The following is a 54,162-nucleotide window of genomic DNA, read 5'->3' as shown; positions in this document are numbered from 1 at the left end:
GGTACCTGCCCAACGTGCAGCGGTTCAACCAGATCGAGCGACGCAGTGGCATTCTGCCGATGTTGCAACACGGTCGCGCCGATTTCTATATCGATGCCCTTACCGAAGCCAAATACGTGCTCAGCCAAGCGCAAGACCCGGCGCTATTCAAACTCACCCATATCGCTGAACTACCGCTCTACGTAGCCTTCGCTGACACCGAGCGCGGCAGGGCATTGATGGCCGTGTATGACCAGCGTCTGGCCAGCCTGGTCAAGACCGGTGAGCTGAAAGCAATTTTCGAGCGCTGGAAACAGCCCTACCCCTTGTAGGAGCGAGCTTGCTCGCGAAAAACTCATAAACGCCGCGTTCACCCAGGATGCCCGCGTCATCGTTGACCACATTCGCGAGCAAGCTCGCGCCTACATAGAATCAATCCAAAGGCCAATCGAACCTATTGATCTTTATCAGCGATAATTCAGCTTAAGCGTCTGTAGGAACGTGCTGTTACAATGCCCGCCTCTGTGAAATCTGAAATCAGGAGCACACGGTGCCCGTCGTTTTCGTCGCCGCTTCCAAGCTGCCTACCCCTTTTGCCACGTTCACCATGAACGGCTTTCTTGAAGAAGCCACCGGGCGCGAGCACGTTGTGCTCAGCCTCGGCGACATCACCGATGGTGAGCCGGTGCTGGGGCGTGTGCATTCCGAGTGTCTGACCGGCGATGCGCTGTTCAGCCAGCGCTGTGACTGCGGCTCGCAACTGGAGGCCGCACTGCAAGCCATCGCCCGTGAAGGCCGTGGCGTGTTGCTGTACTTGCGCCAGGAAGGCCGCGGCATTGGCCTGTTGAACAAGATCCGTGCCTACGAACTGCAAGACGGCGGCGCCGATACTGTGGAGGCCAACGAGCGCCTGGGCTTCGCCGCCGACCAACGCGACTACGCCATCTGCCTGCCGATGCTCGAGCACCTGGGGGTCAAATCCCTGCGCCTGATGACCAACAACCCCCGCAAGGTCAAAGCCTTGACCGAGATGGGCATCACCGTGGCCGAGCGCGTACCACTGCATACCGGGCATAACCCGCACAACAAACTCTACCTGGCCACCAAAGCCAGCAAGCTCGACCACATGATGGGCAACGAGCACCAGGGCGAGGTCGACCGCGCGTGACCCGTGGCCAGGTGAAACGGCGACTGTCCTTCAACTGGTGGCAGTACCTGGCGTTGGCGTTGCTGCCTTTGTTTGTGATCAACCTGCTGTTTGGCCGTGCTGGATCCTTGTTGCCCGTATTGGCCATGCCGTTCTTCATCGCCGGCGTGGCCTCGATGTTTCTCAGCCTGCGTTATTTTCATGCTTATAAACACGCGCTGATCGCCACCTCCAAAGTCCTTGATACTGCTGACGAACCAGCGGCCTGGATCACCCTGGCGGCGCGTCGGCGCACGGCCTTGCTGGTTGCAGCGTTACCGGCCTGGATTGGCGCGCTGGCGGTGTTCGTCGGCCTGGAGGCGGTGCCGTTGTTTCTGTTGGCGCTGTCGACGCTGGTGCTGTTCTACCTCTATCGCATACCGCGCCAGTTGGGATGAAGCGCTACTGGCTGGCGCTGCTGCTGGTATTCAGTGCTCAGGCGTTGGCGGTCGAGCGGGTTGTCAGCCTGGCGCCGTCACTGTCTGAAATCGTGCTTGAACTGGGTGCCGAGGACTTGCTGGTTGGCGTACTTGATGGTGGTGAGCGCCCGGTGGCGTTGGCGAAGGTGCCCTCGGTCGGGCGCTACGGCCAGTTGGACATGGAGCGCCTGCTCAGCCTCAAGCCCGACCTGATCCTGCTGTGGCCTGGCAGCGTCGGCCCGGCCCAGCGCGAGCAGCTCCAGCGGTTGAACATCCCGGTGTACGTCGCCGAACCCCACAGCCTTGAACAACTGACCACCCAGGTGCAGGCCATTGCCGAGCAATTGGGCCGAGCTGAGGCGGGGCGCGAGCGTGCGGCCCCATTGCGCCAGCGCTTGGCCGAGTTGCGCCAGCGCTACCGGCGGGCCGAGCCGCTGCGGGTGTTCTACCAAGTGTGGAACCAACCGCTGTACACCGTGGGCGGCGGGCAGATCATCAGCGATGCCCTCAGCGTGTGCGGGGCGCGCAATGTGTTTGATGACCTGAAGTTGCCGGCGCCGCAGGTGAATATCGAATCGGTGCTGGCGCGAGACCCCGAGGTGATCCTGGTGGGGGATCAGGCTCAGAGGGAGGCCTGGACGGCATGGCCGGCGATGGCTGCTCGGGTGCGGTTAGTGCCGGACAAGGGCCTTGAGCGGCCCAGCGGGCAGATGTTGGAGGCGGTGGGGCGGTTGTGCCAGGTGATTGCGCCGAACCTGTGACAACGCTATCGCAGGCAAGCCAGCTCCCACAGGGGAATGCATTTCAATTGTGGGAGCTGGCTTGCCTGCGATGACGCCCGTTCAGGTCACTTAGATCTCAGGTGTCCACGTCACCCCAACCATCCACACCCGACCTTCTTCACGATAACTCTGGCTTTCCCCGAGGTAGCTGTACTTCGCCCGTGCGTAAGACTTGTCCAGCACGTTATCCACCTTCAACGACAACGACACCTCCCGGTTCAACGCCCAACTACTGCGCAGCCCCAACAAGGCATAACCGCCCAGACGGTTGCGGTTGGCTTCATCGTCGTAGCTGCTGCTGATCGCTTGCCAGCTGGCGCCGAGACCGAGTTGATCAAATTGCCGGTCCAGATCCAGGTTCACCGTTCGCCGTGCGCGACGTGCCAGGGTGTGGCCGCTGTCACGGTCACGCGGGTCGATAAGCGACAGGCCCAGGTTGCCCTGCCAGCCAAACAGTTCCTGCTTGAGCGCCGCTTCAAAACCATTGATCCGCGCCGACGCCACGTTTTGCGGCTTGCCGGCGTCAAGGATGATCGCGTCGCTCAGGTCGGTGCGATACAGCGAGGCTTCCAGGCGTGCGCTGTCGGTCAGCTGGCTGCGCCATTGCAGCTCGTAGCTCTTTGATGTCTCGGGCTGCAGGTTTGGGTTGCTGTACTGCGTGTCGGGGTAATAGAGGTCGTTGAAGGTCGGCGCGCGGAAGCCTTCGCTGTAGCTCAAGAGCAGGTCATTGTCAGGGTTGACCGGCACAGTCAGGGTGCCGCTCCAACTGTTCTGGCCGCCGAACTGCTGGTTCTGGTCGCGGCGCAGGCCCAGCTCGGTGGAAAACCACTGGCTCTTGAAACGGTGCTGCACAAAGGCCGCCCGGTTCCAGCGGCTGTTCTCGGTAAAGGTGGTAGAACCGTGGAAACGGTCTTCGTACCAATCGCCGCCGACGATCAGGCTGTTTTGCTCATCCAGGGTCAGGTCGTTCTGCCAATTGACCGAGTCGCGGTAGGTGTTGAATGCACTGTAATCATCGCTGAGGGTATCGCGCTTGGTGTCGCGGTTTTCACTGTGGCCCAGCTCCAGGCGCGACTGCCAGCTGTCATTGAGCTTGGCATCGACATAGCCGCTAGCGCTGCTCACGGTGTAGTCGGTGTAGGGTTTCTGGCCGACGCTCTGCCCGGTGGCGCCGTCGTAGCGGCCATAGCTGTTGTCGTACTCCGACTTGCCACGGTTATCCAACAGGTTGAAACCCACCTCCAGCTCATCGCTGAACGAATGGCTGAGGTTCAGGCTGATGGACTGATTGCGGTAGGCATCATGGTCGCCGTCGCTGGGAAACGACGCGTGGCTCGCGTTGATACCGGCAGTTTCATCCAGGCTCGCGCCCAGGTTGAAACGTGTGTGTTCATCGCCGCCCGACAGGCCCAGGCTGCGCTCCCAGGTCTGGTTGCTGCCAAAGCTCAGTTTCAAGCGCGGCTGCAAGCCTTGCTCGGCATTGCGCCGGGTAAACACCTGAATCACCCCGCCAATCGCATCACTGCCGTAGATCACCGAACGCGAACCGCGCAGCACTTCCACCCGTTCAATCTGATCGACGTTGAGGTATTGCAAGCCGCTGTCGCCGGAGGTGGTGTTGGCGATGCGTTGGCCGTCCACCAGCACCAGGCTCTGCGCCGACTTGGTGCCACGAATAAAAATCCCCGGCAAACTGCCACGCCCACCGGTTGGCGCAACTTGCACGCCCGGCACGCGGCTGAGCAGGTCGGTGACGCTGGTGGGTTGCAGGCGGTCGATGTCGGCGCGGGTGAAGACGGTGTTGGCGGCGCTGCTGTCGTTACGCGCCTGGACTTGGCGGTTGGCGCTGATAACCACGTCGGAGAGCTTCAGGGCCTCGTCGCGGGTATCGGCGAGCAGGTCGGCGCAGGGAAGCAGTAGCAGGGCAAGGCACAGGCGTTTCATGGGCTGTCCATAGCATTCGAATGTCATGCAAAACCACTGTGGGAGCTGGCTTGCCTGCGATAACGGTGTATCTGACACATTGTTAGCGAATGTGCCGCCGTCATCGCAGGCAAGCCCGCTCCCACATTTGGGGCTGATTACAGATTCAGTAGCGCCAGGCGCTCGCGAACGGACGCCTCGATACCCGCTTCATCCAGCCCGCACTCAGCCAGCATCTGCGCCGGCTTGGCGTGTTCGACGTATACATCCGGCAAGCCCAGGTGCAGCACCGACTTGAGGATATTCTCCCGCGCCAGGAACTCGCTGACCGCCGCACCGGCGCCGCCCATGATGGCGTTCTCTTCGACGGTCACCAGCAGCTCATGGCCAGCGGCGATCTCGCGCACCAACGCTTCATCCAGTGGCTTGACGAATCGCATGTCGACCACGGTGGCGTCGATCTTCTCAGCGACTTTCAAGGCTTCGGCCAGTTGTACGCCAAACACCAGGAACGCGGTTTTGCTGCCTTGGCGACGCACGATGCCTTTACCGATTTCAATCGGCTCCAGGTCTTTTTCGATCACGGCGTTCGGGCCGGTGCCGCGCGGGTACCGCACAGCGGCCGGGCCGTTGTACAGGTGGCCGGTGCTGAGCATCTTGCGCAGTTCGTTCTCGTCGCTCGGCGTCATTACCAGCATGCCGGGGATGCAACGCAGGTACGACAGGTCGAAGCTGCCCGCATGTGTCGGGCCGTCTTCGCCCACCAGGCCGGCACGGTCGATGGCGAACAGCACGTCGAGGTTCTGTACCGCTACATCGTGAACCAGCTGGTCATAACCGCGTTGCAGGAAGGTGGAGTAGATCGCCACCACCGGCTTGGCGCCTTCGCAGGCCATGCCGGCCGCGAAGGTCACGGCGTGTTGCTCGGCAATCGCCACATCGAAGTAACGCAGCGGGAAACGCTCGCTGAACGCCACCAGGTCGGAGCCTTCCTTCATCGCCGGGGTCACACCCACCAGGCGCGGGTCGGCGGCGGCCATGTCGCACAGCCATTCGCCAAACACCCCGGAATACTTCGGCCCGCTGGCCTTTTTCGGCGCGGCGGCAGGGGCATCGAGGGGTTCGAGTTTGGTGATCGCGTGGTAACCAATCGGGTCGACTTCCGCCGGAGCGAAACCTTTGCCTTTCTTGGTGACGATATGCAGGAACTGCGGGCCCTTGAGGTCGCGCATGTTGCGCAACGTGGCGATCAGGGTAGGCAGGTCGTGGCCGTCGATAGGGCCGATGTAGTTCCAGCCCAGCTCTTCGAACAGCGTGCCGGGGACCAGCATGCCCTTGGCATATTCTTCGGTGCGGCGCGCGATTTCCCACGCGCCAGGCAGACGCGACAGCACTTTCTTACTGCCTTCGCGCATGCTGGCATAGGTACGGCTGGAGAGGATCTTCGCCAGGTAATTGGACAGGCCACCCACGTTGCGCGAAATCGACATGTCGTTGTCGTTGAGGATCACCAACATGTTGGCGTCCACTTCCGGCGCATGGTTCAGCGCTTCGAAGGCCATGCCGGCGGTCAGCGCGCCATCACCAATCACCGCAATCGCCTTGCGCTCACTGCCTTGCAGGCGGGCGGCAATCGCCATGCCCAGTGCTGCACTGATGGACGTGCTGGAGTGGCCGACGCCAAAGGTGTCGTACTCGCTCTCGGCACGGCGTGGGAAGGCGGCCAGGCCGTCCTTCTGGCGCAGGCTGGCCATGCGCTCGCGACGGCCGGTGAGGATTTTATGCGGATACGCCTGGTGGCCCACGTCCCACACCAGCCGGTCGTCCGGGGTGTCGAACACGTAATGCAAGGCGATGGTCAGCTCGATCACGCCCAGCCCGGCGCCAAAATGCCCACCGGTCTGGCCGACCGTGTAGAGCAATTCCAGGCGCAGCTCATCGGCCAGGGTTTCCAGCTCGGCTTCACCCAGTCGACGCAGGCCGTCCGGCGTGGCAGCACGGTCGAGCAGGGGCGTGGACGGGCGTTTGCGGGGAATCTCTTGAAACGTCGTGGGCATCAGGCGAATCGTTATAGGTATAGAAGAGGCGGCAGTTTACCTCAAGCCGTGCAAACTGCCCACGCAGAGCGCCGAACTTGGCCGATATGCGGCGCAAATGGCCGCGGCTGTCAGTGGCGACGTTCGACGATATACCGCGCCAGGTCACGCAGTGGCTCGGCCGCCGCGTCGAAAGGTCGCAGGGCTTCCAGCGCCTGGTCGCGCAGCTCGATGGCATACGCCTTGGCGGCTTGCAGCCCGAGCAACGCAGGATAAGTCGGCTTGTCCCGTGCGATATCGGCGCCCTGGCGTTTACCGAGGGTGGCGGTGTCGCTTTCCACGTCGAGGATATCGTCCTGTACCTGGAAGGCCAGGCCGACAGCACGAGAATAGGTCTGCAGCGCCGCTAATTGCTCGGCGTCGGCACGGCCACTGGCCAGGGCGCCCAGTTGCACGGCGGCCTCAATCAGCGCACCGGTCTTGTGGCGATGCATGTGTTCGAGGGCTTTTTGATCGAGCTTGAGGCTGACCGAGCCCATGTCGATGGCCTGCCCGCCGACCATTCCAGCCGGGCCCGCTGCATGGGCCAGGGCGGTGACCATGCGCAAGCGGATCTCGGCGTTGACGCTGCTTAGCGTCGGGTCCAGCAATGCGCTGAACGCCAGGCTCTGCAAGCCATCTCCGGCCAGAATTGCATAGGCCTCATCGAAGGCTTTGTGGGTGGTGGGCTGGCCGCGACGCAAGTCATCGTCGTCCATTGCCGGCAAGTCGTCATGCACCAGGGAATAGGCGTGGATCAACTCGACCGCACAGGCCGCACCATTCGCCTCGGCTGCCGGCGCCCCGAGAGCTTCGCAGGCGGCATAGGCCAGCAACGGGCGCACACGCTTGCCGCCATTCATCACGCTGTAGCGCATGGCTTCATAGAGGCGCGTCATTTCCGGGCTTGGCGCAACAAACAGGGGCTCCAGCGCGGCATTCACCCGGGCTTGGCTACTGGCTTGGTATGCGCTGATCATTCCGGCTGTTCCGCATCGAAAGGCTCTTCGGCCAACTCCCCGTCACGCTCCAGCAACACCTGGACCTTCTGCTCCGCCTGCGCCAACGCGCTCTGACAGTCGCGGGTCAGGCCGATGCCTTGCTCAAACGCTGTCAACGAGTCTTCCAGCGACAACTCGCCGTTCTCCAGACGCTCGACCAGGGCTTGCAGGTCGGCGAGGGATTGTTCGAAATCGAGTGCAACTTTTTTGCGGGCCATGGCGGCAATTCCGGTAGACGGTAAACCGGCGCGACACTAGCAGACATGGGGGATTGGGGCAAATGAGTGGCGCACACACGGTGATGTGAGCCGATTGATGGGTTTATTCGGCTCACCCCATGAGCCGATTAGCGACCTTATTCGGCTCACCGAGTCTCAGCCTGCCTTCGTGGCGACCCAGCACTCCCCCTGCGCCGCTTTCAATTGGGCCTCGAAGACCAATAAACCCTGATGCATATTCTGCAATGCCACAATTTGCATGGCTAACGCTTGCTTCTTATTGGCGATGGCTTGGTCAGCCTTGTCCCAAGGAAGCGCATCACCCTCGTACCCCTGCAAAATCTCCTGTAATTCCTTGAGCTTGAACCCCAGCTGTTGCGCGCACTTTATAAACATCAGCCGCTCGACACTCTGCTCGGTATAAACGCGATAACCGCCCCGACGCGCAGGCGCTGGCATCAGCCCGATTGCCTCATAGTGACGAATCGCCTTGATGGTCGTGCCGGACAACTGCGCGGCTTTGCCGATGTACATGAAAACTCCCTTTTTCAAATAGTGCGCCGGCCTGTTTCAGCCACTTGGCCCGCTGCGTCAGCGAAGAGCCCAGCACCGGCCCCAACAGCAGCGTCTTGCTCGTCGCGATGCCGCACAGCGCCAGCGTGGTGCGCCGCATTTGGTGGATGGCCGGCATGCGATAAACCCAGCGGTAATACCACGGCGGCGTGTCGAGGGTCACTAACAAGTGCGCTGTTCGGCCCTTTAGCAGCTTGTCTGGGAATGCCTTGCCTGCGCGGTACTTGAAGGCAAAGCCGGGGAGGAAAACGCGGTCGATAAAGCCCTTCATCAGTGCCGGGATACCGCCCCACCAAACCGGGAAAACCCACGCCAGGTGCTCGGCCCAAAGGATGTCGGACTGGGCGCTGAGCAAGTCGGGCTCCAGCGTCTGGGCCTGGGTATAGCCATGATTAAGGATGGGGTCGAACCTGACATCACCCAGGCGCAGGACGCGGACTTCGTGACCGGCCGTTTTAGCGGCGTGGATATAAGTGTGCGCGAGAGCGGAACAAAAACTATCGGCGGACGGGTGGCCGAGAATGACCAGAATGCGCTGACTCATGGTGATAGGTCCTGAAAAGGGGGCTCAGGGTAGGGGGTGCCGTATAGGGGAGAGTCAAGGGCCAGCAGGACCTTTCTGTGAGGTAAGCAGGAACCTTCCTGAACTGCTCTCGAATGCTTGTGACGGCACTGTGGGCTGGCTAGCCTGCCTTCCCTGGCATCAGGGTTTTTCGCCGCGCGATTTCAAGTACAGGCGTGCTTTTGCTAAGGCGTGGTCGGATTCGGAAATTTGTGCAACAGGTTGCTGCACAATTGTGTTGGTGCCATCAAGTCGCGCTTTTGGACAAACTTCCCGGCACACGAGTTTGCCTAGCATCGAGCAAATCGAGCGAGAGTTGGCGGGGTAGGCTGGGCCTTTTCGGTGGCTGAAAAATGTAAGGAAAAATCTCACGCGTGAGCTATTGAGTACCCTGCGGATTGCCTGTAGATTTTCTCACGCGTGAGTTTTTCACAGCGAGGTCAGTACCATGAACAGCAGCTCTCCATCGAGCCCATCAGCAGGGCCCGATACCCATTCAGCAAGCCTCAAGGGAGAGCGCTTGAAGCCGTCCGCAAAAAAGCCGTCGAGCTTTTACATGAAGCAGATGCGCGCGGGGCTGGCGGCGGCCGGTTATGTGAAACACGAGACTTGGGTGCTTCCCGAAAACAGAAGCCTGCTCAAGCAAATGGAGAAACAGCTACGCCAACCGATCCTGGCTGGCTCATTCATGTCGGAGAATTTCATGAGCGCAGGTACCAACTGGAATATCGATCGCCTCTTCAGTGCTCTTCAGGCCCTGGATGACGTGACGTCCAATGACATTACGCTTTCTCTCGTCCAAGGCTCCGAGTCCAGCATCAAGCTGGAGATGAACGACTTTGGTGGCTTGCCGATTTACATCGCGGTGGTGGGCGAGCAAATCATCGTGGATACCGTCCTGGTCGACGCCGAGTCCATCAACGACGTACCGGCCTTCAATGACGCCGTGCTGCGCAGCCGGGAGATGTTCCCGTTGTCGTCGATCGGTATCGAGTCCATGCCGAACGGGCAGGTGGTTTACAACATGTTCGGTGCGCTCAGCTCCGACTCCAGCCTGACCAACATCGTGACCGAGGTGAAAACCCTGGTTGATAACGTGCAGCGCGCCAGCGAAGCCTTCGAACGTTTCTTCATTTAATTATTCGGGAAAATCCAATGACTCAGTCCATCTGGAGCAAATTGTTCACCGCGCTGCGTGGCGGTGCCAGCGAAGTCGGCGAATCGATCGTGGACCAACAGGCCCTGCGCATCCTTGACCAGGAAATTCGCGATGCAGACAGCGCCTTGGCCAACGCCAAGCGTGAGCTGGTGAGCATCATGGCCAAGCACAAACTGGCGGCTGATCGTGTTGGCGAGTACGACGCCAAGATCAAAGACCTGGAATCCAAGGCGATGGCCGCAATCCAGGCCAATCGTGAAGATCTGGCCCTGGAAGTCGCCGAAGCCATTTCGACCCTGACCAACGAGCGGGACGTCGAGCAAAAACAAACTGCCGAGTTCGGTGGCTACGCCGAGAGCATGCGCAAGGACATCACCAAGGCCGAGAGCCGGATCAAAAGCCTGCGCCAGCAAGTGGACATGGCCAAGGCTCGCGACAGCGTGCAGAAGGCCCAGGTCAGCGCATCCATTGCCAGCGGCGGTGCCAACGGCAAGCTGGAAACCGCCGTCGGTACGCTCAATCGCTTGCAGGCTAAACAGCAGCAACGTGCCGCTGAACTGCAAGCTCAGGATGAACTGGCCGAAGCGTCGACGGGGACAGACCTGGAACGCAAACTGCGCGATGCCGGCATCACGCCGAACGAAGGCAGTGCCAATGCGATTCTGGAGCGCTTGAAGCAAAAGTCGGCTGAGTAAGCAACGTTGCCGAAGGGAGGAGGGCATTTCTGCCCTTCTTTTTTATGCCGAGGTGAGGATGAACGCCTTGAAGGGTTTCAAGACAATCGCTGGCCTGGCCCTCTTCATGGTCGCGCTGCAACTGCTCAATGTAGCGACCGGTTACAGCCTGATGGCATTCGGGCTGGTCCCAAGAACACTGCACGGCCTGTTCGGCATCCTCACCTCACCGTTTCTGCACGCGTCCTTTGCCCACCTGAGCGCAAACCTGATTGCCTTTCTGGTCCTGGGCACCTTGGTTATCCTCGACGGGCTCCACCGCTTCATTGCTGTCAGCGCAATCGTGATTGTGCTGGGTGGCGCGTTGGTCTGGCTGTTCGGTTTTGCAGGCGTTCACGTCGGCGCCAGCGGCTGGGTGTTCGGGCTATGGGCTTATCTACTGTCTCGCGCCTGGTTCCATAGAAGCTGGAGCAACCTGCTAACCGCCGCTGTCGTGGCGTTGCTGTATGGCGGGCTGATCGTGGGCTTCCTCCCCCGGCAGGGCATTTCCTTCGAAGGTCACCTCTTTGGTGCACTCGCTGGATTTATTGCAGCCAAGGTACTTCTATCCACGCCGCGCAGCGGGTTTAATGCCGGGTGAACGCACTTGAGCATCCAAACGCCGAGGCGATGCTGTCGTCAGGATTCAAGTACCCAGGGAGCCAGGGGCTAAATGTCGATTTTTCTTTTGTTACGCATGTACGCCTCTTCCCTCTTTCACCGCTTCGGTTGGGCAGGGCTGATCGTTGCCTTGGGTGTCCACCTCAGCACGGCTTACCTGGGCCTGGTGTTGCTGGGCGAACAACACCTCACCGCTCTCGCCACGTTTATCTACTTCTATCTCACCACCACACTCACCGTCGGCTATGGCGACCTCGCACCGCAGACCTCGGCGGGGCGAATTTTCGTGGCGGCCTGGGTCATGCTCGGCGGCATTGCGCTGCTCACGGCAGCCATCGGCAAAACCACCAGCAGTGTTATCGATGCATGGAGAAAAGGCATGAAGGGCAAAGGTGATTTCACCGGCAAGGTCGGCCATACCGTGCTGATCGGCTGGGAGGGCGCGTCCAGCGAGCGGGTGATTGAGTTGTTGCTGCAAGACGAAACCTCGAACGACAACCTGATCGTGATCTGCGATTGCAGCCTTGAAGAAAACCCGATGCCGGGCAAAGCAGCGTTCATCCGCGGCGAAAGCCTGTCTTCCACCGCGCTGTTGCTGCGTGCCGGTGTGCCCGGTGCCGAGCGTGTGCTGGTGCGAACCCCGTCTGACGACCTGACGCTGGCCACCGTGCTGGCGGTGAACCAACTGAGCCCCGTGGGGCATGTGGTCGCCCACTTCAACGAAAGTGAAATCGCCGCGCTCGCCAGCTCCTACGCTCCGCGCCTGGAGTGCACGTCCAGCATGGCGATCGAAATGCTGGTGCGCGCCTCTCAGGACCCGGGCTCGTCGGTGGTCATCAATGAGCTGCTGTGCGTGGGGCAGGGCGCCACCCAATACCTGATGAAATTGCCCGATGCCTTTGAGGCAACCTTCGGCGAGCTGTACACGCAGATGAAGGAGCGCCACAACGCCACCCTCATCGGCTATCGCGCCCAAGGTGTTCAGCAGGCGTCGATCAACCCGCCCAATGCCACACAGGTCAAAGGCGGCGAACTCTTCTACATCGCTTCCACCCGACTTAAGGAAATCTCCCATGGGATGGCTTAAACAGTTGATGGGGCTTGAGGCCCCAAAAGCCACTACCGACTCGAACCGGGCCGTCAGCCCAAGCCTGCCAGCCACCGGCCCGCTGGGCCTGGCACCGGGCAAGGGGGTGATGTTCGACACCACCCTTAAATTGCTGCTCGATGAAAAAACCAACGTGGTGATCCCCGGCTCCCAGGAAATCTGGAGCAACGGCACCATCGACCTCGGCCAGTCCACCTGGCTGTCGCGCTATTACATGAACGACGAAGATTATTGGCTGCAGGTGCACACCACCGGCCAGGTCGCAGGCCAGGTCGAGTCGGTGATTGTGTTCAACTACCTCAGTTACGTCACCATCAGCAGCGAAGCGGAACTGCGCAGGCTGGCGGGCCCACAGAGCCTGATCGGGCTGCCGACCTACACCCACGACGGCGTCGAGTTCTTCCGGGAGTGGGGCAGCGAGGACGGCCAGACCGAATTGGTGGCGATGAGCGAACAGGTCACCAGCCCAGAAGCCACCTACAGCGTCGAGCACCGTTCGATGCTATACGCCCGCGAAACCGGCCTGACCGACCGTCGAGAGTTTCTGCTGTTCTCCGTCGAAGAAGATGCCGAAGGCACCATCAGCCTGAGCACATCCCTAGGCATTTCGCTGTACACCACCGACCTGACTACGCTCTAAAAAAGGAAGCCGTCCATGCTAGAAGCACTCTCCATCTCCCTCAACAAAGCCGCCGTGCTCGGCTTTGTCCTCTACATCCTGGGGGCTGCGGTACTGTTCGCGCTGTTCCAGTTCATCTACACCCGCATCACCCCGCACAAGGAGTTCGAACTGATCCGTGCGGGCAACACCTCCGCAGCGGTCGCCCTGGGCGGTGCCATCGTCGGTTTCGCCATTCCGGCCAGCAACGTGATTGCTTACTCGATCAACGTTCTCGACTTCATCGTCTGGGCCGTGATCGCCGCCGTCGTCCAGCTCCTGGCGTTCCTGCTGACCAGCCTGGTGCTCAAGGGCACATCCGAGCGCATCAAGAAGGGCGAACTGGCGGCCGGTATCTACGTGGCCGCGGTGGCCATCAGCGTCGGCATGCTGAATGCCGCGTGCATGACGCCCACCTCGAACTGATTGCCCACGGAGCTCCCGATGAAACGAAGCAAGTACGTCCAGCTGTCGCTGGCAGCGTCGGTCGCCATGGCGATATCCGGCTGCGGCCCAACGGAAAAAACCTACGACCTGCAAAAGAAGTACAACTTCCAATCGGTACAGCAATGCGCCGATGAAAAACTTCCGGTGGACGTCTGCTCGGACGCCTACATGACCGCCATGGCCGAGCATCGCCGCATAGCGCCGGTGTACGACAGCCAGGCCGATTGCGACGCCGACTTTGTCGCCGACTGGTGCCAGCAAGACTCCACCGGCAAATTCATCCCACGCTTGGGCGGCTTCGAACTGACCGCCGAAGGCCAGGTGACCCAATCCCAGGTCGACGCTGCCAATGCGCAAGCGGCCAACGCTCAGGCCAGCGGCGGTGGCTCAGGCTTCTCCACCAGCAGCCTGCTGACCGGCCTGCTGATCGGCAACATGCTGAGCAACAACCGCAACAGCTACCGCTCGGAACCGGTGTACCGCTATCGCGATGATCGCGGCAACTACGGCAACTCGACGCTCAACCAACGCGTGTCCAATGGCGCGACCTTTGGCCGCTCGAACCAGGCCCGGTACGGCAGCAGCAATTACACCAGCACGCTGCGCTCTTCACCTACGTCGAGCTCGGTTTCATCGGCCACCTCCCGAGGCGGCTTCGGCAGCAAAGCCAGCGCACGCAGTGGCTGGGGCGGCGGGTCGAGCAGCTAAGGAAACCGGCCATGAAGAAGATCCAATGCGCAGAGCGTCATGACTGGAAACATACCGCCGAGAGTCTCGGCTTCCTGTTCCATACCATCGACGACGAACCCTACTGGGACGAAAGCGCGTACTACCAGTTCACGCTCAAGCAAATCGAGCGCGACCTCGAAGACCCGACCACCGAGCTCCATGACATGTGCATGGACCTCGTCGCCCGCGTGGTCCACAGCGAAGAGCTGCTTGAACGCCTGAGCATCCCCGCGCCCTTCTACGACATGATCCGCACCTCATGGCTCGAAGGCCACCCGCACCTGTACGGGCGCATGGACTTCTCCTACAACGGCAGCGGGCCCGCCAAGTTGCTGGAACTCAACTACGACACCCCCACCAGCCTCTACGAAGCCGCGGCATTTCAGTGGGGCTGGCTGGAACAATGCATCGAACGCGGCCTGCTGCCCAAGCACGCCGACCAGTTCAACAGCATCGACACCAAACTGCACCAGGCCTTCGCGCAGCTGCAGGTCAACCAGCCGTTCTACTTCGCCTCGATGAAAGACTCGGTCGAAGACAAAGGCACCACCGACTACCTGCGCCTGGTCGCCGAAAAGGTCGGCATCGAATCGCGCCACATCGACATCGAAGACATCGGCTTGACCAGCGAAGGCCGCTTCGTCGACCTTGAAGATCGCTGGATCCCCCACCTGTTCAAACTGCACGCCTGGGAGTTCATCTTCCACGAACCCTTTGGTGCCGCGATTGCCCAGAGCGACACACAGTTCTTCGAGCCCGCGTGGAAATCCATTATTTCCAACAAAGGCATCCTGCCGCTGCTGTGGGAATTCAACACAGGCCACCCCAACCTGCTCGCGTCCCACCTGGACACCGATCCAGGCAAAGCTGTGCCAAAGGGCTGGGTGCGCAAACCCTTCTTCTCACGGGAGGGCGCCAACATCGAACTGCAAACCGCCGAAGGCCTCATCGTAAAAGAAGACGGCCCCTACACGGATGCGCCCTTCATCCTTCAAGAGTTTGCACCGCTGCCAAAATTTGGTGACAGCTACACGCTGATCGGCTCCTGGGTCATTGGCGACCAGGCCGCCGGCATCGGCGTGCGCGAGGACAATAGCTTGATCACAAAGGACTCAAGCCGGTTTCTGCCGCACTTGATCCTGGATTAGGGACGTCTGACGGGGTCCTGATTCAGGCTGAACAGAACCATTCGCCCATGAAAAAGCCTGCGCTTAAAGGCAGGCTTTTGTGATGCTCGGCTGGTTTACTTCTGATGAGCTGTCAGCGCCGCGTACCCATTCATCAAATTGCGATAGTTAGGAATCCGCTGGGACAACAGATTCCCCAACCCTTCGATATCGTTGCGCCAGTCGCGGTGCAACTCACACGCCACCGAGAACCAGTTCATCAACTGCGCACCGGCCTGCGTCATCCGGCTCCATGCCGCCTGCTGCACCGTGGTGTTGAACGTGCCCGACGCATCCGTCACCACAAACACCTCGAAGCCTTCCGCCAGCGCCGACAACGTCGGGAACGCCACACACACATCCGTCACCACACCGGCAATGATGATCTGCTTACGCCCCGTGGCCTTGATCGCCTTGACGAAATCCTCGTTGTCCCAGGCGTTGATCTGACCAGGGCGAGCGATATACGGCGCGTCCGGGAACATTTCCTTCAGTTCTGGAACCAGCGGGCCGTTAGGGCCTTGCTCGAAACTGGTGGTGAGGATGGTCGGCAAGTTGAAGAACTTGGCCAGGTCGGCCAGGGCCAGCACGTTGTTCTTGAACTCGTTGGGGGAGAAGTCCTGCACCAGGGAGATCAGGCCGGTCTGGTGGTCGACCAGCAGAACAATGGCGTCGTCTTTGTTCAAGCGGTTGTAGGTTGGAGCGCTCATGGTTGAATCCTTTTTTTGTTTAGGTTGGTTGGGCGTTGCGTTCAACATGGGCACAGATTAATGGGTGGGTGATGAGGGATAAATCGGGTGGGAGGAGTCTTACTGTCAACTTAAAGTGGACAATTGTCATGAGGAGCCATTAGGTGGGCTCAGTTTCTGGAGGCGGGGGATGTGAGGCGGGAAACCACCAGGCAGAAAGAGCTTAAGCCTGGGTAAGTGACTTTGTCGGGTTCCAGTTAAGTATCAAATCTTGCGTGCAGGCTATTTAAAGCCTGCACGCAAGATCTTCAAATACAACAGGCAGCCACCTGGGGTCTGAAGCTGCTGGACGTGAGCCGTTTAAGCGCAATATCAAGTGCTTGATCGTCAAACAACTTGTTTTTGCGAGCGGCAGCCGCGACACCGCCATCCCATCGTTTCAGGGCCTCACGCACAGCCGGAATAGTCGGGGCTACATCTTCCTGGGTCAGCAGCCAGTCGACTGTTGCTAATAACTCCATGCCGAAGGGAGACTCAAAGCCATCGATCAACTCGGCGGTGTGCTCCAGGGCCTGGGAATACTCCTTGGCCTCTGTCTTGAGATAGGTTTGTAGAAAGGCTTTGCGATCTTGGTCAAACCAGATCACGTCACTGTTTTCCGCATCGCTGATGCGCTTGTCACAATGTAGATAACTACCGTCCAGGTTGTTAAGCAGATGCTCTAGCCGATTGGCATACGGTCCGTACTTATGAGCAACGAACTTAAGATCCAGTGGGTTTTTGAGGCCTGGCCGCTTCTCAATTGCGCGCTCCAGGAACCAAGCTAGTTTCTGAATCTCAAGCAGGCTGCATTCCATACCTAACACCCAGTAGCGTCGAACCAGTTCCGCAATGAGCGCGCGAGCGGGTGTAAGTTTTTCTACACCGCTGCGTTTGGCAACATTCAGATACTGATTGGATGGCTCAAAAACCAACACATCGACATCCAGATCGCTCAAGACATCCACGATCTGTTCGCGAACGTCCGGCCATTTCAGACCACCGTTACCGGCCCCTAATGGAGGAACCGCGACTGATTTCACATGGTTTTCAATCAGAAAACGACGGAGGTCGTGCAGACCTTCGGTTATCCATGCCATCTGTGAGGGCGATCGCCAGTGACGTTTGGTCGGAAAGTTAACGATCCAGCTAGGACCGTCCAGTTCGTTGACCGCCGTTACGTGAACTTTTCCGGTCTCTACTTCGCCAGCCTTACAGGCTGCAGCGTACAAGCGATAGTTTTCTGCAAAACGCTCTTTGAACATCAGCGCGATGCCCTTGCCCATCACGCCCACGGTATTCACCGTGTTGACGAGGACTTCGGTGTTGGCTTCCAGAAGGTTGCCCTGGGTAAACCTGATCATTGGAAATACCATCCCGGACGCGCATGCACAGGCAACGTAAGGCCTCTAGCGGCGACGTCCTGCTCTATGCGTTCTTTCATCGCATCGGTGTAACACATGATGCCAAGGAGTCCTGTAATCGGTAAGTGGTGGTGAATCAGCGCTTCAGCCTGATAACGCTCCATTTTGCGAGGGTCGTCGGGGTCACGTTTGAAGTCACGCCGTTGAAGGATAGACCAATCTATCTCGTGGAGATTCGTCAGGTCGCTGTAATAGTCTGTCCAATCCGGGTACGCATGTGCATTTGTGAAGACGAACGGTAGGTCAAGCTCGGCGACGCGGTGGAGGCTGGAGACCAGAATCACGATCTCATCATTGTTGCGTTGCTGAACGCTCCAACCTGAGTGAATATTTTTCATCATCACAGAGAAGGGTGTGAAATAGAAGGGAACGTAGTCTGACAGAAAGCCTGCAGGAGCAATGGGCACACAGCGCGTGCGGCGTTTGTCGATTAAATCAACATTACCTATGTTCACATATTGCACAGCCTGCACCTCTGAGCTGGCGCAGTGCAGGCCGTTGTCCAGAATCCAAGGCAGATTGTCGCGATGAATGATGCGCCAGATCAGAGCTTTTTCAGGATTCAGGTTGTTATAAATCATCTAAGAAACATTCCCCGATTCACTCCGATTTGTACATTAACACCGGCCTCGCGCATTTTAGACTCACAGAGGGCTTCTACTTCGGCATTAGAAACAAAAACCTTGAAGAAATCGTTAGGGGAAACTACATCGGGCGAAAGGCACTCAGCCATACAGATGCTCTTGCACTGAGGGTCATGGTAGTCCCTGGCATTCATAACCTCCCAATTGATGGCCTCGAAGCCATCGGCATAATCGAGCAACTGAATGGCATCGTTAGCCAATGGATGGCGGGGAATGACCTTCCATTGCTTTCTAATTGCCACGTTTCGATGCACCGTAATCACAACAAATTGGGTGTCAGGCCTTCTGCGTTGAACGCTTCCATCGAATGGATTTGCGGCGAACCAGTGGAAAGGTACGTACTGCTCTAGTGCGAGACCTTGTCGTTTTTTCAGAATGTCGACATCAGCCACGTCTTCGAACGCCCTGAGCTGAGCTCGCGGTTGTAGCCCGTGCTGAAAAATACCGCTCAGGTTTTCTAGTGAAGTGAGGTGATAGAGAAGTTTTTGTTCCTTGATATCCGGCATATCGGTCTCCTTGACCTACGTATGAGCTGAAGTTGTTCCATCCTGCTCGCTCATCCGTTGGCAGGATGAGATCGATGATTCTATTGTGATATCAGTTTGGTTCGCAATGACGGTGCTTTTACGGAGGACTGCTGAAAATTATATTAATCAGTAGCTCTTCAACGTTCTCGAATTCGTTGTGCCAGCAGGTCCGATCCCTTTCATTTGCAGGACGTTTCCTAGAGAATCCCAACCGCTTGCGCCAGCGGAATGGGGTGACTAGGCTGCTGACCGTCACTGCTAATTCAGTGATCGGGTTTAGTCGCCCGGACCTCGCTAGGCGCACGCGCCATCCCAAAGACAGGTGTCTTCTCGCCTGCACTTTATGGTGGCTGTGCGCAGGGCACCCCTGGGTGCGCCGGTGCCTAGCGGCCGGTCGACTAACCTGCGTACAGCCGCCACCTCTGCTCGTTTAGTCGCGAAAGGACGGTGGTAGTCACTTACTGCTAGGAGTTTTGCTATGGATAACGTTCGTTCAGATACGCTGTCGTCACACTCGACCAACCCATTTACGGTCAATGAAGAACTGAGCTTCGAGGATGCCTGGGTGCAGGTGGCTGAGCTGCTGCATTGTGCGCTGGCTACGTCGCAGGTGATCGGCGAGTCAGTGGCTGCGCCACAGAGGGCGGTGATGCATTTGGTGGAGATGGCGAAGATGGTGGCGGATAGGGCTGTGGAGTGTTTGCAGCCTAAATGACGCGTATTGAAGGGTGGGTAGGATACCTGCCCGCTTTTGTTGACGATTCAATTGTCCAGCAGCTGTTGGGCAATTGAACTGCATTCTTACAGACATTAAAAAGCCGGCTTGTGGCCGGCTTCTCGGGGACTGCCTCAGCTTGTTTTTGACAAACCTCACCAGCCTTCAAATCGCTCAGCCCACATTGCGTCGGGCTGAATAGTAGGGGCATCCGCGGGAACTCCTCCGCTTCGCCGGCAGGGAATCAGCTAAAAGCGACCCCTGCCAAATGTGCGGCGCATGATACCCACATTCACTTCAGTTGCCCACCTCCGGTTCCGATTTAGAGCCTTCCCAGCCCAGCAGGTGTTCATCCAGGGGCACCGGTGGGCGACGGTTGTTGAGGGTGGACCACCAGAATACCCAGCCGACGATTTTGAAGCTTTGCTCGAAGCGTTCCTCGTGGTTGAGGTATTCGTCCGGGTGTTCGCTGGCGTTGTGGCTGCGCATGCGCAGGCCACCGCCAGGGCGGTTGTAGAGGTATTTGATGCGCAGCATGCCGTCATGTTCGACGGCGTAGATTTCGCCATCGATGATTTGGGTGCGGCCTCGGTCGATGGCGAGGGTGGCGCCTTGTTGGATAATGTCGATCATGCTGTTGTCGACCATGTAGGCGCCTATGGCGCGGTCGGGGTTGACGTTGAGGGTTTCCAGGCTGTGCAGGGAGACGCGGATGCGTTCGGTTGAGGTGAAGGTGGGGTGGAGGGGGATCTCCACGTCGGTTTTTTCCGGGCGGCAGGCGGGGCCTGTGAGGTATTTGCCGGTGTCTTCGCGGGCGGTTGCAATCCTTGCGGTGGGGCCTTCCAACAGGTAGTTGGCGGGCGGGTGTTTGGGGCCTTTGCCGTCGCTTAACCAGCGACTTGAGACGCACAGCAACTCTGCGATCTCGTTGAGTCGGCCCATGGGGACGCCGCGTTTGAACCAGTTGTTCACGTGCTGAGGCGTGACGCCGCGGTTCTTGGCGAAGTCGGAGGCGGAAAGATGAACTTCCCGTAGTAGCGCTTTTAAACGATCACCTGATGTATTCATAAACGCAGAGTTTACTGGCCGGAAAGTCTAATCAAATAAACCATGCGTTGATTTGCAGTTGTAGGATTTGGCTTAGTTGTGGCGGGATCTTTCAGGTGTGCAAGTTAGTTAAACGCTGCAAATAAACATTGAACTTGATGTTTAATCCGGCCCATAAAAAAGCCCCGAATTAACGGGGCTTTTTATTTGCCGTGGCAATGAGGCGCGGGTATCAGCCTTTGTAGGCGGCAACCGACTTCATGATCTCGGCGCGGGCAGCGTCTGCGTTGCCCCAACCGTCGATCTTCACCCATTTGCCTTTTTCGAGGTCTTTGTAGTTCTCGAAGAAGTGCTTGATCTGTTCCAGCAGCAGTGGCGGCAGGTCGGTGTATTCCTTCACGTCCACGTACAGCTGGGACAGCTTGTCGTGTGGCACTGCGATGACTTTGGCATCGCCGCCGCCGTCGTCGGTCATGTTCAGGATGCCAACTGGGCGCGCGCGGATGACCGAGCCTGGGGTGACCGGGTAAGGGGTCACCACCAGCACGTCGAGGGGGTCACCGTCGTCAGCCAGGGTGTTGGGGATAAAACCGTAGTTGGCCGGGTAGAACATCGGGGTGGCCATGAAACGGTCAACGAACAGGCAGTCGCTGTCTTTGTCGATTTCGTATTTGATCGGCGCGTGGTTGGCCGGAATTTCGATGGCGACGTAGATGTCGTTCGGCAGGTCTTTGCCAGCCGGAATCTTGCTGTAGCTCATTGGGCGTTGCCCCCGTTAGTTGGCCATATGACATGGCCGGATTGGCCTAAAAGTGGCGGCGATTATAGGCATATTCTGACGCCGATGCCATGCGCCAAGCGTCGTACGGTCATTCGCTCTGTGGCGAGTAGCGCGGGTCGCAGGCTTGCAGTTGGGCCAGGCGGGCCAGCGGATCCTGGCGATAAAAGCGGCTGAGTTGGGCGTACACCTCTGGATAGCTGTTGACCAGTAAATCCGGGGCGCTGAAGAAATACTCGCTGGTGACGGCAAAGAACTCCGCCGGGTTTTCCGCGGCGTAAGGGTCTATCTCGGTCTCGGCGTCCGGGTTGGCGTCCAGCTGGCGGTTGAGGTCATCGAAGGCGCCTTGCATGACGCTGGCCCAGTCCTGCACGCGCATGTCGTGGTGCAGGGGCGGCAGGCCGTTGGCGTCGCCGTTGAGCATGTCCAGCTTGTGCGCCAGTTCGTGGATGACCAGGTTGTAGCCTTCCCATTGGCCGCTGGCGAGCACGCCGGGCCAGGCGAGGATCACCGGGCCCTGTTGCCAGGCTTCGCCGCTGTGTTCGCCGTCCCACTCGTGTTCGACGCCGCTGGCATCGCGATGGCGTTGTGGGCTGAGGAAGTCGTCGGGGTACAGCACGATTTCATGGAAGCCCTGGTACCAGTCGAGGTCGCCCAGGTTCATCAGCGGCAGTTGCGCCTGGGCGGCGAGCAGCAGGCGTTGTTCCTGGTGCAGTTCGACGCCGGGCAGGGCGGTGAGGTGTTTTTCACTGAGGAACACCACGCAGGCTTCGCGCAACCACTGGTCTTGCTCCGGCGTGATGCCGTCGAGGAAGGTCAGGTGGTGGCGCACCCGTTGCCAGGTGTCATCGGCAATCGGGTGCTTGGCCAGCAGGCGCCGGCGACGCCAGGCGCTGAAGGACCACACGGGCAATCAGTGCGGGTTGGCTTCGGAGGACGTGCGGCCAAAGCGGCTGCGCACTACGCCAATAATCATCGGCACCAGGGACACCAGGATGATGAACACCACCAGCAGCGACAGGTTCTTCTTGATAAAAGGCACGTTGCCGAAGAAGTAACCCAAGGTCACCAGGCCGCCGACCCACAGGATGGTGCCCAGTACGCTGAAGCCAAAGAAGCGCGGGTACGGCATCTTGGCCACGCCCGCGACGAACGGCGCGAAGGTGCGCAGGATCGGCAGGAAGCGCGCCAGGGTCACGGTCTTGCCGCCGTGCTTGTCGTAGAAATCGTGGGTTTTTTGCAGGTAGTCGCGGCGGAAGATTTTCGAGTTCGGGTTGCTGAACAAGCGCTCGCCCGCCGTTCGTCCGATCACATAGTTGGTGCTGTCGCCGAGGATGGCCGCCAGCATCAGCAGGCCGGCCAGCAGGACTGGGTCCATACCGCCACCGGCCGCGACGGCACCGGCGATAAACAGCAAGGAGTCGCCCGGCAGGAAGGGCATGACCACCAGGCCGGTTTCGCAAAAAATCACCAGGAACAGAATGGCGTAGATCCACGGACCGTAATTGGTTACCAGCATGTCGAGGTAGACGTCGAGATGCAGGATAAGGTCGAGCGGGTTGAAATCCATGGATGGCACCTGTGTGAATAGCCCGGCTCAGCGGGCTTGTGCGGAGGCTCAGGCAATAAGGCTACAAGTAATTGTCGCGGTTCTTACAACCCTGAAAGGTCGGCATTATACGGATTGAGAGGTGAAAAGCGTGTGGCTTTTGTAGCGGGGAGTGTCGCGAAATTGTGAAGGGGTTGGGCTTCAAGCCAGTCGCCGGACCCAATGTGGGAGCTGGCTTGCCTGCGATAGCGGTGGGTCAGTATGAGAAATGCTCGCTGACACTCCGTCATCGCAGGCAAGCCAGCTCCCACAAGAGTATTGCGGTGTTTGGCTGACTGGTTTTCAGTCTTCGTTGATCGGCAACACGTAGTTTTTGAATTCGGTGTCTTCGCGAAATCCAATCGACTCGTAGGTCTTCTGCGCCACCTCGTTATCGCTGCTGGTCGATACCCGCAACCGCACCGCGTGGGTGTCCTTGGCCATTTTTTTGGCCGTGCGCATCAGGTTGTCCGCCACCAGTTGCCGGCGTGCGTCCTCGGCCACATAGATGTCGTTGAGGATCCACACCCGCTTGAGCGACAACGAAGAAAAGCTCGGGTACAACTGGCAAAACCCCAGCAGCCGCTTGTCATCATCGTCGGCCAGGGCCAGGTAAATCACCGATTCCTTGCGCCGCAGGCGCTTTTCCAAAAAGGCCCGTGACGAGTCCGGGAACGGCAAGGCCCCGTAGAACTCGCGGTATTTGACGAACAACGGGGTCAACAGGTCCAGGTGTTCCAGGGTCGCTTGAGTAATCCGCATGCCAGGCCTCAACTTCCAAATGGGTATGACCACACGAGCGGCCGTGACTCGATGCTGCCTAATGACGCCAAAAAGCGCAATCGTACCGCTATCGGTCATCTGCCGGGCTGAGCAGGAAATTGCCCTTCATCAGGTCCGGGTCGTCCGATTCGAGGGTCTGAACCTGTGCCTCATCCTTGAGATTGACCCCCGACAACTGCCGGCGACACGCCTCTCGCATCAAGTACAGCAGGCGATGGGCCGCCATGCCATAACTCAAGCCTTCCAGCCGCACGTTGGAGATGCAGTTGCGATAGGCATCGGTGAGGCCGACCTTGGGGTTGTAGGTGAAATACAGACCCAGGCTGTCCGGCGAGCTGAGCCCCGGCCGTTCGCCGATCAGGATCACCACCATCTTGGCGCCCAGTAGCTGCCCGATTTCATCGGCCACCGCCACGCGGCCTTGCTCCACCAGGATCACCGGTGACAAGGACCAGCCTTCGGCGTGGGTCTGTTCTTCCAGGCGCGCCAGAAACGGCGCTGTGTGTTTATGCACCGCCAGTGCCGACAGGCCATCGGCTACCACGATGGCCAAGTCCACACCACCAGGCTGGGCCGAAGCGTAGTCGCGAAGGGTTCGCGCTGACTCATCACTCAGGCGTCGCCCCAGGTCCGGGCGTTGCAAGTACATGTGCCGGTCCGTGGCGGCGCTGTGCAATAACAGGCTGTCTCGGCCACGTTCGGCCAGTTGGTGGCTGAGCCCGGCGTGATCGAACGGCAGGTGCACCGCGTCCCGCGCCTGGGCGTGGGCAAACTGGAAGTCCAGTTGGGCGCTGGTGGGAAGGCTGGTGCCGGTGCGGCCCAGGGCAATACGCGCCGGGGTGAGGCGGCGCAGTTCCAGCCACGGGTTGTCAGGCAATTCTGGTTGCACAGTCGGCTCCTTCATCCCAATTGCGCCAAGGCGTGGCGGAAGGCCGGTGGCAGGCTGTTGCCAAAATGCACCTTGCCATCAGCCTGCGTGAAGATGCCCATTTTCGCCAGCCACTGCTCGAACTCCGGCGCCGGTTTTAAACCCAGTGTTTGCCGAGCGTACAGGGCGTCGTGGAACGAGGTGGTCTGGTAGTTGAGCATGATGTCGTCGGAGCCGGGGATGCCCATGATGAAGTTGATGCCGGCCACGCCGAGCAGGGTCAGCAGGGTGTCCATGTCGTCTTGGTCGGCTTCGGCGTGGTTGGTGTAGCAGATGTCGCACCCCATGGGCACGCCGAGCAGCTTGCCGCAGAAGTGGTCTTCAAGGCCGGCGCGGATAATCTGCTTGCCGTTGTACAGGTACTCCGGGCCGATAAAGCCGACTACGGTGTTCACCAGAAACGGCTTGAAGTGCCGCGCCACGGCGTAGGCACGGGTTTCACAGGTTTGCTGGTCGACGCCAAAGTGCGCATTGGCCGACAAGGCGCTGCCCTGGCCGGTTTCGAAGTACATCAGGTTCTGGCCCAGGGTGCCGCGCTTGAGGCTCAAGCCCGCGTCATAACCTTCCTGCAGCACGTTGAGGTTGATCCCGAAACTGGCATTGGCCGCTTCGGTACCGGCAATCGACTGAAACACCAGGTCCAGGGGGACGCCGCGGTTGATCGCTTCGATGGAGGTGGTGACGTGGGTCAGCACGCAGGCCTGGGTGGGAATCTCATAGCGCTGGATAATCGCGTCGAGCATCTCCAGCATGGCGCAGATTGAGGCGATGCTGTCGGTGGCCGGGTTGATGCCGATCATGGCGTCGCCGTTGCCGTACAGCAGGCCGTCGAGAATGCTCGCGGCGATGCCAGCGGGTTCGTCGGTGGGGTGGTTGGGCTGCAAGCGCGTAGACAAGCGCCCGCGCAGGCCCAGGGTGCCGCGAAACTGGGTGACCACGCGGATCTTTTGCGCCACCAGCACCAGGTCTTGCACGCGCATGATCTTGGACACCGCCGCGGCCATTTCTGGTGTCAGCCCCGGCGCCAATGCGCGTAGGGCCTGTTCATCGGCCGCGTCGCTGAGCAGCCAGTCGCGCAGGCCGCCGACGGTGAGGTGGCTGACCGCTGCAAACGCCTGTTTATCGTGGGTGTCGATGATCAGCCGGGTGACTTCATCGCTTTCATAAGGAATCAATGCTTCCTGCAGGAAGTGCTTGAGCGGGATATTTGCCAGCGCCATCTGCGCCGCCACACGCTCACCGTCATTCTGCGCGGCGACACCGGCGAGGAAGTCCCCGGAGCGTGCGGGGCTGGCCTTGGCCATCACGTCCTTGAGGCTGTCGAAGCGGTAGGTTTGAGCACCTACCGCGTGGGAAAAGCTTGCCATACAGTGTCTCCTTGATGACGCGGGCCTGCTGCGGGCAAGGCGCCGCGTCGAGGTTTTCGGCAGTTAGTGCAGGGCGGCCTCTGCGGCCTGGATCGCCGCGAATTCCTCTTCCGGCGTGCCTGCTACCAAGTGATGCCGGCTGTAGAAAGCAAAGTAAGCAATTAATACTCCATAGATGATCGCCGCGCCAATCACCACGCGTGGGTCCACCAGAAAGCCCGCCACCACGGCCACGCAGGCCAGCACCAGCGCCACGCCCGAGGTGAAGATGCCACCGGGCGTGCGGTATGGCCGCTCCATTTTAGGGCGACGGATGCGCAGGGTGATGTGGGCGGCCATCATCAATACGTAGGAAATCGTGGCGCCAAACACCGCCACCAGGATCAGCAAGTCACCCTGGCCGGTCAGCGACAGGCCAAAGCCGATAATCCCGGGGATCACCAGCGCCAATACCGGCGCCTTGCTCTTGTTGGTCTCGGACAATTTGCGCGGCAGGTAACCGGCACGGGACAAGGCAAAGATCTGCCGCGAATAGGCGTAGATGATCGAGAAAAAGCTCGCGATCAAACCGGCCAGGCCGACCAGGTTGACGAAGCTGCCCATCCACGTGGAACCGCCGTAGGACAACGCCAAGGCTTCAACCAGTGGGTTGCCGGATTTGATCAGCGCATAAGTGCCCGCACCGCCCGGCGCGATCACCAGAATCAACAGGGCAAAACTGGTCAGCACCACAATCGCGCCAATCAGCCCACGCGGCAGGTCGCGCTTGGGGTTCTTGGTTTCTTCAGCGGCCAGCGGCACACCTTCCACCGCCAGGAAAAACCAGATGGCATAAGGGATCGCGGCCCACACGCCGACGTAGCCGAACGGCAGGAAGCTGCTGGCGCCCTTGGCCTCGGTCACGGGTATGTCGAGCAGATTGGCGACGTTGAAGTGCGGCACCATCGACACCAGGAACACGCCTAGGGCGATCGCGGCGACGGCGGTGATCACAAACATCAGCTTCAAGGCTTCACCCACACCAAAAATGTGGATGCCGATAAAGATGATGTAGAACGCCAGGTAGATCATCCAGCCGCCAATGCCGAATAGCGACTCGCAATAGGCGCCGATAAACACCGCGATGGCGGCGGGCGCGATGGCGTATTCGATAAGGATGGCAGTGCCGGTCAGGAACCCGCCCCAGGGGCCGAAAGCGCTGCGGGCAAAACCGTAGCCACCGCCAGCAGTAGGGATCATGGAAGACAATTCGGCCAGGGAAAAGCACATGCACAGGTACATGGTGGCCATCAGCAAAGTAGCGAGGAACATACCGCCCCAACCGCCCTGGGCCAGGCCGAAGTTCCAGCCGGCGTAGTCTCCGGAAATAACATAGGCGACGCCCAGGCCAACCAGTAATACCCAGCCGGCGGCGCCTTTTTTAAGTTCGCGTTGTTGAAAATAATCGGTACCGACTTTTTCGAAGTCGACAGAAGAACCAGTGGGTTCGCTAGGCATGGGAAGTACCTTCCATTCTTATTGTTTTTGACTCGGCGTCTGTGTGCCGAACGAGGTAGCAATTGCGTGTGATATCAAATGTGGGAGCAGGCTTGCCTGCGATAGCGGCCTGTCAGCTAGCCCTTATTTGGCTGAGACACCGCCTTCGCAGGCAAGCCAGCTCCCACACTTGATTGCGTTTCAAGTTGGGAACTGGTTGCTTGCTATAAGGCTGAGTTAGAAAAAGCCCAGCGGATTAATGTCGTAGCTCACCAGCAAGTTCTTGGTCTGCTGGTAGTGATCCAACATCATCTTGTGGGTCTCACGGCCCACGCCAGACTTCTTGTAACCGCCAAACGCAGCATGCGCCGGGTACAGGTGGTAGCAGTTGGTCCACACGCGGCCAGCCTTGATGGCCCGGCCCATGCGGTAGGCGCGGTTGATGTCGCGGGTCCACAGGCCTGCGCCCAGGCCGAACTCGGTGTCGTTGGCAATCGCCAGGGCTTCGGCTTCGTCCTTGAAGGTGGTGATACTCACCACCGGGCCGAAGATTTCTTCCTGGAACACACGCATATCGTTGGTGCCCTTGAGCAGGGTCGGCTGGATGTAATAACCGGTGGCCAGATCGCCCGTGAGCTTCTCGACCTTGCCGCCGGTGAGCAGTTGCGCGCCTTCACCCTTAGCGATTTCCAGGTAGGACAGGATCTTGTCGAACTGCTGTTCGGACGCCTGGGCGCCGACCATGGTGTCGGTGTCCAGCGGGTCGCCTCGCTTGATCGACTCGACCTTTTTCATCACCACTTTCATGAAGTCTTCGTAGATCGACTCTTCCACCAGTGCACGGGAAGGGCAGGTGCACACTTCGCCCTGGTTGAAGAACGCCAGCACCAGGCCTTCGGCGGCTTTTTCGATGAATGCAGGTTCCGCTTTCATGATGTCGGCGAAGAAGATGTTCGGCGACTTGCCGCCCAACTCTACCGTGGACGGAATGATGTTCTCGGCCGCCGCATGCATGATGTGCGAGCCCACAGGCGTTGAGCCGGTAAAGGCGATCTTGGCGATGCGCTTGCTGGTGGCGAGGGCTTCGCCGGCTTCCTTGCCAAAACCGTGCACCACGTTCAGCACGCCCGGTGGCAGCAGATCGCCGATCAGCTCCATCAGCACGCTGATGCCCAGCGGCGTTTGCTCGGCGGGCTTGAGCACTACGCAGTTACCGGCGGCCAGGGCTGGCGCGAGTTTCCACGCGGCCATCAGCAGCGGGAAGTTCCACGGGATGATCTGGCCGACCACGCCCAGCGGTTCGTGGAAGTGGTAGGCGGCGGTGAGTTCGTTGATTTCTGCGCTGCTGCCTTCCTGGGCGCGGATGCAGCCGGCGAAGTAACGGAAGTGGTCGGCGGCCAGGGGGATGTCGGCGTTGAGGGTTTCACGCACGGCCTTGCCGTTGTCCCAGGTTTCGGTGATGGCCAGCAGTTCGAGGTTTTGCTCGATGCGGTCGGCGATTTTCAGCAGCACCAGCGAGCGGTCCTGGGCTGAGGTTTTGCCCCAGGCATCGGCGGCTGCGTGAGCGGCGTCCAGCGCCTTGTCGATGTCTTTGGCGGTGGAGCGCGGGAAGTCGGCAATCGGCTTGCCGTTGACCGGCGAGGTATTGGAGAAGTAGTTGCCATCGACCGGCGCCACGAACTCGCCGCCGATGTAGTTGCCGTATTTGGCCTTGAACGAAACGATGGCGCCTTCAGTACCGGGGTGTGCATAACGCATGGTGGGCATCTCCTGCTTTTATGTTTATTGGAGTACAGCGCGGCAAGCGCGTTATAAAGCGTAGAGCAAAGGTTGGGCCACTGCTGTGCGGGCCAGCAAAATCAGGGGGTTGGGCTTTGTTGCAAGGCGTTCCCGTGACAGCGGTGGTACAGCCAGGGTGACAGTTTGTGCCATAAATGGTACAGCCTGTGACCGGTGGGTCGGGCCGGGATTGCAATGGCCGGATGGCTGGGGGATGCTGGGCGTTCTCACGCAGGGAGAATAATAAGAACATGCATAACGATCATTTCAGTCGCCATGCCCAGCAAGTCTTGACCGTCACCCGGGGCCAAGAGCTTTCCCAGGGGCCGGGCAGCGCCCCGTCCATCGCCCGCTCCTGGCTGCGCTGTGTGGAGGACTACCACCTCGACCCGGCGCTGACCATCGCGCCCACCGTGCTCGAACACGGGCGCCTGCTGGAAAGTCGCGAGCGCCTGCGCCAAGTGCTGCACATCGCCGGCAGCGAAATGAACAGCCTGCATCAACAGCTTTCCGGCGCCGGTCACGCGGTGCTGCTCACCGATGCGCGTGGGGTGATCCTCAACTGTGTCACCGCGCCGTCGGAGCGCAAGATCTTCGAGCGCGCTGGCTTATGGCTGGGCGCTGACTGGAGCGAAGCCTGCGAAGGCACCAACGGCATCGGCACCTGCCTGGTAGAACGGCAGTCGTTGACGATCCACCGTGACGAACACTTTCGCGGCCGCCATACCGGGCTGACCTGTTCGGCGAGCCCGGTGTTCGATCCTCATGGTGAATTGCTGGCGGTGCTGGATGTGTCTTCGGCCCGCGAAGCCGTGTCGCGCCAGAGCCAGTTCCACACCATGGCGTTGGTGAACCTGTCGGCCAAGATGATCGAAAGTTGCTACTTCCTGCGCCACTTCGAACACCACTGGCTGTTGCGTTTTCACCTGCAGGCCGAGTCGGTCGGGTTGTTCAGCGAAGGGCTATTGGCGTTTGATGGCGAAGGGCGCATTTGTGCGGTCAACCAGAGCGCCTTGAACCTGTTGGGGCAGTTGCGCGGCGGTTTGGTGGGCCAGCCGGTGGAAGCGTTTTTCGACTGTTCCCTGGACCAGTTGCTGGGGCGGGCCAGCGCCAATGCCACGGCCAGTTGGCCGCTGCGTACCCGCGATGGTCGCCCTCTATTTGCAGCGCTGCGAGGCCAGCCGCGCAGTGCGCCCGCCCCGTTCGTCAAGCCGCAGGCGCCACGGCCTTTGGGTATCTGCCTGGGCGACCCGACGTTGCAAAATGAGCTGCGCAAGGCCTCGCGAGTGTTCGAGCGCGACGTGCCATTGCTGATCAATGGCGAAACCGGCTGCGGTAAAGAGGCCTTCGCCAAGGCCGTTCATCAATCCAGCCAGCGGGGCGACAAGGCCTTTGTCGCACTGAACTGTGCGGCGATTCCAGAAAACCTGATCGAGAGCGAACTGTTTGGCTATCGCGCCGGCAGTTTCACCGGAGCCCTTAAAGAAGGCATGCGCGGCAAGCTGCAGCAGGCCGACGGCGGCACGCTGTTTCTCGACGAAATCGGCGACATGCCCCTGGCGCTGCAAACCCGCCTGTTAAGGGTGCTGGAAGACCGCCTGGTGGTGCCTATCGGTGGTGAACCCCAAGCTGTGAACGTGCGCATCATCAGCGCCACGCATCGCAATTTGCTGGAGCGTGTGGCCGATGGCAGCTTTCGCGAAGACCTGTATTACCGTTTGAACGGCTTGGAAGTGGCGCTGCCGCCGTTGCGCGAACGCACTGACAAGTCGCAACTGTTGGACTTCCTCCTGGCCCAAGAGGCGGGCACCGAGCAGGTGATGCTCGACGAGCCTGCGCGCCAAGCCTTGTTGGCATTCCATTGGCCGGGAAACCTGCGGCAGTTGCGTACGGTGTTGCGCACAGTCGTGGCGCTTTGTGAGGGCGGGCGAGTCGGGCTTGAGGACTTGCCGGCGTTGATTCGACAGGTGCGGCCCCAGGGGGAGAGGGGGGATGCGCCGTGCGCCTCGCCGCTGGAGAGCGCCGAGCGCCAGGCATTACTCAACGCGTTGGCGCAGCAGCGCTGGCATATGAGCCATGTGGCTGAACAGTTGGGCGTCAGTCGCAATACGCTGTACCGCAAGTTACGCAAACATGGGATTTCACGGGAGGTTATGCATTAGGGGCGCGACAGTTGTCGGAATAACTCAGTTATTGCGAACTACTTGTTTTTCGTCCCACGTGATTTAAGGTTTTTTATCGCTCTACGCACTCACGTCGTCCCGGAACGTGGCGCGTTGTTTTAAGCACTGATGGAATAAGGGCAGAGCATCACTTGCCCTTAAACACCGTTGTTTGAAACTTCTAGGGTGACAACACATGAATATTACAAGTCCAATAACGACTCCTGTGCCACAACTCCCTGTTCAACTTGATGTTACGCCCACGTCTGCACCGCAACCCTTAATGGCGGGCTGGGGCGAACCGATGCACCCCCTTGAGCCTGAGCCTGAGCCTGGCACGCAGCTGTCTGAGCCGCAGGCAGATCAAACGCCAAAGGTGCGCGTCAAGCGTGGAATCTTCGGCCGGATATTCGGGGGCGGGTCCCGGCACACGCCTCCCGTGTCGCCTACGCCGTCGCCCAGGGTACCGCCTGCCCCGGTCAGTCCCACGCCCACCCGGCCCCAAACCCCGGCGGGAGGGAAAAAACCGACGACAAACGAGGTCATCCCTGGCACCAGTGTGACCGCGGGCAGTTCAGGCCAGTCGACTGCCAGTAAGCTCAAGGACGCGCTGACCAAGGGGCCTCAGACACCCCCTGTCGGTGGGACCATCCCTTTGAAGCCGGCGGAATCGCCCAAGGTCAGTGTGGCCGATGTCACCCAGCGGCTGTTGGATGCCGACAGGCTGGTCAAGGCGGGCGTTATTTCTACATCGCCCTCTACCGGCAAGATGATTAAGGACGCGTTCATCAACGCAGGCATCAATGGCATGGTCAGCGCGCCGATCAATGTGGGCGCATATGCCGGGTCCGTGGCTGCGGGGGAAGCGATCAAGGGCCAATACGTACCGTCGCCAGTGGCGCCACCGCCACCGCATTTGCCTGGCGTTGTGCAGGCCGATCAGAAGCCAGCGCCGCCAGCCGTTACGCCATCCACACCCGATGAGCCTGCGCCTGGGGCCACACGCCATCTGGATCGCATAGAAAAAGTGATGGTGGAGTTTGCCAATCTCATCATCACGCTGGCGGGAAATACCGGAGACCGGCTTGTCATGGGCGACGACTGGCCCAAGGAGCGCGGCGCACGCATGAGTAACCTTGAGCAGTTACTGGACGTTTCAGAAACCCATATGAAACAACTGGCCGAGGACAACGAGCTGATTTTCAAACCTCACGTCGAGTCGCAAACGTCCCCTGGTACCGGTGGCCGCTTAGGCGCGATCGAGCGTCGGTACCACGCCTTGAAAAAAACCGCTGACCGAATCATGACCTTGAAAGGCGCTGAGCTTAACAACGCGGGCACCAAGGTTTAAGTCATCCCTTTTGCCCGCCGGATCCTACCGGCGGGCGTTTCGCCCTCAGCTAATGCGTGCGAACTTTCCCACCCTACGCTAACCTGCCTCGATGTTTACGAGGTCGACTATGCACATTCATATTCTGGGTATCTGCGGTACGTTCATGGGTTCGATGGCGGTTCTGGCCAAAGAGCTGGGCCATCACGTAACAGGCTCCGATGCCAATGTTTATCCACCCATGAGCACGCAGCTACAGGCGCAAGGGATTGAGCTGACCCAAGGTTACGACCCCGCGCAATTCGACCCGGTGCCGGACCTGGTCGTCATCGGCAACGCTATGTCGCGCGGCAACCCGGCGGTGGAATACGTACTGAACAATGGCTTGCCTTACGTCTCCGGCCCCCAGTGGCTGGCCGACCATGTGCTGCAAGGCCGTTGGGTCCTGGCAGTGGCGGGTACCCACGGCAAGACCACCACCAGCAGCATGCTGGCCTGGGTGCTGGAACATGCGGGCATGAGCCCGGGCTTCCTGATTGGCGGTGTGCCGCAGAACTTCTCGGTGTCGGCGCGCCTGGGTGAGACACCGTTTTTTGTGATCGAGGCCGATGAATACGACAGCGCCTTTTTTGACAAGCGCTCCAAGTTCGTCCACTACCGCCCGCGCACGGCGATCCTCAACAACCTTGAGTTTGATCACGCGGATATCTTCCCCGATCTGCCGGCGATTGAGCGGCAGTTCCATCACTTGGTGCGCACCATTCCCAGTGAAGGCCTGGTCATTCATCCCACCACCGAGCCTGCGTTGCAGCGTGTGATCGACATGGGCTGCTGGACCCCGGTGCAAACTACCGGCGCGGGTGGGCAGTGGCAGGCCAGGTTGCTCAGCGACGACGGTTCGCGGTTTGAAGTGCTGTTCGAAGGCCAGGCCCAAGGCATCGTCGACTGGGGCATGACTGGCCAGCACAACGTGGCCAACGCCTTGGTGAGCCTGGCTGCCGCTCGGCATGTCGGCGTGGTGCCGGCCATGGGCATCGCCGCCTTGAGCGCATTCAAGAGTGTGAAGCGGCGCATGGAGAAAGTCGCCGACGTGAAGGGGATTACCATTTACGACGACTTTGCCCACCACCCAACCGCAATTGCCACCACCCTGGATGGCCTGCGCAAGCGCGTGGGCGATGCGCAGATCATCGCCATCGTCGAACCGCGTTCCAACTCCATGAAGCTCGGCGCGCACCGTGATGGCCTGCCTGAAAGCGTCAACGATGCCGACCAGGTGGTGTGGTATGCACCGGCCAACCTTGGCTGGGATTTGCCCGCGACTGCTGCGCTGTGCACCGTACCCTCGACAGTCTGCGATTCGCTCGAAGGCATCATTGAGCAGGTGAAGTCCTTGGCCCAGCCCGGCACGCACGTGGTGGTCATGAGCAACGGCGGCTTCGGCGGCCTGCACGGCAAGCTGGCCGAGGCACTGAAATGAGCGGGCCGGAACGCATTACTCTGGCGATGACCGGCGCATCCGGTGCGCCCTATGGCCTGCGCCTGCTCGATTGCCTGGTGCGTGAAGACCGTGAGGTGCATTTTCTGATCTCCAAGGCGGCGCAGTTGGTGCTGGCGACCGAGACCGATGTCGCGCTGCCGTCCAAGGTGCAGACGATGCAGGCGTTCCTTACCGAGTACACCGGTGCGGCGGCGGGGCAGATCAAGGTCTACGGCAAAGAGGACTGGATGTCGCCGGTGGCTTCAGGCTCCGGTGCGCCGGCGGCGATGGTGGTGGTGCCATGTTCCACCGGCACCTTGTCGGCGATTGCCACGGGCGCCTGCAATAACCTGATCGAACGGGCGGCAGACGTGACCCTGAAGGAGCGCCGCCAATTGATCCTGGTGCCGCGCGAAGCGCCGTATTCGAGCATTCACCTGGAGCACATGCTCAAGTTGTCGAATATGGGCGTGACCATTCTGCCCGCGTCGCCTGGCTTCTATCACCAGCCGCAGACCATCGATGACCTGGTGGACTTTGTGGTGGCGCGCATTCTCAACCTGTTGAACATTCCCCAGGACATGCTGCCGCGTTGGGGTGAGCACCATCTGGGCGGCGATGAATAAAGCGCTGCTGCTGTTGATGGCGCTGCAACTTACCGGCTGCGCCACGGCGCGCACGCTGGATGCGGCGCAAGCGGGCGCACCGGTGGTGTATGCCGGCACGCGGCTGGATCTGTACGCGATCAATGGTGGCTGCTGCGCCAAGGACCGCTTTGGTGCCGAGGCCCCGAGCTATCCCCATCTCGACCTGCCGGCTAGTGCGTTGCTCGATACTTTGTTGTTGCCACTGTCGGTGTTGACGGTGCTGGGTGTGGGCTTCAACGCTACGGGCGGGCTGTAAGACAGTGGCTGCCTGGGTTGGATCGTTCCCACGCTCCGCGTGGGAATGCAGTCGGGGACGCTCCGCGTCCCAAGCATGACGCAGAGCGTCATAACCGGCGTTACCACGCAGAGCGTGGGAACGATCAGTACCAGACCTGCATCATTACTTGCCGAGCTTGCGCAACTCGTCCGACTCCACCACCCGCACGCCATCCTGTTCTTCCAGCGCCAGGCGCCACATGGCGCGGGCCAGTTCGCAGACTTCAATACCGTGGTACTTGCCCGGAATAAGCCGTGACAAAGGCCCGGCTAACTGCTCGGCCAGGCGCGGCTCCAGTCGTTCGCCCAGCAGCAGCGACGGACGTACGATGGTCAACTGCGGCCAGTCTTGCGCTCGGAGCGCCAGTTCCATTTCCCCCTTGACCCGGTTGTAGAACACCGAGGATTTCGGGTCGGCGCCAATTGCGCTGATCACGATCAGATGCCGCGCGCCCAGTTCCCGTGCGCGCTTGGCGAAAGCCACCACCATGTCCAGGTCGACCGCACGGAAGGCCGCTTCCGAGCCGGCCTTTTTGATCGTGGTGCCCAGGCAGCAGAAGGCAATATCCACGCGGCCGCTCAGTTGCGGCAGGAACACCGCCGGGTCGCCCACCGGGTTTTCCAGGCGTGGATGTTCAGCCAATGGTTTGCGGCTGGGTGCCAGCACGCGGGTCACGGTGGGTTCGTTGAGCAGGCGGTCGAGCAGGTGTTCGCCAGTGAGGCCGGAGGCCCCGGCCAGCAAGATATGCTGCGGTGTCAGGTACATGGTGTTTCCCCCTTGTTACACGTTACAGCTTAGTTGCCTTTGGCTTCCTTGCTATTCATTGAGACGCTTTCGAGCGCCTTTCGTGCCTGCTGTTTACGTAATAATTGCCAATGGGCGATCACGCCCTTAGGCGCCCAGATCTGCGGTTCGGAGGCTTCGAAATTGTCCGCCTGTTCGCGTTCGGCCACGTGCAGTTGTGCCAGTTTGAAGGCGTGTTGCAAATCGTCCGTTTGGTTGAAAGCTTGTGCGAAAAGGGCATCCCCGAAGTAGGTGAAGTCTGCTTCTTCCGAGCAGCCGAACGACACGCGGTCCGCGCGGGAGGCGGTCATGATCAGGGTGCGCTCATCTTTGAGTGCGGGTATGAAGCCGCCGGAGTAACACGCGGAGATCACGATGACCTTGTCACGGTTTTTCAGTGGTGCGAGCACAGCGGCCAGCTCATCGGCGGGCAGGTCGGCCAGTTCCATGCGCGGTTGGTCGAGCACCAGTTCATGCTCATGGGTGCCATGGCTGGTCATGTAAATGAACACCAGGTCTTCCGGCCCGGTCCGTTCGGCCAGGGTTTGTACCGAGCGGCGCAGGCTTTCGCGAGTGGCCAGGGGGCGGTCGGCGATGTGGTCGCGGTGGTTGACCAGGCGCACCTGTCCGCGAGCACCAAAGCGGGTGGCAAGCAGATTGCTGACGTAATCGGCCTCGCGCAAGAACACGCTTTGCTTGCCGTCGCCCGCCAGCACCAAGGAGTACAGCTCCACGGCCGGGGTGGACGCCGGTACGGCCGCCAGGGCGTCGTCGAGCAAGCGGCCTTGGGCCAGTATGCCGGTCTCCAACGGGTCGGGCAGCAGCTTGCCCTCGGCGTCGCGCACGCGCAGGCCGTTGACCCAGGTGCCGGACTGCACGGTGCCGTCGGTGAGGACGAGCGTGCCACGGCCTTGATAGTTGTCGCTGTCGAAGCCACCGATATAGAAACTGCCATCGGTGAGGTTCAGGCGCCCTTCGCCGGTAAAGCGCCAGTCACTGAACTGGCCGACATAGTGGCTGCCATCGACCCCGATCAATTCGCCTCTTCCGGTCAGCGCGCCTTCCTTGAACTGGCCGATCCACACATCGCCGTCGGCGTTCTCATAGCGGCCTTTGCCGTTGAGCTGGTTCTGCTTGAATTGGCCGACATAGATATCGCCCTCGGCGCTGTTGAAGGTGCCATTGCCTTCCAGTTGGCCATCGACAAAACGGCCGCTGAACTGGTTGTCACTGTCGTCATTGCGCTGGCCTTCGCCATTGGGCTTGCCGTGGGCGAACTGGCCCTGGTACTGGCTGCCGTCGGCCAACTCCAGGCGGCCGAGGCCTGAGTACTGGTCGTCCTGGAATTCGCCGCGATAGGTCATCTGCCCCTCTTTGAGGGTGCCTTCGCCGTTGCGTCGACCGTTTTTGAAGCCGCCCACGTAGCTGCTGCCCGAAGTGGTCAGGCTGCCCTGGCCATCAAACAGGCCCTGCTTGAATTCGCCTTTATAGACTTCGCCATTGCTGCCATGCCATTCGCCCTGGCCGTGCCACTGGCCTTTGTCGAACTGGCCGGCGTACCAGCTGCCATTGGGGTAGTCCACACGGCCTTGGCCTTGCAGCAAGCCGTTAACCACATCGCCACGGTAGCGGCCGCCATCGGGCAGGCGCGCATCGGGCGGCAACAGCGATTCGCCGTCTCCGCAAGCGGTGAGCAACAGGGCAAGGGCAAGGGGAGCGAGTGGGCGCATAGCGGGATCCGGATAATTGAGCGCCGAGTATGCCGTAGCCGGGGTGCCGAACCTAGTGGTCTATGTGCAGGATCCATTACCTGTAGGAGCGGGCTTGCCCGCGAAAAACTCACAGGCGCCGCATTTATTCAGCCAGCACGCGTTATCGTTGACGGCCTTCGCGAGCTAGCTCGCTCCTACAGTGGGGGTGTGGTGGTTATACGAAGCACAGTGACAGTGACTCGGCAATGTAAGCCGGCTTCTCCTGGCCTTCGATTTCCAGGGTGGCGGTGGCCTTGAACAGCCATTGGCCGGGCTTCTTCTCGGTGACGTCAGTGAGGGTGACGTTCAGGCGCACCTTGGAGTTCACTTTCACCGGCTGGATAAAGCGCACGCTGTCCAGGCCATAGTTGACGGCCATCTTCAAGCCTTCGGGCATGATCAGGATGTCTTCCATCAGCTTGGGCATCAGCGACAGCGACAGGAACCCATGGGCGATGGTGCTGCCGAACGGGGTTTGCGCGGCCTTGACCGGGTCGACGTGGATGAACTGATGATCGCCGGTGGCTTCCGCGAAGAGGTTGATACGTGCCTGGTCGATGGTGAGCCATTCGGAACGTCCCAGTTCCTTGCCGACGTAATCTTTGAGCTGCGCTACGGGTACATAGGGCATTGCGTCTCTCCTTGGTTCATCACTTATGTGCCCGTTGATAAGGGGCGTTTTTTTTGGTTGCAGAGAACCACTGTAGATCATCACGGGCAATCAGCCCGGTCAACCCAACATGCTTTTGGCGAATGCCGGAGCATAGGGCGGGCGTGCTTATAATGCGCGCGGGATTTGAGGGGGAGAGAGCGGGATGCTGTTACGTGGCCTGACTTGGCTGGTGCTGTTTCAACTGATCGGCACCGCGATCAATCATTTGCTGGTGCCGGTGCTGCCTGGGCCAATCATCGGCTTGTTGCTGATGCTGGGCTTTCTGGTCTGGCGCGGTGAAGTCGGCGAGCCCCTGAGCCTGGCGGCCGGCAGCCTGTTGCGTTACCTGCCGCTGCTGCTGGTGCCGCCGGCCGTGGGAGTGATGGTGTATGCCAAAGACATCGTGGCGGATTTCTGGGCCATCGTCGGGGCGTTGGTGTTGTCGCTGGTGATCGCCATGGGCTTTGTCGGTGTGCTGATGCAGCAGATGGTCAAGCGAAAGGAGAAGGACCAATGATCCTTGACTGGCAGGGCGCCTGGACGGCGGTCATTCATCATCCGCTGTTCGGTATCGGTATTACCCTGGGCGCCTATCAACTGGTGCTGGCGGGGTTCGAGAAAACCCGCTGGATCTTCCTGCAGCCGGTGCTGGTGTCGATGTTGCTGGTGATTGGCGTGCTGCTCACCTGCGGCCTGAGTTACGCCGAATACCGCAAGAGCACCGAGATCATGGGCATCCTGCTGGGGCCTGCGACCGTGGCCTTGGCCGTGCCGCTTTATCTGAACCTGCGACGGATTCGGCAATTGTTCTGGCCGATTTTTACTACGCTGGTGGTAGGCGGGGTGTTGGCCACTGGCCTGTGTGTGGCGTTGGGGTGGTGGTTCGGGGCCGAGCACAGGGTGCTGATGACCATGGCGCCCAAGTCGGTGACCTCGCCGATTGCCATGCTGGTGGCCGAGCAGATCGGCGGCGTGGCGGCCTTGGCGGCGGTGTTTGTGTTGTTCACTGGGGTGGTCGGCGCGATGATCGGCCCAGCGCTCTTGACGCGCCTGGGTGTACGCAGCCCCGAAGCGCGCGGCATGGCCTTGGGCATGACCGCCCACGCCGTCGGTACTTCGGTGGCCCTGCAGGAAAGCGAAGAATGCGGCGCCTTCGCGGCGCTGGCCATGAGTTTGATGGGCGTGGCCACGGCGGTGTTCCTGCCGTTGGCGGTGTCGGTCATTGTTTAAACCAGGTTTTAAGGAAACCGTTATGAGTCTGGCGCTATTCCCCCTCAACACTGTGCTGTTCCCAGGCTGCACCCTCGACCTGCAGATATTCGAGGCGCGCTACCTGGACATGATCGGCCGTTGCATGAAAAAGGGCGAAGGCTTTGGTGTGGTGTGCATCCTGGATGGCTCAGAGGTGGGCGCGGCCCCTGACGGTTATGCGCTTGTCGGTTGTGAAGCGCTGATTCGTGACTTCAAACAGCAGGAGAACGGCCTGCTGGGCATTCGCGTCGAAGGTGGCCGTCGTTTCCGCGTGCGTGAAGCTGGCGTGCAAAAAGACCAGTTGCTGGTGGCCGACGTGCAATGGCTGCAAGAGTTGCCGGACCAGCCGCTGGGCGAAGAAGACGCCGACTTGCTGGCGTTGCTTGAGGCCCTGGCCGAGCACCCGATGGTGGCTTCGCTGGACATGGGCGGTGACGTCGAAGGCCAGCAAGCCCTGGGCAACCGGTTGGCCTATCTGCTGCCGTTTACCGAGGCCGACAAAATCGACTTGCTGCAACTGGACGACCCACAGCAACGGCTGGATGCGATCCAGATGTTGCTCGATGAACTGCAGGGCGAGCTGTTCACCTGAGGTTCGGATTTGCCTGACAGAGCTTTCAGACTTTGCTCGGTCGTCTCCACGGTGTCGCCTGCACTATTTTCCGATCACACAACAATGATCGGAGAGAACCATGATTCGGCTGACACCCTCGGAACAAGTGGCGTGGGACGCTTATTTTGTCAGCGTGACCACGCAATTACTCCAGCAGCAAGCCACGCGGGGCGCGGAGTACATCGCCGAGCGCGCCGCCGAAGTGGCTGATGAGATGTTACTGGAGCGCCGCGAACGTTGCGTTGAACGGCGCAGCGCCTCCGTGGACTGGATCGGCCCGGCCAAGGGTCAGTAGGCGTACCTGAGCAGGGCGTGGGGCGTGCCGGTAAAGGCGATAAAACCGAGCACGGCCACCACGGCGGGCAGCACCAGCCACCAGGCTTTTTGCGACATGGCTGGCAATGGGCTGCGGTACTGGATGGCCGTCAGGCTGAACGCACATACGGTCATGGCCAGCAACGTGCCGGCCAGGATGTCCGTGGGCCAATGGGCGCCCAGGTAGACCCGCGACAAGGCAATGAACGCCGCCGGAATGCAGCCCAGCAGCATCCAGGTCAGGCGCAGCCGCGTGGGTTGACCGCGACCGGCCAATACCGCGAGCGCCAGGAAGAAGGCAAAAGCACCGGAGGCATGGCCGCTGGGCATGCTGAAGCTGGTCAGCGGGTCGGTGAGGATTTCCGGGCGGCCACGGGCGAAAAACAGCTTGGTGCCGGTGTTGATCACTGCCGCGCCAGCGAGGGTGGCGCCGACAAACACCGCGTGGCGCCACTGCCGTGCCAACAGCAACAGGCCAGTGAACACCGCGCTGGCGAAGAACATCTTCTTGAACTCACCCAGTTGGGTGACCCGTACCATCACTTCGTCCAGCCACGGGCTGCGATGCTCTTGCACCAGGGCGCTCAGGCCCTGGTCGAAGTCATTGAGGTGGGGATAGCCGATAAACAACGCGATTAACAACACCAGGCTGGCGCAACCGATCCACAAGGTGGCGCGCCGATGCCCGCGCCAACTGCTGTTCAAACTCAGCCCCAGCAGCACCGCCAGGCACGCCGCGATAATCGCCGCTTCCGGCCAGAAGCCTTCCGGCAACGGTAGGCGGAACGCGGCGCCGGCAGCCCAGCCCGGCAGCAGATAGGCCACGGTCCAGCCCGCTGCGGCAATGATGCTCACGGCGGCGAAGCGCGGGAAGGGCATGTCGCACATACCCGCCACCATCGGCAGCATAGGGCGCAATGGTCCGATGAAACGCCCGACCAACAGGCTGGCAATCCCGTACTTGTGGAAGTAGGTTTCTGCGCCGTTCATCCATTCAGGATGCTGGCGCAGGCCGGGCAGGCGCCGGATGTTCTGATGGAAATGGCGGCCCAGATAATAGGAAACGCCGTCGCCCAATAAGCCACCGAGGAAGCCCAGCAGCAGGGTTTCACTCAGCGACAGCGCACCGCTGCCAGCCAGCGCAGCGATTGCAAACAGCAATACCGTGCCTGGCACGATCAACCCGGCAATCGCCAGACACTCCACACACGCGACAATAAACACCGCCGCTGCCAGCCATTGTGGGTTGAGGGTCAACCAGCCGGTGATGCTATCGAGCCATTGGCCCATACAATCCACTCCATGCATACAAAACAGAATTTGAGGCGGTGAAATTCAACTGTGGGAGCTGGCTTGCCTGCGATGGCTGCGGCATGGCCAGCATGAAAGTTGCCTGACACACCGCTATCGCAGGCAAGCCAGCTCCCACATGGGATGTGTCGCGCGTTAAATCAAAAAATAATCCCGGCCTTCGACCTGCCCCCGACGCATCGGGTTCCGCGTGCAATAAGGCGCATAGCCAGCATCGACGAAGCGGTACATCAAGTGCTCATCGCGCCCGCTGGGGATACCCAGGCGCGTGGTCTGGATAATCTGCGTGGGCACCTGGCCTACGTCTTCGACATACAGCAGTTCCTGATCGAAGCGCTTGGCATCCCACATCGGCACTTTCAGGCCCAGGGCCTTGCACAGCAGCGTCTGGCCCGCACACAGTTTTTGCGAGGGGCGTGGGCTGCCATCGGGGTTGGGGTTGTTCAACAGCATCTGTGCCAGGCTCGCCGCGCCGGAAATGTCGTCGACCCAGGGATAGGCCGATTTGATCAACACGGCATTGCCCGGGCCATGGGCGCTGAAGTTCAGCGAATGACCGCCACGGGCGTAGTACATGTAGATATGGCCACCATCCAGAAACAAAGCCTTACGCTTTTCTGTGTAGCCGAGTGAGGCGTGGCTGCCTTTTTCGGCCACGTAATAGGCTTCGGTTTCAATAATTCGCGCCGAAAGCCAGAGATCGCCCACGCGATGGCGAATGACTTTTCCGAGTAATTCGCGCGCAAGCAGCTGGGCGTCACGGTCGAAGAAGCTATCGGGCAGGGGGCTGGCGGGGAGCAGGGGCGAAAAGTCGGGCATGGCGGTCAAGGGTAGATACGGCTAAATGTGACCGAATCATAACAACTCTCACCTTAATTACGCCTGAACCTGGGGTTTTTACAGTTCATTTCGACCATCCGCCCCTCACCGCTGTCAGTCGGGCGGCGTCACAGCTATAATCTGCCGCTTTCCTCTTTGCCAAGACTCCCTGACCATGACTGAGTCCGTTCTTGACTATATGACCCGCCTGGGTCGCGCTGCCCGGCAGGCCTCGCGGTTGATCGCCCGTGCGAGCACCGCGCAGAAGAACCGTGCGCTGCTGGCGGCTGCCGATGCTCTGGATGCTTCGCGCTCCGAGCTGACCGCCGCCAACGAACTGGACCTGGCCAATGGGCGCGCCAATGGCCTGGAGCCAGCCTTGCTGGACCGCCTGGCGCTGACCCCGGCACGTATCGACGACATGATCGAAGGCCTGCGTCAGGTGGCCAAGCTGCCTGACCCCATCGGTGAAATTCGCGACATGCGCTACCTGCCGTCGGGCATCCAGGTGGGCAAGATGCGCGTGCCCCTGGGCGTGATCGGCATCATCTATGAGTCGCGCCCGAACGTGACCATCGACGCCGCGAGCCTGTGCCTCAAGTCGGGCAACGCCACTATCCTGCGTGGCGGTTCCGAGGCGATCAATTCCAACCGGGCCATCGCCGCCTGCATCCAGCAGGGCCTGGCCGTGGCCGAGTTGCCGGCTGAAGTGGTGCAAGTGGTGGAAACCACCGACCGTGCTGCCGTGGGCGCGCTGATCACCATGCCGGAATTCGTCGACGTGATCGTGCCGCGGGGTGGCAAGAGCCTGATCGAGCGCGTCAGCCGCGATGCCAAGGTGCCCGTTATCAAGCATCTGGACGGCGTCTGCCATGTGTTCATCGACATCGCCGCCGACCTCGACAAGGCGATCCGCATTGCCGACAACGCCAAGACCCACCGCTACGCGCCGTGCAACACCATGGAAACCCTGCTGGTGCACGTCGGCATTGCCGAGCGCGTGCTGCCGCCGCTGGCCGCCATCTACCGTGACAAGTCGGTAGAACTGCGCGGTTGCGAGCGCACCCGTGCGCTGCTGGGCGCGGACGTCATCGAGGCGACCGAGCAGGACTGGTACACCGAGTACACGGCCCCGATCCTGTCGATCCGCATCGTCGATGACCTGGACCAGGCCATCGAACACATCAATACCTATGGCTCCAAGCACACCGACGCCATCGTTTCCGAGCATTTCAGCGATGCCCGGCGTTTCCTCAACGAAGTGGATTCCGCTTCGGTGATGGTCAACGCCTCGACGCGTTTTGCTGACGGCTTCGAGTACGGCCTGGGGGCGGAGATCGGTATTTCCACTGACAAGCTCCACGCACGCGGCCCGGTGGGCCTGGAAGGGCTGACCAGTGAGAAGTACGTGGTGTTTGGCGACGGTCATGTGCGCACTTGATGACTAAACGCATCGGGCTGCTCGGCGGTACTTTCGACCCCGTGCACATCGGCCATTTGCGCAGTGCCCTGGAAGTTGCGGATGCCCTTGCGCTGGATGAGCTGCGCCTGCTGCCCAATTTTCGGCCGCCCCATCGCGACACGCCGCAGGTGGCCGCAGAGCAGCGCCTGGAAATGGTGCGTGTTGCCGTAGAAGGTATATCGCCGCTGGTGGTGGACGATCGCGAACTCAAGCGCGATAAACCGTCCTACACTATCGACACCCTGGAGCTGATGCGCGCCGAATTGGCCGCAGATGACCCACTGTTTCTGCTTTTGGGCTGGGACGCATTTTGCGGCCTGCCCTCTTGGCACCGCTGGGAGGAACTCCTCCAGCATTGCCACATCCTGGTTTTGCAACGCCCGGATGCCGACAGCGAACCGCCGGATGCCTTGCGCAACCTGCTGGCCGCGCGGTCGGTAAGTGACCCCTTGGCCCTGACCGGGCCGAACGGGAATATTGCATTCGTCTGGCAGACCCCGCTTGCGGTGTCTGCCACCCAGATCCGTCAACTGCTGGCCAGCGGGAAGTCGGTACGTTTCCTGGTGCCTGACGCGGTCCTGGCCTACATCGATGCGCACGGGCTTTACCGTGCGTCGAACTGAAAAGGCGCGCTTGAACGCACGAACCGTGCAGCAAGCGCCCGAACATACGAGCAAAACGAGTTTTATATGACGAACAAAGACGTAAGCAAAGTTAAGCGCAAAGGCACCTTCAAAAGCGCACCGCTGCCGGTTGAAGCCCATGTTGGCCCGGAACTGGCTGGCGAAGAGCTGGTGAAAGTCGCCGTGGCTGCCCTGGAAGACGTTAAAGCCCAGGACATCCAGGTGCTGGACGTGCGCGACAAGCAGAGCATCACCGACTTCATGATCATCGCCACCGGTACCTCCAACCGCCAGATCGGCGCGATGCTGGACAAGGTTCGCGAAGCCGTCAAAGCCCAGGGCGTCAAGCCACTGGGTGAAGAAGGCAAGGGCGACAGCGACTGGGTGCTGCTGGACATGGACGATGTGATCGTTCACATGATGACCTCCAACGCTCGCCAGTTCTACGACCTGGAACGTCTGTGGAAAGGCGCCGAGCAGAGCCGTGCCGCCGATGGCAAGCACCACAGCCCGGAAGTGGGCCACGCGCACTTCGACAAGCTCAACAAAGACCAGGAATAAGGAACGGCTGTGCGCCTGCGTCTGATCGCTGTCGGTTCACGCATGCCCAAGTGGGTGGAAGAAGGCTGGCACGAATATGCCAAGCGTCTGCCCGCTGAGCTGTCGCTTGAGCTGGTGGAAATACCGCTCAATACCCGGGGCAAGAACGCCGACGTGGCGCGCTTTATCCGTCAGGAAGGCGAAGCCATGCTGGCCAAGGTCGGCCCCAATGAGCGCATCGTCACCCTTGAAGTGCACGGCAAGCCCTGGAGCACCGAGCAACTGGCGGTGGAACTGGATCGCTGGCGCCTGGATTCGCGCACGGTCAATTTCATGGTCGGCGGCCCGGAAGGGCTGGCGCCGGAAGTCTGTGCGCGGGCCGATCAGCGCTGGTCGCTGTCGGCGCTGACGTTGCCGCACCCGTTGGTAAGGATTCTGATCGGTGAACAGCTGTATCGCGCCTGGACAGTCCTGTCCGGGCACCCTTACCACAAATAGTCTGCGCCGCCCCCGATGACCCAACCGATCCGCATCAAGGACCACGAGAAAGACGCACGTCTGGTACGCGCGCGGGTGGTGTTCGGTGCTGTTTTGGTGGTGGTGCTGATGTGCGTGCTGATTGCGCGGCTGTATTTCCTCCAGGTGATCCAGTACGACTATCACTCCACGCTGTCGGAAAACAACCGGGTGCATGTGCAGCCGATTCCCCCGACCCGTGGGCTGATCTTCGACCGCAATGGCGTGGTGGTTGCCGATAACCGGCCCAGCTTCAGCCTGAGCATGACCCGTGAACGCTCCGGCGATTGGAAGCAGGTCCTTGATGTCATCGTTGAGGTGCTGCAACTGACGCCGGAAGACCGGGTGGTCTTCGAGAAACGCATGCGCCAGGGGCGCCGGCCGTTCGAGCCGGTGCCGATTCTGTTCGAGCTGACCGAAGAGCAGATCGCCCGCATTGCGGTGAACCAGTTCCGCCTGCCAGGTGTGGAAGTGGTGGCGCAGTTGGTGCGGCATTACCCGCAAGGGCCGCACTTTGCGCACTCCGTTGGCTACATGGGGCGGATCAACGAGAAAGAACTGAAAACCCTCGACCCGATCAACTACAGCGGCACCCACCATATTGGCAAAACCGGCATCGAGCGCTTCTATGAGGCCGAGTTGCATGGCCAGGTAGGTAACGAGGAAGTCGAGACCAATGCGCGTGGCCGCGTATTGCGCGTGCTCAAGCGCACCGATCCGGTGCCGGGCAAGGACATTGTCCTGAGCCTGGACATCAAGTTGCAGGAAGCTGCCGAGATGGCCCTGGGCGGTCGGCGGGGTGCCGTGGTGGCGCTGGACCCGAAGACTGGCGAAGTGCTGGCGATGGTCAGCCAGCCCAGCTTCGACCCCAACCCGTTTGTGACTGGCATCAGCTTCAAGGCCTACGCCGAGCTGCGTGATTCCATCGACCGGCCACTGTTCAACCGTGTGTTGCGCGGCCTGTACCCACCGGGCTCGACCATCAAGCCGGCGGTGGCGATTGCCGGCCTGGATGCTGGCGTGGTCACGGCCTCAAGCCGGGTGTACGACCCTGGCTATTACATGCTCCCCAACTACGACCACAAGTACCGTAACTGGAACCGCTCCGGTGACGGCTATGTCGACCTGGATACCGCGATCATGCGCTCCAACGACACCTATTTTTACGACCTGGCCCACAAGCTGGGGATTGATCGGCTGTCTGCCTATATGGGCAAGTTCGGCCTCGGTCAGAAAGTCTCCCTGGACATGTTCGAAGAATCACCCGGCCTGATGCCGTCGCGGGAGTGGAAGCGTGCGACCCGTCGCCAGGCGTGGTTCCCTGGCGAAACGCTGATCCTGGGTATCGGCCAGGGCTATATGCAGGCCACTCCGCTGCAACTGGCCCAGGCCACGGCGCTGGTGGCGAACAAAGGCGTGTGGAACCGACCGCACCTGGCCAGGACCATCGAAGGCGAAAAGCCGGTGGACGACAATCCGATTCCGGACATCGTGCTGCGTGACCCGTCCGATTGGGCCAAGGTCAACCACGGCATGCAGCAGGTGATGCACGGTGCTCGCGGCACTGCGCGCAAAGCGGCAATTGGCGCTCAATACCGCATTGCCGGCAAGAGTGGTACCGCTCAAGTGGTCGCGATCAAGCAGGGCGAAAAGTATGACCGCTCCAAGGTGCAGGAACGCCACCGCGACCACGCCTTGTTTGTCGGCTTTGCCCCGGCCGAAGACCCGAAAATCGTGGTGGCCGTGATGGTCGAGAACGGCGAGTCCGGCTCCGGCGTCGCCGCCCCAGTGGTACGCCAGGTGATGGACGCCTGGCTGCTGGCCGACGATGGCCGGCTCAAGCCCGAGTATGGCGGCCCCCCTTCAAGCCCCGAGGTTACGGCCCGTGAAGAGTAATTTTGACCGCATCCTCTCCAGTGAAGATGTGATGCGTCGCCGTGCGACGTTGCTGCAACGCATGCACATTGATGGCCCCTTGCTGATCCTGCTGCTGACCCTGGCGGCCGGCAGCCTGTTCGTGCTGTATTCGGCCAGCGGCAAGAACTGGGACCTGCTGATCAAGCAGGCGTCCTCGTTCGGCCTGGGTTTGCTGTCGATGGTGGTGATCGCCCAATTGGAGCCGCGCTTCATGGCGCGCTGGGTGCCCTTGGGCTATGTCGCCGGCGTGTTGCTGCTGGTGGTGGTGGACGTCATGGGCCACAACGCCATGGGCGCCACACGCTGGATCAACATCCCCGGGGTGATTCGCTTCCAACCGTCGGAATTCATGAAGATCCTGATGCCGGCCACCATTGCCTGGTACCTGTCCAAGCGCACCTTGCCGCCGCAGCTCAAGCATGTGGCGATTAGCCTGATCCTGATCGGCGTGCCCTTCGTGCTGATTGTGCGCCAGCCGGATCTGGGCACCTCGTTGCTGATCCTCGCCGGTGGCGCGTTCGTGTTGTTCATGGGCGGATTGCGCTGGCGCTGGATCCTCAGCGTGCTGGCCGCCGCCGTGCCCGTGGCAGTGGCCATGTGGTTCTTCTTTATGCACGATTACCAGAAGCAACGGATCCTCACGTTCCTCGACCCGGAGAGCGACCCGCTGGGCACCGGCTGGAACATCATCCAGTCCAAGGCGGCCATTGGTTCCGGCGGGGTATTTGGCAAGGGCTGGTTGCTGGGCACCCAGTCCCACCTGGACTTTTTGCCCGAGAGCCACACCGACTTCATCATTGCGGTGATGGGCGAGGAGTTCGGGCTGGTGGGCATTTGCGCGTTGTTGCTGATTTATCTGCTGTTGATTGGTCGCGGCCTGGTGATCACTGCCCAGGCGCAAACGCTGTTCGGCAAATTGCTCGCGGGCAGCCTGACCATGACTTTTTTTGTTTACGTTTTCGTCAACATCGGTATGGTCAGTGGCCTGCTGCCGGTGGTTGGGGTGCCGTTGCCATTCATTAGCTACGGCGGAACTTCGCTGGTGACATTGCTGTCAGCGTTTGGGGTTTTGATGTCGATTCATACGCATCGCAAGTGGATCGCACAGGTTTGAATAAGGTGAAGATGTCAATGCAAGTAATGCGCGGCTGGGCGACTCGGCATGCGACCTGGATGGGCCTGATCGGGCTGCTGGGGGCAACGCAAGAGGCGCGGGCCGGTGACTACGATGGCTCTCCCCAGGTTGCCGAATTTGTCGGTGAGCTGACCCGCGACTACGGTTTTGCCGGTGAGCAACTGATGGGCGTGTTCCGTGAAGCCCAGAAAAAGCAGGCGATCCTCGACGCCATCTCCCGGCCCGCCGAACGCGTCAAGCAGTGGAAGGACTATCGCCCGATGTTCCTCACTGATGCACGCATCGCGCGCGGCGTGGATTTCTGGCGCCAGCACGAGGCAGTCCTCGCTCGCGCCGAGCAGGAGTACGGCGTGCCAGCCCAGGTGATCGTCTCGATCATCGGCATCGAAACCTTCTACGGGCGCAACACCGGCAGCTACCGGGTGATCGACGCCTTGTCGACCCTGGGCTTCGATTACCCGCCCCGCGCCGAGTTCTTCCGCAAGGAACTGCGCGAATTCCTGTTGCTGGCCCGCGAAGAGCAGGTCGACCCGCTGAGCCTCAAGGGCTCCTACGCCGGGGCGATGGGCTTGCCGCAGTTCATGCCCAGCAGCTTTCGCGCCTATGCGGTGGATTTCGACGGTGACGGGCACATCAATATCTGGAGCAACCCCGACGATGCCATCGGCAGCGTGGCCAGCTACTTCAAGCGCCACGGTTGGGTTGGCGGCGAGCCGGTGGTTATCCGCGCCGATGTCACGGGTGAGCGCGCCGACGAAGGCCTGACCCAAGGTATCGAACCGGTCAAGACCGTTGGGGAGTTGCGAGCGCTGGGCTGGTCGAGTCAGAATGCGCCACGCGATGACATGCCGGTGACGGCATTCCGCCTGGAAGGTGCAAATGGCCCTGAATACTGGATGGGCCTGAAGAATTTCTACGCAATCACGCGTTATAACCGCAGTGTGATGTACGCCATGGCCGTGCATCAGCTGTCAGATGAGCTGGTTCAAGCACGGGGCAACAAGTAATGCGGGTATCGCCGTTCAAAAAACCGCTCAAGCTGGTGGCGTTCGCCGCGTTGTCCTTGTTGGTAGCCAGTTGTTCCACCACCCCTAACCGTGCGCCGGCCAAGAAGGCGGGCGGTGCAGTAGTCCGCGCCCAGCCGGGCCTGGACATCAACCGCGCGCACAAAGACGGCGCGCCGTGGTGGGATGTGGATGTGTCGAAGATCCCGGACGCCACGCCGACCCTGCACACCGGCCCGTACAAGGCCAACCCCTATACCGTGCTGGGCAAGAATTACTTCCCGCTGCAGGAATCCAAAACCTACGTGCAGTCGGGCACCGCGTCCTGGTACGGCACCAAGTTCCATGGCCAGAACACCGCTAACGGCGAAGTGTATGACCTGTATGGCATGAGCGCGGCCCACAAGACCCTGCCGCTGCCCAGCTATGTGCGCGTGACCAACCTGGACAACAATCGCACCGTGATCCTTCGGGTCAATGACCGTGGGCCGTTCTATTCGGACCGCATCATCGACTTGTCCTACGCGGCCGCCAAGAAACTCGGTTACGCCGAAACCGGCACCGCACGGGTCAAAGTCGAAGGCATCGACCCGGCGCAGTACTGGGCCCAGCGTGGCAAGCCGGCGCCGTTGATGCTCAACGAACCGGCTACCCCGCAACCGCAAGTGACGGCCTCGACCGGCAAGATCGAGCAGTGGACGCCGCCGCCGGCGCAACATGCTCCGGATACCGTCGTCGTCCCTCACGCGGCACCGGGCGCCTCGATGGCGGGCGGGCAATACCTGCAGGTCGGCGCTTTCGCCAACCCGGATGCGGCAGAACTGTTAAGGTCCAAGCTCAGCGGTATGGTCAGCGCGCCAGTCTTCATCAGCTCCATCGTGCGTAACCAGCAAACCTTGCACCGTGTACGCATGGGCCCGATCGGCTCGCCAAGCGAAGTGGCGCAAGTGCAGAACAGCGTACGCCTGGCCAACCTGGGGCAACCCAGCGTGGTCACCGCAGAATAAGCAGTAACGGTTTGATGGCTCAGGCGCGCCTGCGCGCTTGAACCCTGGTTGTTGGCTCGTTGAACAATAAAAACCCAGGGGCAAGGGGTGAGCAGGCAACCGAACACGTGACAGTCTGGAAGCGGGCTGTCTGAATAGTTTTGCCCGCGAGGGCAAGTTTCCATAAGCAATTTCGAGAGACGGATGAACATCACCACCTTAGCCAAACGCACGTGCCTGCTTATCTCGCTGATCATCACCCCGGCCGCCTGGGCGGTTGAAATGGTGCCGGCCTCCCCGCAACTGGCCGCCAAGTCGTGGGTCCTCATGGACGCCGCCAGTGGCAACGTGCTGGTCGAAAACGGCGGTGATGTACGCCTGCCGCCTGCCAGCCTGACCAAGCTGATGACCGCTTACATCGCGACCCTGGAAATCCGTCGCGGCCAGATCGGCGAGAACGACCCGGTGACCGTCAGCGAAAACGCCTGGCGTACCGGTGGTTCGCGGATGTTCATCAAGGTGGGTTCGCAAGTCACCGTGAGCGACCTGCTGCACGGCATCATCATCCAGTCCGGTAACGACGCCAGCGTCGCCCTGGCCGAGCACATCGCCGGCAGCGAAGACGCCTTCGCCGACATGATGAACAAAACCGCCGGTGAGTTGGGCATGACCAACAGCCACTTCATGAACCCAACTGGCTTGCCAAACCCAGAGCACTATTCGTCGGCTCACGACATGGCGATCCTGGCGCGCGCGATCATCCGCGTTGACCCGGTGCACTACGCGATCTACTCCCAGAAGGAGTTCTTCTGGAACAACATCAAGCAGCCTAACCGCAACCTGTTGCTGTGGCGCGACAAGACCGTCGACGGCCTGAAAACCGGCCACACCGACGAAGCCGGCTACTGCATGGTGTCGTCCGCCGTACGTGATGGCCAGCGCCTGATCGCCGTGGTATTCGGCACCAACAGCGAACAGGCCCGTGCGGCCGAGACGCAAAAACTGCTGACTTACGGCTTCCGCTTCTTCGAAACCCAGACCTTCTACCAGAAGGGTGCTGAGCTGGCGACCGCGCCGGTGTGGAAGGGCGCGACTTCGCAAGTCAAGGCCGGCCTGGCCGACGACCTGACCCTGACCATGCCTAAAGGCCAGCTCAAAAAGCTCGCCGCCAGCATGACCCTGAACCCGCAATTGGTTGCGCCAATCGCCAAGGGTGATGTGATCGGTAAGGTTGAAGTCAAGCTGGACGACAAGGTGGTGCACAGCGCCGACCTGATCGCACTGGACGCTGTCGAGGAAGGTGGTATCTTCCGCCGCGTATGGGATAGCATCCGTCTATTCTTCTACGGCTTGTTCAACTGATTGTGTGCACCTGCAAAGCCCCGCGTTGATCCAACGCGGGGCTTTGCCCGTCGCCACGGCTTAGCGCTTACGAGGCTGTTCTGCCATGACCGATAAAGAAGTAAAAGCGCCAAAAATTGAATTCCCTGTGACGGATTATCCTATCAAGGTAATCAGCGACACCGGTGTGGGCCGCAAGGACACGATTCTTGAGATCGTGCGTAAACATGCGACGATCAACGATAACCGGGTGGATGAGCGCTCCAGCACCACCGGTAAGTACACGACTATCCAGTTGCACATCGTTGCGACTGGTCAAGACCAGCTCTACGACATCAACAGCGAACTGCGGGCCACCGGCTTCGTGCACATGGTGCTGTGATGTCGCACGTTCTGGGCTTTCGCGAGCTCGGCCAGATGGCCTACGAGCCGGTCTGGCATGCCATGCAGCGCTTTACCAATGAGCGCGGCACCTCGGCCCCGGATGAGATCTGGCTGGTGGAGCACCCGCCGGTCTTCACTCAGGGCCAGGCTGGCAAGGCCGAGCACTTGCTGCTGCCGGGTGATATTCCGGTGGTGCAGGTCGACCGAGGGGGTCAAGTGACTTACCATGGGCCCGGTCAACTGGTGGCTTACCTGCTGCTGGACGTGCGCAAGCTGGGGTTTGGCGTGCGCGACCTGGTCAGCCGCATGGAGACGTGCCTGATCGAGCTATTGGCCAGTTACGGCGTGACCGCCGTGGCCAAGCCCGATGCACCGGGTGTGTACGTGGATGGCGCGAAAATCGCCTCCCTGGGGCTGCGCATTCGCCACGGTTGTTCCTTTCATGGCCTGGCCTTGAATGTGGACATGGACCTGGCGCCGTTCCGGCGCATCAACCCATGCGGTTACGCCGGGCTTGCGATGACCCAGTTGAGTGACCATGCAACATCCATAGAATTTGCCGAGGTAAGTGCCCGGCTGCGCGCGCAGCTCGTCAAACACCTCGACTATGCAGAGCAGACGACCCTGACGGGCGGAATCGATTGATATGACTACTGATGTTGTGCAAACCATGATCCCGACGCTGGACATCACTGAGCGTCCAGCCCCGGCCCCGCGTGCCAAGGTGGAAGCCGGCGTCAAGCTGCGCGGCGCCGAGAAGGTTGCACGCATCCCGGTCAAGATCATCCCGACCACCGAACTGCCGAAGAAACCTGACTGGATTCGCGTGCGTATCCCGGTTTCGCCGGAAGTCGACCGTATCAAGTCGCTGCTGCGCAAACACAAGTTGCACAGCGTATGCGAAGAAGCGTCCTGCCCGAACCTGGGCGAATGCTTCTCTGGCGGCACTGCCACCTTCATGATCATGGGTGACATCTGCACCCGTCGTTGCCCGTTCTGCGACGTCGGCCACGGCCGTCCGAAGCCATTGGACGTCAACGAGCCAGAAAGCCTGGCCATCGCCATCGCCGACCTGAAACTCAAGTATGTGGTGATCACCTCGGTAGACCGCGACGACCTGCGTGACGGCGGTGCCCAGCACTTTGCCGACTGCATCCGCGAAATCCGCAAGCTGTCGCCCAACGTGATGCTCGAAACCCTGGTGCCGGACTACCGTGGCCGTATGGACGTGGCGCTGGAAATCACCGCCGCCGAGCCGCCGGATGTGTTCAACCACAACCTGGAAACCGTGCCGCGCCTGTACAAGGCTGCGCGCCCGGGTTCGGACTACCAGTGGTCGCTGACCCTGCTGCAGAAATTCAAGCAGATGATGCCGCACATCCCGACCAAGTCCGGCTTGATGCTGGGCCTGGGTGAGACCGACGAAGAAGTCATCGAAGTCATGAAGCGCATGCGCGAACACGACATCGACATGCTGACCCTGGGCCAGTACCTGCAACCGTCCCGCAGCCACTTGCCGGTGCAGCGCTTCGTGCACCCGGACACCTTCGCCTGGTTCGCCGAGGAAGGCTACAAGATGGGCTTCAAGAACGTGGCCTCGGGCCCGTTGGTGCGGTCTTCGTACCACGCCGACGAGCAGGCCAAGCTGGTCAAGGCGAGCCTGGTTTCGTAAGCCGCTCCAGAATCAATGTGAAATGCGGGCTTGTGTGGGAGCTGGCTTGCCTGCGATAGCATCACCTCGGTGTCACTGATACACCGAG

Annotated in this window: 59 protein-coding genes and 1 pseudogene (1 of these 60 only partly in view); 35 read left to right on the top strand and 25 right to left on the bottom strand. The window is 60.5% G+C overall.

The features are described 5' to 3' along the window. The 4 genes from E1K68_RS24545 to E1K68_RS24530 form a co-directional block, all read left to right on the top strand. Nucleotides 1–311, top strand: partial view of a transporter substrate-binding domain-containing protein gene (locus E1K68_RS24545; protein ID WP_120248740.1) — the end only. It extends 412 nt beyond the left edge of the window; only the last 311 of its 723 coding nucleotides appear in the window; its start codon lies off the left edge, out of view; its stop codon occupies nt 309–311. A 218-nt stretch (nt 312–529) separates the two neighbouring features. Then, nucleotides 530–1,147: a GTP cyclohydrolase II gene (ribA, locus tag E1K68_RS24540; RefSeq protein ID WP_003194569.1), complete on the top strand. Its 618-nt coding sequence runs from the start codon at nt 530–532 to the stop codon at nt 1,145–1,147. Then, nucleotides 1,144–1,563 carry an MFS transporter gene (locus tag E1K68_RS24535; RefSeq protein WP_212614769.1) on the top strand — a complete coding sequence of 140 codons (420 nt, stop codon included), beginning with the start codon at nt 1,144–1,146 and terminating at the stop codon, nt 1,561–1,563. The genes ribA and E1K68_RS24535 overlap by 4 nt, the downstream gene beginning before the upstream one ends. After that, nucleotides 1,560–2,345 (top strand): cobalamin-binding protein, encoded by a 786-nt coding sequence (locus tag E1K68_RS24530; protein WP_212614768.1) that lies wholly within the window; start codon nt 1,560–1,562, stop codon nt 2,343–2,345. Before E1K68_RS24535 ends, E1K68_RS24530 begins: the two co-directional genes overlap by 4 nt. 90 nt (nt 2,346–2,435) lie before the next feature. Here E1K68_RS24530 and E1K68_RS24525 read toward each other — a convergent pair whose 3' ends face one another. From E1K68_RS24525 to E1K68_RS24500, 6 genes are all read right to left on the bottom strand, one after another. After that, on the bottom strand, nt 2,436–4,310 hold the full coding sequence (locus E1K68_RS24525) for a TonB-dependent receptor (RefSeq protein WP_212614767.1): 1,875 nt from the start codon (nt 4,308–4,310) through the stop codon (nt 2,436–2,438). Between the two features lie 137 nt (nt 4,311–4,447). After that, nucleotides 4,448–6,346, bottom strand: coding sequence for a 1-deoxy-D-xylulose-5-phosphate synthase (gene dxs / locus E1K68_RS24520; protein ID WP_003194559.1), 1,899 nt, complete (start codon nt 6,344–6,346; stop codon nt 4,448–4,450). Nucleotides 6,347–6,456: 110 nt separating this feature from the next. Continuing rightward, on the bottom strand, nt 6,457–7,344 hold the full coding sequence (gene ispA / locus E1K68_RS24515) for a (2E,6E)-farnesyl diphosphate synthase (RefSeq protein WP_034133858.1): 888 nt from the start codon (nt 7,342–7,344) through the stop codon (nt 6,457–6,459). Continuing rightward, nucleotides 7,341–7,583 carry an exodeoxyribonuclease VII small subunit gene (locus E1K68_RS24510; RefSeq protein WP_003194556.1) on the bottom strand — a complete coding sequence of 81 codons (243 nt, stop codon included), beginning with the start codon at nt 7,581–7,583 and terminating at the stop codon, nt 7,341–7,343. The genes ispA and E1K68_RS24510 overlap by 4 nt, the downstream gene beginning before the upstream one ends. A gap of 156 nt (nt 7,584–7,739) precedes the next feature. Then, the gene (locus E1K68_RS24505) at nt 7,740–8,117 is read right to left on the bottom strand and encodes a MerR family transcriptional regulator (protein ID WP_034133857.1); all 378 of its coding nucleotides are present in this window, start codon (nt 8,115–8,117) and stop codon (nt 7,740–7,742) included. Beyond that, nucleotides 8,056–8,700, bottom strand: a complete 645-nt coding sequence (locus E1K68_RS24500) for an NAD(P)H-dependent oxidoreductase (RefSeq protein ID WP_003194552.1) — start codon at nt 8,698–8,700, stop codon at nt 8,056–8,058. The genes E1K68_RS24505 and E1K68_RS24500 overlap by 62 nt, the downstream gene beginning before the upstream one ends. A 160-nt stretch (nt 8,701–8,860) precedes the next feature. Here E1K68_RS24500 and E1K68_RS27980 point away from each other — a divergent pair. The 9 genes and pseudogenes from E1K68_RS27980 to E1K68_RS24460 all read left to right on the top strand — a co-directional run. After that, nucleotides 8,861–8,996, top strand: a pseudogene (locus E1K68_RS27980) (DUF1016 N-terminal domain-containing protein); the annotation flags it as partial. Between the two features lie 278 nt (nt 8,997–9,274). Then, entirely contained in the window at nt 9,275–9,856 is a 582-nt protein-coding gene (locus tag E1K68_RS24495) for a YjfI family protein (protein ID WP_032895109.1), read from the top strand. A 17-nt stretch (nt 9,857–9,873) separates the two neighbouring features. Further along, entirely contained in the window at nt 9,874–10,572 is a 699-nt protein-coding gene (locus E1K68_RS24490) for a PspA/IM30 family protein (protein WP_003194548.1), read from the top strand. A 58-nt stretch (nt 10,573–10,630) separates the two neighbouring features. Further along, the gene (locus E1K68_RS24485; protein ID WP_034133855.1) at nt 10,631–11,191 is read left to right on the top strand and encodes a rhomboid family intramembrane serine protease; all 561 of its coding nucleotides are present in this window, start codon (nt 10,631–10,633) and stop codon (nt 11,189–11,191) included. Between the two features lie 72 nt (nt 11,192–11,263). Further along, the gene (locus E1K68_RS24480; RefSeq protein WP_003194545.1) at nt 11,264–12,298 is read left to right on the top strand and encodes an ion channel; all 1,035 of its coding nucleotides are present in this window, start codon (nt 11,264–11,266) and stop codon (nt 12,296–12,298) included. After that, entirely contained in the window at nt 12,285–12,959 is a 675-nt protein-coding gene (locus E1K68_RS24475; RefSeq protein WP_212614766.1) for a DUF2491 family protein, read from the top strand. The genes E1K68_RS24480 and E1K68_RS24475 overlap by 14 nt, the downstream gene beginning before the upstream one ends. A 15-nt stretch (nt 12,960–12,974) precedes the next feature. Further along, nucleotides 12,975–13,403, top strand: a complete 429-nt coding sequence (locus tag E1K68_RS24470) for a DUF350 domain-containing protein (protein ID WP_003194539.1) — start codon at nt 12,975–12,977, stop codon at nt 13,401–13,403. Between the two features lie 18 nt (nt 13,404–13,421). Beyond that, a complete protein-coding gene (locus E1K68_RS24465) occupies nt 13,422–14,132 on the top strand; it encodes a DUF1190 domain-containing protein (RefSeq protein ID WP_003194537.1) in 711 nt (236 codons plus the stop codon). 11 nt (nt 14,133–14,143) lie between these two features. Beyond that, entirely contained in the window at nt 14,144–15,301 is a 1,158-nt protein-coding gene (locus E1K68_RS24460; protein ID WP_003194535.1) for a glutathionylspermidine synthase family protein, read from the top strand. Nucleotides 15,302–15,396: 95 nt separating this feature from the next. Here the strand turns inward: E1K68_RS24460 and ycaC are convergent, their stop codons facing one another. The 4 genes from ycaC to E1K68_RS24440 all read right to left on the bottom strand — a co-directional run bounded on the left by ycaC (nt 15,397) and on the right by E1K68_RS24440 (nt 18,621). Beyond that, on the bottom strand, nt 15,397–16,029 hold the full coding sequence (ycaC, locus tag E1K68_RS24455; protein WP_003194533.1) for an isochorismate family cysteine hydrolase YcaC: 633 nt from the start codon (nt 16,027–16,029) through the stop codon (nt 15,397–15,399). Between the two features lie 287 nt (nt 16,030–16,316). Further along, complete coding sequence (locus tag E1K68_RS24450; RefSeq protein ID WP_192002561.1) at nt 16,317–17,411, bottom strand: macro domain-containing protein; 1,095 nt, start codon at nt 17,409–17,411, stop codon at nt 16,317–16,319. Then, nucleotides 17,408–18,052 (bottom strand): DUF4433 domain-containing protein, encoded by a 645-nt coding sequence (locus E1K68_RS24445; RefSeq protein WP_192002560.1) that lies wholly within the window; start codon nt 18,050–18,052, stop codon nt 17,408–17,410. Before E1K68_RS24445 ends, E1K68_RS24450 begins: the two co-directional genes overlap by 4 nt. Continuing rightward, nucleotides 18,049–18,621, bottom strand: coding sequence for a DarT ssDNA thymidine ADP-ribosyltransferase family protein (locus tag E1K68_RS24440; RefSeq protein WP_192002559.1), 573 nt, complete (start codon nt 18,619–18,621; stop codon nt 18,049–18,051). Before E1K68_RS24440 ends, E1K68_RS24445 begins: the two co-directional genes overlap by 4 nt. Before the next feature lie 499 nt (nt 18,622–19,120). Here E1K68_RS24440 and E1K68_RS24435 point away from each other — a divergent pair, with 499 nt between their 5' ends. Continuing rightward, nucleotides 19,121–19,357, top strand: coding sequence for a hypothetical protein (locus E1K68_RS24435; RefSeq protein ID WP_192002558.1), 237 nt, complete (start codon nt 19,121–19,123; stop codon nt 19,355–19,357). A gap of 297 nt (nt 19,358–19,654) precedes the next feature. On the opposite strand, the gene E1K68_RS24430 is transcribed toward E1K68_RS24435, so the two are convergent. The 9 genes from E1K68_RS24430 to E1K68_RS24390 form a co-directional block, all read right to left on the bottom strand. Further along, nucleotides 19,655–20,425, bottom strand: a complete 771-nt coding sequence (locus E1K68_RS24430) for a S24 family peptidase (RefSeq protein ID WP_003194525.1) — start codon at nt 20,423–20,425, stop codon at nt 19,655–19,657. Between the two features lie 211 nt (nt 20,426–20,636). Continuing rightward, nucleotides 20,637–21,164 (bottom strand): inorganic diphosphatase, encoded by a 528-nt coding sequence (gene ppa / locus E1K68_RS24425; protein ID WP_003176323.1) that lies wholly within the window; start codon nt 21,162–21,164, stop codon nt 20,637–20,639. A gap of 109 nt (nt 21,165–21,273) precedes the next feature. Next, complete coding sequence (locus E1K68_RS24420; protein WP_003194523.1) at nt 21,274–22,089, bottom strand: M90 family metallopeptidase; 816 nt, start codon at nt 22,087–22,089, stop codon at nt 21,274–21,276. A 6-nt stretch (nt 22,090–22,095) separates the two neighbouring features. Beyond that, nucleotides 22,096–22,752, bottom strand: coding sequence for a DedA family protein (locus tag E1K68_RS24415; RefSeq protein WP_192002557.1), 657 nt, complete (start codon nt 22,750–22,752; stop codon nt 22,096–22,098). A gap of 321 nt (nt 22,753–23,073) precedes the next feature. Further along, a complete protein-coding gene (locus E1K68_RS24410) occupies nt 23,074–23,532 on the bottom strand; it encodes a GNAT family N-acetyltransferase (protein ID WP_003194520.1) in 459 nt (152 codons plus the stop codon). A gap of 88 nt (nt 23,533–23,620) precedes the next feature. Continuing rightward, nucleotides 23,621–24,457, bottom strand: a complete 837-nt coding sequence (gene eutC / locus E1K68_RS24405; protein WP_094774256.1) for an ethanolamine ammonia-lyase subunit EutC — start codon at nt 24,455–24,457, stop codon at nt 23,621–23,623. Further along, entirely contained in the window at nt 24,454–25,848 is a 1,395-nt protein-coding gene (locus E1K68_RS24400; RefSeq protein WP_003194516.1) for an ethanolamine ammonia-lyase subunit EutB, read from the bottom strand. The genes eutC and E1K68_RS24400 overlap by 4 nt, the downstream gene beginning before the upstream one ends. 63 nt (nt 25,849–25,911) lie before the next feature. Next, a complete protein-coding gene (eat, locus tag E1K68_RS24395) occupies nt 25,912–27,345 on the bottom strand; it encodes an ethanolamine permease (RefSeq protein WP_003194515.1) in 1,434 nt (477 codons plus the stop codon). Nucleotides 27,346–27,561: 216 nt separating this feature from the next. Next, entirely contained in the window at nt 27,562–29,082 is a 1,521-nt protein-coding gene (locus tag E1K68_RS24390; RefSeq protein WP_003194513.1) for an aldehyde dehydrogenase family protein, read from the bottom strand. A 272-nt stretch (nt 29,083–29,354) separates the two neighbouring features. Here E1K68_RS24390 and E1K68_RS24385 point away from each other — a divergent pair, with 272 nt between their 5' ends. Then, nucleotides 29,355–31,265: a sigma-54-dependent Fis family transcriptional regulator gene (locus E1K68_RS24385; RefSeq protein WP_212614765.1), complete on the top strand. Its 1,911-nt coding sequence runs from the start codon at nt 29,355–29,357 to the stop codon at nt 31,263–31,265. A gap of 363 nt (nt 31,266–31,628) precedes the next feature. On the opposite strand, the gene E1K68_RS27975 is transcribed toward E1K68_RS24385, so the two are convergent. Next, nucleotides 31,629–31,811 carry a hypothetical protein gene (locus E1K68_RS27975; RefSeq protein WP_122993380.1) on the bottom strand — a complete coding sequence of 61 codons (183 nt, stop codon included), beginning with the start codon at nt 31,809–31,811 and terminating at the stop codon, nt 31,629–31,631. A 109-nt stretch (nt 31,812–31,920) separates the two neighbouring features. Between E1K68_RS27975 and E1K68_RS27970 the strand changes: the two genes are divergently transcribed. From E1K68_RS27970 to E1K68_RS24365, 4 genes are all read left to right on the top strand, one after another. After that, nucleotides 31,921–32,616: a hypothetical protein gene (locus E1K68_RS27970; RefSeq protein ID WP_032901146.1), complete on the top strand. Its 696-nt coding sequence runs from the start codon at nt 31,921–31,923 to the stop codon at nt 32,614–32,616. A gap of 109 nt (nt 32,617–32,725) precedes the next feature. Continuing rightward, entirely contained in the window at nt 32,726–34,075 is a 1,350-nt protein-coding gene (gene mpl / locus E1K68_RS24375) for a UDP-N-acetylmuramate:L-alanyl-gamma-D-glutamyl-meso-diaminopimelate ligase (RefSeq protein ID WP_212614764.1), read from the top strand. After that, nucleotides 34,072–34,701 (top strand): flavin prenyltransferase UbiX, encoded by a 630-nt coding sequence (gene ubiX / locus E1K68_RS24370; protein WP_003194503.1) that lies wholly within the window; start codon nt 34,072–34,074, stop codon nt 34,699–34,701. Before mpl ends, ubiX begins: the two co-directional genes overlap by 4 nt. After that, nucleotides 34,694–34,978, top strand: coding sequence for a YceK/YidQ family lipoprotein (locus E1K68_RS24365; protein WP_120248839.1), 285 nt, complete (start codon nt 34,694–34,696; stop codon nt 34,976–34,978). Before ubiX ends, E1K68_RS24365 begins: the two co-directional genes overlap by 8 nt. Before the next feature lie 144 nt (nt 34,979–35,122). On the opposite strand, the gene E1K68_RS24360 is transcribed toward E1K68_RS24365, so the two are convergent. The 3 genes from E1K68_RS24360 to E1K68_RS24350 all read right to left on the bottom strand — a co-directional run bounded on the left by E1K68_RS24360 (nt 35,123) and on the right by E1K68_RS24350 (nt 38,164). Next, on the bottom strand, nt 35,123–35,764 hold the full coding sequence (locus E1K68_RS24360; protein ID WP_014720096.1) for an oxidoreductase: 642 nt from the start codon (nt 35,762–35,764) through the stop codon (nt 35,123–35,125). A 29-nt stretch (nt 35,765–35,793) separates the two neighbouring features. After that, nucleotides 35,794–37,512, bottom strand: a complete 1,719-nt coding sequence (locus tag E1K68_RS24355) for a C13 family peptidase (protein WP_212614763.1) — start codon at nt 37,510–37,512, stop codon at nt 35,794–35,796. A 196-nt stretch (nt 37,513–37,708) separates the two neighbouring features. Further along, nucleotides 37,709–38,164, bottom strand: coding sequence for a MaoC family dehydratase (locus tag E1K68_RS24350; protein WP_003194496.1), 456 nt, complete (start codon nt 38,162–38,164; stop codon nt 37,709–37,711). A gap of 184 nt (nt 38,165–38,348) precedes the next feature. Here E1K68_RS24350 and E1K68_RS24345 point away from each other — a divergent pair, with 184 nt between their 5' ends. From E1K68_RS24345 to E1K68_RS24330, 4 genes are all read left to right on the top strand, one after another. Continuing rightward, entirely contained in the window at nt 38,349–38,702 is a 354-nt protein-coding gene (locus E1K68_RS24345) for a CidA/LrgA family protein (RefSeq protein WP_003194494.1), read from the top strand. Then, nucleotides 38,699–39,415 carry an LrgB family protein gene (locus tag E1K68_RS24340; protein WP_212614762.1) on the top strand — a complete coding sequence of 239 codons (717 nt, stop codon included), beginning with the start codon at nt 38,699–38,701 and terminating at the stop codon, nt 39,413–39,415. Before E1K68_RS24345 ends, E1K68_RS24340 begins: the two co-directional genes overlap by 4 nt. Nucleotides 39,416–39,437: 22 nt before the next feature. After that, nucleotides 39,438–40,028, top strand: a complete 591-nt coding sequence (locus E1K68_RS24335; protein WP_034133845.1) for an LON peptidase substrate-binding domain-containing protein — start codon at nt 39,438–39,440, stop codon at nt 40,026–40,028. Between the two features lie 100 nt (nt 40,029–40,128). Then, on the top strand, nt 40,129–40,344 hold the full coding sequence (locus E1K68_RS24330) for a hypothetical protein (RefSeq protein ID WP_019818751.1): 216 nt from the start codon (nt 40,129–40,131) through the stop codon (nt 40,342–40,344). On the opposite strand, the gene E1K68_RS24325 is transcribed toward E1K68_RS24330, so the two are convergent. After that, nucleotides 40,338–41,654: a bifunctional DedA family/phosphatase PAP2 family protein gene (locus E1K68_RS24325; protein WP_047711862.1), complete on the bottom strand. Its 1,317-nt coding sequence runs from the start codon at nt 41,652–41,654 to the stop codon at nt 40,338–40,340. The genes E1K68_RS24330 and E1K68_RS24325 overlap by 7 nt on opposite strands. A 156-nt stretch (nt 41,655–41,810) precedes the next feature. After that, nucleotides 41,811–42,494, bottom strand: a complete 684-nt coding sequence (locus tag E1K68_RS24320) for a DNA-3-methyladenine glycosylase (RefSeq protein ID WP_094774252.1) — start codon at nt 42,492–42,494, stop codon at nt 41,811–41,813. Between the two features lie 175 nt (nt 42,495–42,669). On the opposite strand from E1K68_RS24320, the gene E1K68_RS24315 reads away from it, so the two are divergent. From E1K68_RS24315 to lipA, 12 genes are all read left to right on the top strand, one after another. Continuing rightward, on the top strand, nt 42,670–43,935 hold the full coding sequence (locus E1K68_RS24315) for a glutamate-5-semialdehyde dehydrogenase (protein ID WP_003194482.1): 1,266 nt from the start codon (nt 42,670–42,672) through the stop codon (nt 43,933–43,935). Then, nucleotides 43,935–44,579 (top strand): nicotinate-nucleotide adenylyltransferase, encoded by a 645-nt coding sequence (gene nadD / locus E1K68_RS24310; RefSeq protein ID WP_003194480.1) that lies wholly within the window; start codon nt 43,935–43,937, stop codon nt 44,577–44,579. Before E1K68_RS24315 ends, nadD begins: the two co-directional genes overlap by 1 nt. A gap of 66 nt (nt 44,580–44,645) precedes the next feature. Continuing rightward, nucleotides 44,646–45,140 (top strand): ribosome silencing factor, encoded by a 495-nt coding sequence (gene rsfS, locus E1K68_RS24305; RefSeq protein WP_003176298.1) that lies wholly within the window; start codon nt 44,646–44,648, stop codon nt 45,138–45,140. Between the two features lie 9 nt (nt 45,141–45,149). Then, nucleotides 45,150–45,617, top strand: a complete 468-nt coding sequence (gene rlmH, locus E1K68_RS24300; protein WP_003176297.1) for a 23S rRNA (pseudouridine(1915)-N(3))-methyltransferase RlmH — start codon at nt 45,150–45,152, stop codon at nt 45,615–45,617. 15 nt (nt 45,618–45,632) lie between these two features. Then, nucleotides 45,633–47,531 carry a penicillin-binding protein 2 gene (gene mrdA, locus E1K68_RS24295; protein WP_003194477.1) on the top strand — a complete coding sequence of 633 codons (1,899 nt, stop codon included), beginning with the start codon at nt 45,633–45,635 and terminating at the stop codon, nt 47,529–47,531. Nucleotides 47,532–47,562: 31 nt separating this feature from the next. Next, nucleotides 47,563–48,666 (top strand): rod shape-determining protein RodA, encoded by a 1,104-nt coding sequence (gene rodA, locus E1K68_RS24290; RefSeq protein WP_044268991.1) that lies wholly within the window; start codon nt 47,563–47,565, stop codon nt 48,664–48,666. 17 nt (nt 48,667–48,683) lie between these two features. Next, entirely contained in the window at nt 48,684–49,694 is a 1,011-nt protein-coding gene (mltB, locus tag E1K68_RS24285) for a lytic murein transglycosylase B (RefSeq protein ID WP_003194472.1), read from the top strand. Further along, nucleotides 49,694–50,698: a septal ring lytic transglycosylase RlpA family protein gene (locus E1K68_RS24280; protein WP_014720084.1), complete on the top strand. Its 1,005-nt coding sequence runs from the start codon at nt 49,694–49,696 to the stop codon at nt 50,696–50,698. Before mltB ends, E1K68_RS24280 begins: the two co-directional genes overlap by 1 nt. 183 nt (nt 50,699–50,881) lie before the next feature. Further along, a complete protein-coding gene (locus E1K68_RS24275) occupies nt 50,882–52,039 on the top strand; it encodes a D-alanyl-D-alanine carboxypeptidase family protein (RefSeq protein WP_003194468.1) in 1,158 nt (385 codons plus the stop codon). A gap of 85 nt (nt 52,040–52,124) precedes the next feature. Then, nucleotides 52,125–52,400 carry a DUF493 domain-containing protein gene (locus E1K68_RS24270; RefSeq protein ID WP_003194466.1) on the top strand — a complete coding sequence of 92 codons (276 nt, stop codon included), beginning with the start codon at nt 52,125–52,127 and terminating at the stop codon, nt 52,398–52,400. Next, nucleotides 52,400–53,047, top strand: a complete 648-nt coding sequence (lipB, locus tag E1K68_RS24265; protein WP_003194464.1) for a lipoyl(octanoyl) transferase LipB — start codon at nt 52,400–52,402, stop codon at nt 53,045–53,047. The genes E1K68_RS24270 and lipB overlap by 1 nt, the downstream gene beginning before the upstream one ends. 25 nt (nt 53,048–53,072) lie before the next feature. After that, complete coding sequence (lipA, locus tag E1K68_RS24260) at nt 53,073–54,074, top strand: lipoyl synthase (protein ID WP_161794304.1); 1,002 nt, start codon at nt 53,073–53,075, stop codon at nt 54,072–54,074. Nucleotides 54,075–54,162 lie beyond the last annotated feature (88 nt).

This window comes from Pseudomonas sp. B2021 (assembly GCF_018135665.1).
Taxonomy (GTDB): Bacteria; Pseudomonadota; Gammaproteobacteria; order Pseudomonadales; family Pseudomonadaceae; genus Aquipseudomonas; species Aquipseudomonas lactis.
This window is presented reverse-complemented; position numbering and strand designations above follow the sequence as displayed.

What these genes read in the sequence shown, in the direction of transcription:
- E1K68_RS24430 (WP_003194525.1), bottom strand. Translation starts at nt 20,425, where the DNA reads ATGAATACATCAGGTGATCGTTTAAAAGCGCTACTACGGGAAGTTCAT.
- nadD (WP_003194480.1), top strand. Translation starts at nt 43,935, where the DNA reads ATGACTAAACGCATCGGGCTGCTCGGCGGTACTTTCGACCCCGTGCAC.
- E1K68_RS24440 (WP_192002559.1), bottom strand. Translation starts at nt 18,621, where the DNA reads ATGCCGGATATCAAGGAACAAAAACTTCTCTATCACCTCACTTCACTA.
- E1K68_RS24410 (WP_003194520.1), bottom strand. Translation starts at nt 23,532, where the DNA reads ATGCGGATTACTCAAGCGACCCTGGAACACCTGGACCTGTTGACCCCG.
- E1K68_RS24350 (WP_003194496.1), bottom strand. Translation starts at nt 38,164, where the DNA reads ATGCCCTATGTACCCGTAGCGCAGCTCAAAGATTACGTCGGCAAGGAA.
- E1K68_RS27975 (WP_122993380.1), bottom strand. Translation starts at nt 31,811, where the DNA reads ATGACCTCGTTTGTCGTCGGTTTTTTCCCTCCCGCCGGGGTTTGGGGC.
- E1K68_RS24275 (WP_003194468.1), top strand. Translation starts at nt 50,882, where the DNA reads ATGAACATCACCACCTTAGCCAAACGCACGTGCCTGCTTATCTCGCTG.
- E1K68_RS24315 (WP_003194482.1), top strand. Translation starts at nt 42,670, where the DNA reads ATGACTGAGTCCGTTCTTGACTATATGACCCGCCTGGGTCGCGCTGCC.
- E1K68_RS24270 (WP_003194466.1), top strand. Translation starts at nt 52,125, where the DNA reads ATGACCGATAAAGAAGTAAAAGCGCCAAAAATTGAATTCCCTGTGACG.
- E1K68_RS24530 (WP_212614768.1), top strand. Translation starts at nt 1,560, where the DNA reads ATGAAGCGCTACTGGCTGGCGCTGCTGCTGGTATTCAGTGCTCAGGCG.
- E1K68_RS24460 (WP_003194535.1), top strand. Translation starts at nt 14,144, where the DNA reads ATGAAGAAGATCCAATGCGCAGAGCGTCATGACTGGAAACATACCGCC.
- E1K68_RS24320 (WP_094774252.1), bottom strand. Translation starts at nt 42,494, where the DNA reads ATGCCCGACTTTTCGCCCCTGCTCCCCGCCAGCCCCCTGCCCGATAGC.
- E1K68_RS24355 (WP_212614763.1), bottom strand. Translation starts at nt 37,512, where the DNA reads ATGCGCCCACTCGCTCCCCTTGCCCTTGCCCTGTTGCTCACCGCTTGC.
- E1K68_RS24330 (WP_019818751.1), top strand. Translation starts at nt 40,129, where the DNA reads ATGATTCGGCTGACACCCTCGGAACAAGTGGCGTGGGACGCTTATTTT.
- E1K68_RS24470 (WP_003194539.1), top strand. Translation starts at nt 12,975, where the DNA reads ATGCTAGAAGCACTCTCCATCTCCCTCAACAAAGCCGCCGTGCTCGGC.
- E1K68_RS24525 (WP_212614767.1), bottom strand. Translation starts at nt 4,310, where the DNA reads ATGAAACGCCTGTGCCTTGCCCTGCTACTGCTTCCCTGCGCCGACCTG.
- E1K68_RS24500 (WP_003194552.1), bottom strand. Translation starts at nt 8,700, where the DNA reads ATGAGTCAGCGCATTCTGGTCATTCTCGGCCACCCGTCCGCCGATAGT.
- E1K68_RS24390 (WP_003194513.1), bottom strand. Translation starts at nt 29,082, where the DNA reads ATGCGTTATGCACACCCCGGTACTGAAGGCGCCATCGTTTCGTTCAAG.
- E1K68_RS24465 (WP_003194537.1), top strand. Translation starts at nt 13,422, where the DNA reads ATGAAACGAAGCAAGTACGTCCAGCTGTCGCTGGCAGCGTCGGTCGCC.
- mpl (WP_212614764.1), top strand. Translation starts at nt 32,726, where the DNA reads ATGCACATTCATATTCTGGGTATCTGCGGTACGTTCATGGGTTCGATG.
- E1K68_RS24490 (WP_003194548.1), top strand. Translation starts at nt 9,874, where the DNA reads ATGACTCAGTCCATCTGGAGCAAATTGTTCACCGCGCTGCGTGGCGGT.
- E1K68_RS24495 (WP_032895109.1), top strand. Translation starts at nt 9,275, where the DNA reads ATGAAGCAGATGCGCGCGGGGCTGGCGGCGGCCGGTTATGTGAAACAC.
- E1K68_RS24485 (WP_034133855.1), top strand. Translation starts at nt 10,631, where the DNA reads ATGAACGCCTTGAAGGGTTTCAAGACAATCGCTGGCCTGGCCCTCTTC.
- E1K68_RS24445 (WP_192002560.1), bottom strand. Translation starts at nt 18,052, where the DNA reads ATGATTTATAACAACCTGAATCCTGAAAAAGCTCTGATCTGGCGCATC.
- eutC (WP_094774256.1), bottom strand. Translation starts at nt 24,457, where the DNA reads ATGAAGGAGCCGACTGTGCAACCAGAATTGCCTGACAACCCGTGGCTG.
- rodA (WP_044268991.1), top strand. Translation starts at nt 47,563, where the DNA reads ATGCGTCGCCGTGCGACGTTGCTGCAACGCATGCACATTGATGGCCCC.
- eat (WP_003194515.1), bottom strand. Translation starts at nt 27,345, where the DNA reads ATGCCTAGCGAACCCACTGGTTCTTCTGTCGACTTCGAAAAAGTCGGT.
- E1K68_RS24415 (WP_192002557.1), bottom strand. Translation starts at nt 22,752, where the DNA reads ATGGATTTCAACCCGCTCGACCTTATCCTGCATCTCGACGTCTACCTC.
- E1K68_RS24475 (WP_212614766.1), top strand. Translation starts at nt 12,285, where the DNA reads ATGGGATGGCTTAAACAGTTGATGGGGCTTGAGGCCCCAAAAGCCACT.
- E1K68_RS24505 (WP_034133857.1), bottom strand. Translation starts at nt 8,117, where the DNA reads ATGTACATCGGCAAAGCCGCGCAGTTGTCCGGCACGACCATCAAGGCG.
- E1K68_RS24345 (WP_003194494.1), top strand. Translation starts at nt 38,349, where the DNA reads ATGCTGTTACGTGGCCTGACTTGGCTGGTGCTGTTTCAACTGATCGGC.
- dxs (WP_003194559.1), bottom strand. Translation starts at nt 6,346, where the DNA reads ATGCCCACGACGTTTCAAGAGATTCCCCGCAAACGCCCGTCCACGCCC.
- ubiX (WP_003194503.1), top strand. Translation starts at nt 34,072, where the DNA reads ATGAGCGGGCCGGAACGCATTACTCTGGCGATGACCGGCGCATCCGGT.
- lipA (WP_161794304.1), top strand. Translation starts at nt 53,073, where the DNA reads ATGATCCCGACGCTGGACATCACTGAGCGTCCAGCCCCGGCCCCGCGT.
- mrdA (WP_003194477.1), top strand. Translation starts at nt 45,633, where the DNA reads ATGACCCAACCGATCCGCATCAAGGACCACGAGAAAGACGCACGTCTG.
- E1K68_RS24325 (WP_047711862.1), bottom strand. Translation starts at nt 41,654, where the DNA reads ATGGGCCAATGGCTCGATAGCATCACCGGCTGGTTGACCCTCAACCCA.
- E1K68_RS24365 (WP_120248839.1), top strand. Translation starts at nt 34,694, where the DNA reads ATGAATAAAGCGCTGCTGCTGTTGATGGCGCTGCAACTTACCGGCTGC.
- ycaC (WP_003194533.1), bottom strand. Translation starts at nt 16,029, where the DNA reads ATGAGCGCTCCAACCTACAACCGCTTGAACAAAGACGACGCCATTGTT.
- E1K68_RS24400 (WP_003194516.1), bottom strand. Translation starts at nt 25,848, where the DNA reads ATGGCAAGCTTTTCCCACGCGGTAGGTGCTCAAACCTACCGCTTCGAC.
- E1K68_RS24360 (WP_014720096.1), bottom strand. Translation starts at nt 35,764, where the DNA reads ATGTACCTGACACCGCAGCATATCTTGCTGGCCGGGGCCTCCGGCCTC.
- E1K68_RS24480 (WP_003194545.1), top strand. Translation starts at nt 11,264, where the DNA reads ATGTCGATTTTTCTTTTGTTACGCATGTACGCCTCTTCCCTCTTTCAC.
- lipB (WP_003194464.1), top strand. Translation starts at nt 52,400, where the DNA reads ATGTCGCACGTTCTGGGCTTTCGCGAGCTCGGCCAGATGGCCTACGAG.
- E1K68_RS24340 (WP_212614762.1), top strand. Translation starts at nt 38,699, where the DNA reads ATGATCCTTGACTGGCAGGGCGCCTGGACGGCGGTCATTCATCATCCG.
- E1K68_RS24335 (WP_034133845.1), top strand. Translation starts at nt 39,438, where the DNA reads ATGAGTCTGGCGCTATTCCCCCTCAACACTGTGCTGTTCCCAGGCTGC.
- E1K68_RS24450 (WP_192002561.1), bottom strand. Translation starts at nt 17,411, where the DNA reads ATGATCAGGTTTACCCAGGGCAACCTTCTGGAAGCCAACACCGAAGTC.
- mltB (WP_003194472.1), top strand. Translation starts at nt 48,684, where the DNA reads ATGCAAGTAATGCGCGGCTGGGCGACTCGGCATGCGACCTGGATGGGC.
- E1K68_RS24435 (WP_192002558.1), top strand. Translation starts at nt 19,121, where the DNA reads ATGGATAACGTTCGTTCAGATACGCTGTCGTCACACTCGACCAACCCA.
- E1K68_RS24280 (WP_014720084.1), top strand. Translation starts at nt 49,694, where the DNA reads ATGCGGGTATCGCCGTTCAAAAAACCGCTCAAGCTGGTGGCGTTCGCC.
- E1K68_RS24510 (WP_003194556.1), bottom strand. Translation starts at nt 7,583, where the DNA reads ATGGCCCGCAAAAAAGTTGCACTCGATTTCGAACAATCCCTCGCCGAC.
- rsfS (WP_003176298.1), top strand. Translation starts at nt 44,646, where the DNA reads ATGACGAACAAAGACGTAAGCAAAGTTAAGCGCAAAGGCACCTTCAAA.
- ppa (WP_003176323.1), bottom strand. Translation starts at nt 21,164, where the DNA reads ATGAGCTACAGCAAGATTCCGGCTGGCAAAGACCTGCCGAACGACATC.
- E1K68_RS24385 (WP_212614765.1), top strand. Translation starts at nt 29,355, where the DNA reads ATGCATAACGATCATTTCAGTCGCCATGCCCAGCAAGTCTTGACCGTC.
- ispA (WP_034133858.1), bottom strand. Translation starts at nt 7,344, where the DNA reads ATGATCAGCGCATACCAAGCCAGTAGCCAAGCCCGGGTGAATGCCGCG.